The organism is Aminivibrio sp. (assembly GCF_016756745.1).
GTDB lineage: Bacteria > Synergistota > Synergistia > Synergistales > Aminobacteriaceae > Aminivibrio.
In genome coordinates this window covers 1-44,423 of the sequence record NZ_JAESIH010000027.1, presented here as the reverse complement: position 1 = coordinate 44,423, position 44,423 = coordinate 1, and the positions used below count along the sequence as shown (strand labels likewise).

37 protein-coding genes are annotated in these 44,423 nt (G+C 58.6%); 15 read left to right on the top strand and 22 right to left on the bottom strand.

Annotation, left to right across the window (positions count from 1 at the left end):
* The 6 genes from JMJ95_RS03230 to JMJ95_RS03205 all read left to right on the top strand — a co-directional run.
* Positions 1–356 (top strand): hypothetical protein (locus JMJ95_RS03230; protein ID WP_290682589.1); only part of this gene is annotated, 356 nt, incomplete at its 5' end.
* A 173-nt stretch (positions 357–529) separates the two neighbouring features.
* On the top strand, positions 530–1,858 hold the full coding sequence (gene dnaA, locus JMJ95_RS03225; RefSeq protein ID WP_290682591.1) for a chromosomal replication initiator protein DnaA: 1,329 nt from the start codon (positions 530–532) through the stop codon (positions 1,856–1,858).
* Positions 1,859–2,083: 225 nt separating this feature from the next.
* Positions 2,084–3,268: a DNA polymerase III subunit beta gene (dnaN, locus tag JMJ95_RS03220; protein ID WP_290682587.1), complete on the top strand. Its 1,185-nt coding sequence runs from the start codon at positions 2,084–2,086 to the stop codon at positions 3,266–3,268.
* Between the two features lie 3 nt (positions 3,269–3,271).
* Positions 3,272–4,327, top strand: coding sequence for a DNA replication/repair protein RecF (locus JMJ95_RS03215; RefSeq protein ID WP_290682584.1), 1,056 nt, complete (start codon positions 3,272–3,274; stop codon positions 4,325–4,327).
* Positions 4,328–4,363: 36 nt separating this feature from the next.
* Complete coding sequence (mnmG, locus tag JMJ95_RS03210) at positions 4,364–6,271, top strand: tRNA uridine-5-carboxymethylaminomethyl(34) synthesis enzyme MnmG (RefSeq protein WP_290682582.1); 1,908 nt, start codon at positions 4,364–4,366, stop codon at positions 6,269–6,271.
* Positions 6,249–6,734 (top strand): DciA family protein, encoded by a 486-nt coding sequence (locus JMJ95_RS03205; protein WP_290682580.1) that lies wholly within the window; start codon positions 6,249–6,251, stop codon positions 6,732–6,734. Before mnmG ends, JMJ95_RS03205 begins: the two co-directional genes overlap by 23 nt.
* Before the next feature lie 10 nt (positions 6,735–6,744).
* Here JMJ95_RS03205 and JMJ95_RS03200 read toward each other — a convergent pair whose 3' ends face one another.
* A complete protein-coding gene (locus tag JMJ95_RS03200) occupies positions 6,745–9,867 on the bottom strand; it encodes a PAS domain S-box protein (protein ID WP_290682578.1) in 3,123 nt (1,040 codons plus the stop codon).
* A gap of 148 nt (positions 9,868–10,015) precedes the next feature.
* Here JMJ95_RS03200 and JMJ95_RS03195 point away from each other — a divergent pair, with 148 nt between their 5' ends.
* Positions 10,016–10,792, top strand: a complete 777-nt coding sequence (locus JMJ95_RS03195; protein ID WP_290682576.1) for a hypothetical protein — start codon at positions 10,016–10,018, stop codon at positions 10,790–10,792.
* A gap of 91 nt (positions 10,793–10,883) precedes the next feature.
* Here the strand turns inward: JMJ95_RS03195 and JMJ95_RS03190 are convergent, their stop codons facing one another.
* Complete coding sequence (locus JMJ95_RS03190) at positions 10,884–11,648, bottom strand: peptidoglycan DD-metalloendopeptidase family protein (RefSeq protein ID WP_290682574.1); 765 nt, start codon at positions 11,646–11,648, stop codon at positions 10,884–10,886.
* Between the two features lie 238 nt (positions 11,649–11,886).
* On the opposite strand from JMJ95_RS03190, the gene JMJ95_RS03185 reads away from it, so the two are divergent.
* Positions 11,887–12,417, top strand: a complete 531-nt coding sequence (locus tag JMJ95_RS03185) for an FmdE family protein (protein WP_290682572.1) — start codon at positions 11,887–11,889, stop codon at positions 12,415–12,417.
* Positions 12,418–12,643: 226 nt separating this feature from the next.
* On the opposite strand, the gene JMJ95_RS03180 is transcribed toward JMJ95_RS03185, so the two are convergent.
* From JMJ95_RS03180 to JMJ95_RS03165, 4 genes are all read right to left on the bottom strand, one after another.
* Positions 12,644–13,579 carry a hypothetical protein gene (locus JMJ95_RS03180; protein WP_290682570.1) on the bottom strand — a complete coding sequence of 312 codons (936 nt, stop codon included), beginning with the start codon at positions 13,577–13,579 and terminating at the stop codon, positions 12,644–12,646.
* Between the two features lie 122 nt (positions 13,580–13,701).
* Complete coding sequence (locus tag JMJ95_RS03175; protein WP_290682567.1) at positions 13,702–15,903, bottom strand: HD domain-containing phosphohydrolase; 2,202 nt, start codon at positions 15,901–15,903, stop codon at positions 13,702–13,704.
* Positions 15,900–17,027: a hypothetical protein gene (locus JMJ95_RS03170; RefSeq protein WP_290682564.1), complete on the bottom strand. Its 1,128-nt coding sequence runs from the start codon at positions 17,025–17,027 to the stop codon at positions 15,900–15,902. Before JMJ95_RS03170 ends, JMJ95_RS03175 begins: the two co-directional genes overlap by 4 nt.
* 296 nt (positions 17,028–17,323) lie before the next feature.
* Complete coding sequence (locus JMJ95_RS03165; protein ID WP_290682561.1) at positions 17,324–18,037, bottom strand: M48 family metallopeptidase; 714 nt, start codon at positions 18,035–18,037, stop codon at positions 17,324–17,326.
* Positions 18,038–18,151: 114 nt separating this feature from the next.
* Here JMJ95_RS03165 and JMJ95_RS03160 point away from each other — a divergent pair, with 114 nt between their 5' ends.
* Positions 18,152–19,558 carry a Na+/H+ antiporter NhaC family protein gene (locus tag JMJ95_RS03160; protein ID WP_290682558.1) on the top strand — a complete coding sequence of 469 codons (1,407 nt, stop codon included), beginning with the start codon at positions 18,152–18,154 and terminating at the stop codon, positions 19,556–19,558.
* Positions 19,559–19,692: 134 nt separating this feature from the next.
* Complete coding sequence (gene iadA / locus JMJ95_RS03155; RefSeq protein WP_290682554.1) at positions 19,693–20,868, top strand: beta-aspartyl-peptidase; 1,176 nt, start codon at positions 19,693–19,695, stop codon at positions 20,866–20,868.
* Positions 20,869–21,172: 304 nt separating this feature from the next.
* Here the strand turns inward: iadA and JMJ95_RS03150 are convergent, their stop codons facing one another.
* The 16 genes from JMJ95_RS03150 to JMJ95_RS03075 all read right to left on the bottom strand — a co-directional run bounded on the left by JMJ95_RS03150 (position 21,173) and on the right by JMJ95_RS03075 (position 39,170).
* A complete protein-coding gene (locus JMJ95_RS03150; protein WP_290682551.1) occupies positions 21,173–22,330 on the bottom strand; it encodes a pyridoxal phosphate-dependent aminotransferase in 1,158 nt (385 codons plus the stop codon).
* Positions 22,331–22,418: 88 nt separating this feature from the next.
* Positions 22,419–23,273, bottom strand: a complete 855-nt coding sequence (panB, locus tag JMJ95_RS03145; protein ID WP_290682548.1) for a 3-methyl-2-oxobutanoate hydroxymethyltransferase — start codon at positions 23,271–23,273, stop codon at positions 22,419–22,421.
* Between the two features lie 35 nt (positions 23,274–23,308).
* Complete coding sequence (locus JMJ95_RS03140) at positions 23,309–24,307, bottom strand: threonine/serine dehydratase (protein ID WP_290682545.1); 999 nt, start codon at positions 24,305–24,307, stop codon at positions 23,309–23,311.
* A complete protein-coding gene (locus JMJ95_RS03135) occupies positions 24,307–24,711 on the bottom strand; it encodes a RidA family protein (protein ID WP_290682542.1) in 405 nt (134 codons plus the stop codon). The genes JMJ95_RS03140 and JMJ95_RS03135 overlap by 1 nt, the downstream gene beginning before the upstream one ends.
* 31 nt (positions 24,712–24,742) lie before the next feature.
* On the bottom strand, positions 24,743–25,927 hold the full coding sequence (locus JMJ95_RS03130; protein WP_290682539.1) for a M20 family metallopeptidase: 1,185 nt from the start codon (positions 25,925–25,927) through the stop codon (positions 24,743–24,745).
* A 9-nt stretch (positions 25,928–25,936) separates the two neighbouring features.
* The gene (locus JMJ95_RS03125; protein ID WP_290682537.1) at positions 25,937–27,106 is read right to left on the bottom strand and encodes a M24 family metallopeptidase; all 1,170 of its coding nucleotides are present in this window, start codon (positions 27,104–27,106) and stop codon (positions 25,937–25,939) included.
* A gap of 147 nt (positions 27,107–27,253) precedes the next feature.
* Positions 27,254–28,291, bottom strand: coding sequence for a TRAP transporter substrate-binding protein DctP (gene dctP / locus JMJ95_RS03120; RefSeq protein WP_290682534.1), 1,038 nt, complete (start codon positions 28,289–28,291; stop codon positions 27,254–27,256).
* Between the two features lie 127 nt (positions 28,292–28,418).
* On the bottom strand, positions 28,419–29,699 hold the full coding sequence (locus tag JMJ95_RS03115; protein WP_290682531.1) for a TRAP transporter large permease: 1,281 nt from the start codon (positions 29,697–29,699) through the stop codon (positions 28,419–28,421).
* A 1-nt stretch (position 29,700) separates the two neighbouring features.
* Complete coding sequence (locus JMJ95_RS03110; RefSeq protein ID WP_290682528.1) at positions 29,701–30,258, bottom strand: TRAP transporter small permease; 558 nt, start codon at positions 30,256–30,258, stop codon at positions 29,701–29,703.
* Positions 30,259–30,351: 93 nt separating this feature from the next.
* Positions 30,352–31,308 carry a hypothetical protein gene (locus JMJ95_RS03105; RefSeq protein ID WP_290682525.1) on the bottom strand — a complete coding sequence of 319 codons (957 nt, stop codon included), beginning with the start codon at positions 31,306–31,308 and terminating at the stop codon, positions 30,352–30,354.
* A gap of 92 nt (positions 31,309–31,400) precedes the next feature.
* Positions 31,401–32,075, bottom strand: a complete 675-nt coding sequence (locus tag JMJ95_RS03100) for a GntR family transcriptional regulator (protein WP_290682522.1) — start codon at positions 32,073–32,075, stop codon at positions 31,401–31,403.
* Between the two features lie 157 nt (positions 32,076–32,232).
* A complete protein-coding gene (locus JMJ95_RS03095; RefSeq protein WP_367153742.1) occupies positions 32,233–33,900 on the bottom strand; it encodes a formate--tetrahydrofolate ligase in 1,668 nt (555 codons plus the stop codon).
* 31 nt (positions 33,901–33,931) lie between these two features.
* Complete coding sequence (locus tag JMJ95_RS03090) at positions 33,932–35,167, bottom strand: Glu/Leu/Phe/Val dehydrogenase (protein ID WP_290682516.1); 1,236 nt, start codon at positions 35,165–35,167, stop codon at positions 33,932–33,934.
* Positions 35,168–35,227: 60 nt separating this feature from the next.
* Positions 35,228–36,622 (bottom strand): sodium:alanine symporter family protein, encoded by a 1,395-nt coding sequence (locus JMJ95_RS03085; protein ID WP_290682513.1) that lies wholly within the window; start codon positions 36,620–36,622, stop codon positions 35,228–35,230.
* Between the two features lie 155 nt (positions 36,623–36,777).
* Positions 36,778–37,989: a M20 family metallopeptidase gene (locus JMJ95_RS03080; RefSeq protein ID WP_290682510.1), complete on the bottom strand. Its 1,212-nt coding sequence runs from the start codon at positions 37,987–37,989 to the stop codon at positions 36,778–36,780.
* 8 nt (positions 37,990–37,997) lie between these two features.
* Positions 37,998–39,170, bottom strand: a complete 1,173-nt coding sequence (locus tag JMJ95_RS03075) for a M24 family metallopeptidase (protein WP_290682507.1) — start codon at positions 39,168–39,170, stop codon at positions 37,998–38,000.
* Between the two features lie 788 nt (positions 39,171–39,958).
* Between JMJ95_RS03075 and JMJ95_RS03070 the strand changes: the two genes are divergently transcribed.
* The 5 genes from JMJ95_RS03070 to JMJ95_RS03050 all read left to right on the top strand — a co-directional run bounded on the left by JMJ95_RS03070 (position 39,959) and on the right by JMJ95_RS03050 (position 44,251).
* Complete coding sequence (locus JMJ95_RS03070) at positions 39,959–40,741, top strand: SDR family NAD(P)-dependent oxidoreductase (RefSeq protein WP_290682504.1); 783 nt, start codon at positions 39,959–39,961, stop codon at positions 40,739–40,741.
* Between the two features lie 103 nt (positions 40,742–40,844).
* Positions 40,845–41,507: a flavodoxin family protein gene (locus tag JMJ95_RS03065; RefSeq protein ID WP_290682501.1), complete on the top strand. Its 663-nt coding sequence runs from the start codon at positions 40,845–40,847 to the stop codon at positions 41,505–41,507.
* A gap of 51 nt (positions 41,508–41,558) precedes the next feature.
* Positions 41,559–42,377, top strand: coding sequence for a dienelactone hydrolase family protein (locus JMJ95_RS03060; protein ID WP_290682498.1), 819 nt, complete (start codon positions 41,559–41,561; stop codon positions 42,375–42,377).
* A gap of 14 nt (positions 42,378–42,391) precedes the next feature.
* The gene (locus JMJ95_RS03055; RefSeq protein WP_290682495.1) at positions 42,392–43,060 is read left to right on the top strand and encodes a nitroreductase; all 669 of its coding nucleotides are present in this window, start codon (positions 42,392–42,394) and stop codon (positions 43,058–43,060) included.
* 66 nt (positions 43,061–43,126) lie between these two features.
* The gene (locus JMJ95_RS03050; protein WP_290682492.1) at positions 43,127–44,251 is read left to right on the top strand and encodes a DUF362 domain-containing protein; all 1,125 of its coding nucleotides are present in this window, start codon (positions 43,127–43,129) and stop codon (positions 44,249–44,251) included.
* The last annotated feature ends 172 nt before the right edge of the window (positions 44,252–44,423 follow it).

The following is a 44,423-nucleotide window of genomic DNA, read 5'->3' as shown; positions in this document are numbered from 1 at the left end:
CCCCGCCACCGGTGCCACGCAACCGCTGCTGCGGCGATGCCGTCCAGGTCAGTATGACTTATTACGTGAAGAAGGGAAGAACTCATGTCTCTTTCTCCTCCGAAATAACCAAGGTGAGTTTCTCATCCGAAGACGGAGTTTATTTTCCATCATTGAGCGAAAGTTGTCCACAGGCTGTTTTTGCAGCTTGTCGGAATGGGGGAAAAATAAACTTGTGCACAACTGTGGGCAAGTTGTGGATAACCCGCCAGACCCGTTCCCGTAAGTGGATCAAAATTTGTGTGACTGACGGAGAATTTTGTAACAACTTTGTTAAAGTCCACAGCATCCGTATTTTTACCTATCCACAAAAATAAACCCGGATTGTGTATATGTGGACAAGTATTGTGGACAACATGTCTTCCACCCTCTTTTTATCCACAGAACGGAAAAGAAAAAACGCCCTATTTCGCGCAGATGCCTTCTTCCGGAGTTATCCACATTCCGCTCCTTGTGATAATATGGTGCCATTCTCAGTATGAGGTGAAGCATTGTGGAAAAAGATCTCAACCGGCTGTGGGAAGAAATCCTGGCGGAAGCGTCCCACTCCCTTCCCGCGGGAACCGCTGACCTGTGGTTAAAAACCTGTATCCCCACCGACCTGGTGGATGGATCCCTCGTTCTCGACGTCCCCAACGTTTTTGTGAAGGAGCAGATTTCCTCCCGGTTTCTGAAGGATCTTGTGCGCATCTGCAGGGAGACGGGAAAAAGCAACGACATCGAGCTCCGGGTGGGGTCGGAAACGAAAAAGGACGAGCAGAAACGGGCCCAGAAGGCGGCCTCGGGCGGTGCCGCCGAATCCCGTGGAGGACTCAATCCGGGCTATCTTTTCAACTCCTTCGTGGTGGGAAAGTCCAACAGGCTCGCCCACGCCGCGAGCCTTGCGGTGGCGGAGACCCCGGGAGAGGCCTACAACCCCCTTTTCATCTGGGGAGGCGTCGGTCTGGGGAAGACCCATCTCATGCACGCCATCGGCCATTACGTCCTCGACAGGAACCCGAACCACAAGGTGACCTACGTGAGCTCGGAGAAGTTCATAAACGAATTCATCCAGTCCATCAAAAACAACAAGACCCAGGAGTTCAAGTCCAAGTACAGAAGCGTGGACATTCTCCTCATCGACGATATCCAGTTCCTGGGAAACAAAGGGAGCAGCCAGGAGGAGTTTTTCCACACCTTCAACCAGCTCCACACATCCAAAAAACAGATCGTCATCTGCTCCGACCGGCCGCCGAAGGATATCCAGAGCATCGAGGACCGGCTTGTGAGCCGTTTTGAGTGGGGACTTGTAACGGACATCCAGTCCCCGGACCTCGAAACCAGGATCGCCATCCTGCAGAAAAAAGCCCAGCTCAGGCGGTATGACATTCCTGACGACGTGATCAATTTTCTTGCCGTCAACATTCCGAGCAACATCCGGGAACTCGAGGGCGCCCTCAACAGGGTAGTGGCCTGCGCCGAGCTTTCCAGCGAGCCCATCACCGAGGAAAACACCGGAGAATGGCTCAAGGACGTGATCCGAAAGGATATTCGCGGGCCCGTGAGCGTGGATGCCATCCAGCATGCTGTGGCCGATTTTTTCAGCATGAGCGTGGACGATCTTCTGAGCGCCAAAAGAACATCCGACCTTGCCCTCGCCCGGCAGATCGCAATGTTCCTGTGCCGTAAGCTGACCGAGGTGAGCCTTCAGCAGATCGGTCTTTCCTTCAGGAAGAAGGACCACACCACTGTACTCCATGCGCACCGGAAGATCAGCCAGATGGTGAAAGAACAGCCGAGGATCCGCCAGATTGTGGATACTATCGAGGGGAAGCTGTGAATGAACCCTTCTGTTTGTGGATAACCGGACAGAAATGATGGCTTATTTATTTTGCCTGTGGATAGTGTGAATAACTTTGCTGCCTGGAAAAAAACTTGTCCACAAGGGGAAACCCCGTCACCCCGCCCGCCCGTCAAGTTATCCACAGTATTCGCACTACCTATTATCATTACTGTTACTAAAACCAAAAAACAATAAAAGATGCACTTCGGGGAGGGAAACATTGTGAGACTTCAGATCAACAAGGGAGAGTTCATGAAAAACTGGCAGATTGCCGAAAGAAACACCAGTTCCAAAAGCACCATAAACTCCCTCACGGGCATACTCCTGAGAGCCTCCGGCATGGACGATGAAAACACCGTTCGTCTCGAGGCTACCGACCTGAAAACATCCGTCAAGTGCATCTCCAGAGGAATCCTGGTGGAAGAAGAAGGAGAAGCGGTCCTGCCGGTCAAGGTGGTGGGGGAGCTCTTTAAAAAAGCGCCCACGAACATTTTCACCGTTTCCGTCACCGACGGGAAGGGACTGATCATCGCCGGAAGAAACAAGTATAAGTTCACCACCTACCCTTCCAGAGAATTTCCCACCCTTCCCGCATCGGAAAGCGCCCCCTTTTTCTGTACCATAAGCGCTTCTGAACTGCTCCGGACCATCTCCGAGGGGACCGTGGCAAGCACCGTGGGAGAAGAATTCCCCAAGTACCTCGGTACGGCATTCTTCCAGATGAAGGACGGGGAGCTCAGAGTCATCTCCACCGACGGACGCAGGCTTTCCCTTTCAAAATGTTACCCGGCGGAGAAGGGAGAGGACGGCGATTTTCTTCTGCCCATTACCGGACTGAAGGAACTGCAGCGGTTACTTTCCTCCATTGAGGGAGAAACCCCCATACGGATTCTCGCCGATACCACCTTGGTTTTCTTTCAGATGGGCAACCTTGAATTCTCCGTCCGGAGGGTGGAGGCTGCATTCCCGAACTACGAAAAGATCCTGAACCCCCAAAGCACCACAAGCATTGACGTGAATCGGGACGCCCTCGTGGCGGCCCTCGAGCGGGTTGATATTATCGTCAGGGAATTCAGCCGAATGGTTCTCTTCCGTCTTTCTCCCCGGGGAGACCTCGTCCTCATGGGAAAAGCGCCCGAAACAGGAGCGGTGGAGGAAATCCTCGACGGAAAGATCGAAGGGGAACCCCTGACGGTGGCTTTCAACGTGGGATTTCTTCTCGACGGGTTGAAGGCCCTCTACGGCGACCGGGCTTTCATCAGCTTCAACGGCTCCGATGGACAGATGACCATGCTCCGGCCCGACCAGAAGGACTTCCTGTACATGGTCATGCCCATCAAGCTTACGGAAAGCGACCTCTCCTTCGAGGAAAACAACGGGGAAGAGGAGGATGTTTCCACAGAATAGGACATGTGGTGCTCCGAGTATCTTGTAAGAAACTTCCGCAATCTTTCTCCTGTCAGGATTTCCTGGGAACCGGGACTGAACCTGGTCACCGGAAAAAACGGGGCAGGGAAGACCAATTGTCTTGAAGGACTCCATCTTCTGACGGGATGGGGTCCTTTCGGCGAAAGAAAAGACCTTCCCTCCTGGCGGGGGGAAGGCGACAGGGCGTATATCACCGGTTCCTTCTGCGGCGAGGAAGACCTGTTTCTCGCCATGGCTGTCGGCGGTTCCACCGTGGTGAAGTGCGACGGAAAGAGGGTTTCCTTTCCCGAGGTCCGGGCGAGGGTTCCCGCCCTCGCCTTTCTCCCCGGGGATATGGCCCTGTTGGACGGATCTCCCTCTATTCGTCGCAATTTTCTGGATAGGATATGTGCTCTTCTTTTTCCTCAGTACGCCAGGAGGATCAGCGATTTTCGGAGGGTGGTCCGCCACAGAACCGTTCTCCTCAGGGCGGGCAAAAGAACGGAGCCCGTATCCAGGGCCATGGCTCCCCTGGCGGCGTGGATTTGGTCGTGCAGGGAAGAGGCTGTAGGACTTCTTTCCCTCGGGCTGGCCCATTTTCCGGACCTTTCCCCAGCTCCTCTGGAGCTTGCCCATATCCGGGGAGGGGGTTCGGGAACGGAAGATCCCCTCGATGACTGGTGGAATTCTCTCGAATCCTGGAGCGAGAGGGAAAAGAAAAGCTGCCTTTCCCTGGTAGGCCCTCATCGGGATAACCTCCTGGTCCGGACGGGCGGACGGGAAGCGGCGGTTTTTTTCAGCAGAGGCCAGATGCGAAGGGCCTCCGTTGCTATTATGCTTGCTGCGGGTAAAGCTGTGGAGGCACGGTTGAGGCGGAAGCCCCTGATACTTCTCGATGAAATAGCCTCCGAGCTCGACCGGGAAGGACGGAAAATAACCGTGGCCTCCCTGGCGGGAACTGGGTGGCAGGTTGTGGCGGCGGCGGCGGAGATGCCGGGAAACGAGTGGCCCGGCAGAATGTGGAAAGTGGAGGATGGAGCGGTGCTTCCCTGCCGCTGAGAACAGGTGATCGGGTTCTGAAAGGAAGAGAAGGCAATGGCAATAGTCTGTGAAAAAAAATATGACGTCATCGTGGTGGGAGGAGGACACGCCGGGTGCGAGGCGGCCCTCGCCGCGGCGCGGATGGGAGCGGCGGTACTCCAGCTCAACCTCTACCTGGACAACACGGCCCTTATGCCCTGCAACCCTTCCATCGGGGGACCGGCGAAGGGGCACCTCGTCAGGGAAGGAAGCGCCCTCGGAGGAGAGCAGGCTGAGGCGGCCGACAGGTCCGCCATGCTGGTCCGCTGGCTGAACACGTCCAAGGGACCCGCCGTCCGGGCGCTCCGTGCCCAGTGCGACCTCCGGGATTATGCCGCCCATTACACCCTCGCCGTGGAGACCCAAAAGAACCTGGACGTTCACCAGGACGTGGTGACCGACCTCTGGACGGAAAAGGGCAGGATCAGGGGTGTCAGGACGAAATACGGTCTTGTCTACGAGGGGAAAACAGTAGTGCTCGCCACTGGGACCTATCTTGGAGGCAAGGTTTACATTGGCATGGACAGTTTTCCTTCGGGTCCTCTCGGGCAGGTTCCGGCGGAGGAACTCACCGGGTCTCTCCGGGAAGCCGGCCTGGAAACGGGAAGGATGCGCACCGACACCACCCCGAGGCTTCATGTCGATTCCTTGGACCTTTTGTCCCTTACCGCCCAGGGAAGCGCCCCGGAACCTCTCGCTTTTTCCCTCTGGGGGGAGGGAAAAATCCACGAGGGGTATTTCTGCCACCTCACGAGGAGCAATCCCCGGACCCACGACATCATCAGGGAAAACCTCCACCGTTCTCCCCTTTACATGGGCTGGATGGAGGGGGCGGGACCGCGGTACTGCCCTTCCATCGAGGATAAGGTCATCAAGTTTCCCGAGAAGGAAAGCCATCTTATTTTTCTTGAACCCGTCTCCCGGGGAAACAGGGAGGTCTATGTGCAGAATTTTTCCACGAGCCTTCCCTATGACGTACAGGTTGCCATGGTCCATTCCCTTCCGGGGTGCGGCAATGCCCACATCACCCGTCCCGGGTATGCCATAGAGTACGATTACGTTATCCCCACCCAGCTCCACCCCTTTCTGGAGACGAAAAGGGTGGAAGGGCTCTTCTGCGCCGGGCAGATCAACGGCACGTCGGGGTACGAGGAGGCCGCCGCCCAGGGACTCCTGGCGGGCATCAACGCCGCCCTGAAGGCCAGGGGAGAGGAGCCGACGGTTCTTTCCCGTTCCGATGCCTATCTCGGGGTGCTGGTGGATGACCTGGTCACCAAGGGAACGAAGGAACCTTACCGGATGCTCACCAGCCGGTGCGAACACAGGCTGCTGCTGCGCCATGACAACGCCGACCGCCGGCTTTCCCCCATAGGGAGGAAGATAGGCCTCATCGGCGATGAACGATGGAACCTGCTGCTTTTAAAGTGGAAGCGGATCGATACTGAAGCGGAAAGGCTCGAAAAAGCGAGGATTTCGCCTTCGGAGGGATTGAACGCCGCCCTAGCGGCCCTGGGCTCGGCTCCCCTTTCGGAGACGGTGACGGCGGCAGACCTGCTGCGCCGGCCAAGGGTACCCTATTCCCTGGTGGAGAAGTTTTCTCCTTCGCCGGAGCCTCTCCGGGGAGAAGAAGTCCAGGCCCTCGAGGTGGAGGTAAAATACGAGGGGTACATCGACCGGCAACACCGGCAGGTGGCACGGCTGTCGAGGATGGAAGAGGTCCGCCTTCCCGGTGATATCGACTATTCCTCCATTTCCGGCCTCCTCGCCGAAAGCAGGCAGAAGCTGGAGGCAATCCGTCCCCTCACCCTGGGGCAGGCTGGTCGCATTTCCGGGGTGACGCCCACGGACATTCATCTTCTGTCGGTGTACCTCAATTCGCTGTCGCGGAGGGAAGCGGACGATGAGGAATATCAGGCGCAGTAAAGGTGTTCCGGGACCTGTGGCCGCCCTCCTGGACCTGGTCATGCCCAAGGGAGCGGAGGAAAAACTCGCCCTTCCGGGCCTGAGGGACACATGGGCCACTGCGGTGGGCCCCATGCTGGCGAAAAAGACCTGGCCCGACGACATTGAAAAAGGGGTACTGCTCGTGAAAGCGGACAGCCCTTCTTCTGCGAAGGCTCTCTCCATGAGGGGAGCCTCCGTGGCCCGTGAGGCATCGAAGATCACCGGGGTGAAGGTAACCGCCGTGAAGGTGGTGGTGGGCAAAACCTCTCCCTCTCCCAGGGCCGGAAAACGGGGGGAACCGGCTCTGGTGAAGCCGAAAAAAGAGGATGTGGACAGGGCGTTCGAGGAAGTGAAGAATAAGTTTTCCCCGGAGCGGGAGAACCTTGCCCGCAGGTTTGCCTCCCTCATGACCCTCTACCGCATGCGGTTTCCCGACAAGTAGGGAGGTTTTTTCAGCTGTTCAGCTCTTTCTTCATGGCCTCCGCCACGAGGGAGAAATGGAACAGGAGCCTGGAAAACAGCTCCGGAAGCTCTCCGGAACGGCCGTTTTCCGCCTCCGACTGGATGGATTTCGCTGCTCGGCTGAGTTCCGGGGCGCACCCGTTGGATGCGGTTCCCTTGATGGTATGGGCTATTTTCGCGCAGGCCCGCAAATCCTCCCGTTCAATGGCGTCGGCCAGGGCCTCCAGGTCCTCCGGCACCGCTTCGAGAAACAACTCCAGGAGCATCTTTCCCTCGTCCCGGTCCCCCAGAAGTCTGGCGAAGAAACTGTCCGCATCGAAGACGGGATCCTCCCCTTTTTTCTGGTCCCTGCCGGCAAAGGGGGGAACTCCGTAATCCCCGGCCGGAGTACCTGCGGAAGAAATCCACTTGTAGAGCAGCCCCAGGAGTTCGTTCGATGAAAAGGGCTTGGGAAGATAGTCGTTCATTCCCTTTTTCAGACATTCATCGGCGAACCCTTTCACGGCGTGGGCGGTCAGGGCCACTATGGGAACCTGGTGGTCCAGCACCGGAGACCCGGGGTCCCGGATGAAGGCGGTGGATTCGTAACCGTCCATCTCGGGCATCTGGATATCCATGAGCACCAGGTCGAACCGTTTCCTGGATAGCCGTTCCACGGCCTCTCGCCCGTCGGAGGCCGTCTCCGGCAGGTAGCCCCCCTTTTCCAGAAGCAGCCTCACCAGTTCCCTGTTCACCCTGTTGTCGTCCACCACCAGAACGGATGGTTTTCTTTCACCCCCTTCGTTTCCTAACGCCGGAACGGAGGCTCTTTCTCCCGGTGTGTCGTTCTCCCCCGCGGAGTTTCCGGCCTTCAGCGACAGGACGAAGGAGAAGGCGGAGCCCCTCCCCGGCGTGCTTTCCACCGACAGGCCGCTCCCCATCATCTCCACGAGTTTCCTGGAGATGGACAGGCCGAGCCCTGTGCCGCCGTATTTTCTGTTCCGGAACGTCTCCCCCTGCCTGAAGGGCGTAAAAATTTCACCCATAAATTCTTCCGGAATGCCGATGCCCGTATCGACGACCGAGAAGGCTATTTTCGCCTCCCCGTCCTCCATTCCGAGGAGCCTGACCGAGAGGGTGACCGATCCCTTTTCCGTGAATTTCAGGGCATTGCTCAGGAGATTCGTGAGTATCTGACGGATCCGTATGGGATCTCCCAGCAGGACAGCAGGAAGGGCAGGGTCCGCTTCCATGGAGAGGGACAATCCCTTATCCGCGGCCTGGGACAGAAAGGGAACGACCGTGTCTTCCAGGGTCCTGCGGATGGAGAAAGGAAGAATGGAGAGGCCGAACGTTCCCGACTCGATCTTGGAGAAGTCCAGAAGGTCGTTGAGGACGACGAGGAGCTGCTGGGCGCTCTCGTGGATCATCCCTGCGAGGCTGCGCTGGGATGAGTTGAGAGGCGTTTCCAGGAGGAGTTCCGACATGCCCAGAACGCCGTTCATGGGTGTCCGGATCTCGTGGCTTATGCTGGCCACGAACTCCGATTTGGCGGCGCTCGCCCTTTCCGCCTCGTCCCTGGCGGCCCTGATTTCCTCTTCGGCGTTTTTTCTCTCAGTGATGTCCTCCCCCACGGTCTGGATGAACTGGAGCTTTCCCGAGGGGTCGAAGAAAGCCCTGTTGATCCACCGCTGCCACCGCAGGGAGCCGTCGGGGGCGAACACCCGAAGCTCCATGGAAAAAGACGATTGCTCCGGAGTAAGGGAAGAAAGGGTTTTCTCCACAGCCGCCCTGTCGTCGGTATGAAGGAAATCCAGGAAGGAAGAACCTGGGATATCTTGCTGCTCCCTGCCGAACCACCGGCAGTATGCGGCGTTGGCGTAGAGGATTGTTCCATCGGGAAGGCCGGTGGAAATGAGAATCGGCATATCTTCGGCCAGGGACCGGAACCGTTTCTCGCTCCCGGCGAGGGACTGGGAAATCTCTTTGAGGGTGGTGATATCGAATCCGCACCCCACGATGCCCTCTATGTTTCCTTTATCATCGAAGATGGGGCTCTTGGTAATCCTGTACCAGAATTCCCCCGCGCTCCCCCTGACCCGCCGTTCATGGTCACGGAGGGGCCTGCCCGTCCGGAGCACTTCCTCGTCCTCCGCCCGGGCAGCGGATGCGGTAGGGTCCTCCAGGACGCCGAAGGTCGTCCTGCCGATGACGTCTTCGTGCCTCAGGTTCCGGAACTCCGTGAAAGCCCTGTTCACGAAGGTATACTTTCCCTCTCTGTCCTTCAGATAAAGATGGACCGGAACGGCGTCGAAGATCTGCTGCCGCAGCTCCAGCTCGGACCGGATTTTTTTCTCCAGTGTCTTCCGTTCCGTGATGTCCTCCAGGAAGCCGTCGATGTAAAGAGGGTCACCGTCGGGAGAAAAGACGCTCCGGTGGTAGAGGTGCACATGGATGGGTGAGCGGTCCCTCCGGAGGAAAACCGTCTCCCGCTCCAGCCACCGGTTCGGGTTGGCAAGAAGATGGTCCACCACCGCTTTCCTGGCTTCCGGCCGGGCGTAGTGGATCTTCGCCGAGGTTCTGTTGACTTCTTCCATGAGAACGGAAGGGGAAGAGTAGCCGAGAATCCGGGCGTGGTGGATGTTTGCCGAGAGGTATTTTCCGTCGAAAGTGACCCGGAACATGCCGATGGGGGCGTTTTCCACCAGTTCGATGTACCGGTTTTTCAGCTCAAGGAAATTCTTCTCCTTTTCTTTTTCCAGGGTGATGTCCCGCTCACACTCGAAGACAGCGCATACCGTGCCGGATTCGTCTTTTACCGGGATTCCGCTGGAGAGGAAAACTGTTCCGTTGGAGATGATGACCCTTTCCCTGGATTCCCCGGTGACGAGGGCTTCATACACGGGACAGCCGCCGCACGGGGCGGCTGAGGAGTGGTGGAGGGAATAGCAGGTCCTGCCGGGAATGTCCTCTCTCGGGATTCCCACTCGTTCGGCCATGGAGGAAGAAACCCAGAGGTATCGCATGTTCCTGTCCAGAAGGGATAACTCCCGGCCCAGGGAATCGAGCAGGGGCTGAACGGCCAGAATGCTTGAAAGCACTGTGTCGGACTGCCGGGAACGATTTTCTTCCATCGTGGTTCCCCCTTCCGTGGAGAGGTAATGAAATTCTACATGAAAATACATTCTTCTGCACGAAAACGGAGCCCACTCTATGGGATTCATTCCTGAAAGAGGGTATAATGACTGATCATACCTGATGAATATGGAGGAGGCGGCAGTGATGGAAAAGAAAAAGAAAAGGAGAATTCGTTTCTTTTCGTGGATTGCGATGACCGCTGTTTTCCTGCTCTTTGCGGGAAACGCGTCGGCGGAAACGGTGGAAAAACGGTTTGAGGATCTTGTCCTCCGGTACGGTGCCCGGGCCGAAGCCAAAGCAGGCGCTGCGGAGTACCGGGCAGCTCTCGAATCCAGAGCTGACAGAGTTTCTCCCTACGAACTCTGGCGGTCCCTTTTCCGCCCCGGGACGGAGCCGGAGAAAGGGGCGGCAAACGCCCTCTCCCTTCTCTCCCTCCTTGTGAAGGACGGGGACCCTGCCCGATGGGACTCGGCCGCCGGTTTCTTCTACCCTTCCGAGACGCCGAAACCCCTTGCCGCCGCCGATGCCGTCTTTATGGCGGCCCTGTATCTCCTCCGCATGGAGGAAGACATGGCGGGGTACCTGGCTGCATCGATTTTTGAAGGGCTTCTCCAGTCGTCCCGGGCAAAGCACTTCTTTATCACCACGGGACCGTCGGAATACGGCGTCCTGGTGTCAGAAATGACTGCCCGGAACCTTCTCCCCTCCTTCGGGAAATGGCCGGAGAGCACGGAGGTCGGAAGGCTGCCTTTTGCCGCCCCGGTCCGCGGCTTGGTGGCCTATGGAAGAGCCCTTTTGGAGAATATGGTTTTTCTCGACGCTGCCGGCAGGCCTCAGTCGAACGGTGTATACGCCTGGGACCGGAAGAGGGGAAGAGTCTACACCGTGGTGGGGGAAAGAGATCACTTCTTCACTCCCTGAGACTGCAACACCAGAAAGCCCCGGACAGGCAGGTCCGGGGCTTTCTGGTGTTGAATGAGGGAAAAAAGCGGGGAGACGCCTGCCGCTTCAGTTACTTCGGCAGGTATTTCTCGGGATTCACAGGCTTGCCGTTCACAAGAACGCTGAAATGAAGATGATTGCAGGTTGTCCGCCCGGTCTTACCGACCTTGGCGACGGGCTGTCCGCGCCGGACCCAGGTTCCCTTTTTCACCAGGTTCGCGCTGTTGTGGCTGTACCGGGTGACGAACCCGTTGCCGTGATCGATGGTGACTGTGTTCCCGAAACCGCGGATGACACCGGAAAAAACGACCCTTCCCGACCGGATAGCCACAACGGGAGTCCCCGGCCGGGCGGGGATGTCGATACCGTCGTGGAGCCTTCCTCTTCTCTTCCCGAAGGGCGAGGAAACCCGCCCCCCAAGGGGCCTGATAAGGGGCTCGATTCCGTCGGCAAGGGCCGATTCCGCTTTTTTCGGCGGAGCCGGTGGAGGAAGGGGTTCCTCGATGCGGATCAGGGGAACGATGGTTTCACCTCTCTGCCGGGCCCTGTGCTCCGCCAGTGTGGCCAGGAGGTCCGAATCCTTCCTGGGAACGAGGAGTTTCTCTCCCGGGAGGACGCCATCCTCCCGGACGGCCAGTTCGTTGGCCCGCTCGACGGTTTTGGGGGAGACGCCGTATCTCCCGGCGATGAAGGCAACGGATTCGCCGCTGCGAACTGAATGTTCCACCCATGGAAGGGAATTGGCCGAAGCGGCCGGAGAAAAGGGAAAAGCCGCAAGAACGGAAAAAAAGACTGAGAATACGGACAAGAAAGCGAAACGCCGGGGAAAAAGCACAAAACCACCCCCTCTCGATAAGGATACATTACCGATGATTACGTTATGGTATCGGACAGGCGAAGGCTTCTTCTCAGTAAAATTACTGATTTTTATATTTTTTTCCCCCGGAGAAAAAAGGGGGGGAAAAGTGTGAAAACAAGAAATCACGGGTGGCCGCGGAGAAAAAATGATACAATGATGCCACGGAATTAAAAAATCGTGGCATTTTGCCCGAAAGAGTTCAAGGAGACCAAGAATGGATATGAATGATTTTTCCTTTCCAGAAGAACTGAAACCCCTGGTGGACTTTCACGGCCATTTCTGTCCCGGCGTGCTTATCGGGTGGAGGGCGTCGAAACTTGCCCTGAAGCTTCTCGGTATGTCCCGCGACCGGGACGAGGAGATGGTGGCCATTGCGGAGAACGATGCCTGCGGCGTTGATGCGGTGCAGTTCATCCTCGGGTGTACCTTCGGCAAGGGAAACCTTCATTTCCGGGATTACGGCAAGCAGGCCTTCACCGTTTTCAGACGCTCCGACGGCAGGGGGGTCCGGCTCGTCCTCAACGCCCCTGAACGGGAGCTCACAAGGGAAGAGTCGGCCAGGCGCCTTCTGGAGAAACCCGACGAGGCACTGTTCACCGTGGGGGAACCGAAAGAACCCATGCCCGAAAAAGCGGTGATCAGAAAGTCCGGAGTATGCGCCCTCTGCGGCGAGAGAGCAATGGAGACAAGGCTCCTGGAGCTTTCAGACGGCCGCACCGTATGCATACCCTGTTCCGGGGCGTGATCCCGGTCTGTTCGCAAGGAAGCTGACCCGGCTGAAGGATGCCGCCGGCCTCGCGGGCTGGGTTGGCCTCTGTTTCGCCGCGGTCGCCATGGAACATTTTCGCAGGATACGCCCGGCATGCCTCACTGCTGCTGGTTCCCTATCCCGCATGGGGCGTCTTTGCCGCCTTCCTTGCCTTTTCGGTCCGGAGGGCTGAACCCGGCGCTCCCCCGGCTGATTCTTTCCTTTACCGGAGCCGGGCCGAGGGGGTTCCCCCATCGGGCACCAGCAGGGTAATCTTTCCTTCCGTCAGGGAACCCCGGAAGACGGCGAAACCAGAGCCTTCTCCGCTCATCTCCTTTTCCGTGTACCCGTAGAACAGGAAGTCCTCCCCTCCCGGCAGCCATGCCGGGCCGATGGCACATATGCGGTCGTCGGTGATCCGGCGGGTTGTCCCGTCTGAGGGTGTATGGAGGAAAAGGGCCGAGATAAGGCCGTCGCCGCTTTTCAGCCAGTCGGACGTGTCCTTCACTTCGCCGTCGAAGAGCCAGCGCCATCCGTCGGGGGAGACGGAGAAGCGGATGGCGCTGGTCGGCATTGCCTCGCCGAGAATCTCTGAAAACCTGCGGAGGGCTGCCGTTCGTCCCGTCTCCACGGAGACGCGGAAGAAATTCTCAAGGTCATGGCAGTAGACCGAAGAGCCGTCGGCGGACCAGAAGGGGGAATAGACCCCTTTCAGCTCGGGAGCGAGCACCCGGAACGAGCCGTCGGCGAGGGTGAGGAGGCCCAGTACCCAGTCGGACTGCTCCGGGTCCCAGTGGTTGAAGACGATCATGGTTCCGTCGGGGGACCACCTCGGACCGTAGCTGTTCTCCCCGGGGATGACTGACCTGTAGTTTCTGGATTTTGCGGTGGAAATGGTGTACAAGCCGATCTGCCTGCCGCTCCCGTCTTTTCCCGTCTGGACGGTGAAGGCCACTTCCGTTCCGTCAGGAGAAATCTCCGGGTCGTACCCTTTTCTGATAAGAACGGGGTTGTTTCCTTCCGTGTCGGTGAGGAACAGGTTGTCCCCCCTGGAAAACACCAGGGGAACGGGGCCGGTTGTCACCGGCGAGCCGGCGGAAGGCGCGGGCAGGAGAAGAATACAGACGAGCGCAAGGGCAAAGAGCGTTTTTCCCTTCATGGACGAACCTCCTTCCAGGGGTCTTTCCGGAATCCTGTCGTTCCATGATACAGGATAGGGCTCGTTTTGAAAAAGTCCGGGCCGTAAATGTGGACAGTGTGAACAGGTTATCCACAAAAACTTCAGGAACGGTCGGAAAAAAACTCCCTGTCCTTCATGGTTTCGAAAATCTCCCTGAAGGTTTCCGAGCGACGGACAAAGGCCAGAAGGACTTCAGGAGAGAAATGGGCTGGTTCCACTCTGCCGTCGCCCCTGGTGATGATCTCCGCCGCCTGTTCGTGGGAGAAGGGGGGTTTGTAGGCCCTGGACGACCGGAGGGCGTCATATACGTCGGCCAAGGCGGTGACCTGTCCCTCCCATGGAATCTGCCTGCCCTTCAGCCCCCTGGGGTATCCGCTTCCGTCCCATTTCTCGTGGTGGGTGAGACAGATCCTTCTGGCCATGGCAAGCCATGCCGCGTCACCGAGAATGTCCGCACCCCAGGCCGGATGGCCGGTGATGACCTTGAACTCCTCGGCGGTGAGGACGTCCGGCTTGGACAGGATCTCCCTTGGGACCTTGAGTTTCCCGATGTCGTGCAGCCTCGCGAAGAGGGCCATTTTTTCCTGTTCCGCATGGCTTTTGCCCAGTTCTCCGGCGAGAACGCGGCAGTATTCACCGATGCGGGCGATGTGGCTCTCTGTTTCGTCATGGTAGATGCCGGTGACAAACTGGAGCTTTTCTGCGAGGTAGGAGTAGGACGCCTCCACCTCCCGGCGCATCTTCTCGCCGTGGACGAGTCCCCCGAGGTAGGAGGCCACCGGGACGAGGGTTTCGATGAGGAAGGGGTCCTTCTTCGAGACCCGGTCGAAGGCGATCTCGAGCACGCCCTCCTCCTCGCCGCTCTGGAAGAGCGGGATGAGGAGCTCGCTCTTCACCGAGGGGTGCACGGGACGGGCGGAAGAATACCGGGAAGTGTCCTCCACCCACAGGGGCGCGCCGGTGAGGACACTTTCCGTGGCGGCGATGCCGTTCTTCGGGATGGTGAAGGGCGCGAGTCCGCCGTTATACCCGCTCGACGCCGTAAGCCGATAGTGGTCCCCTTCCACCGCAGAAATCAGGACGCCGAAGGCCCCCACGTCCCTCCGTATGGTGTTGAGGGTGGAGGAGATGGCCTGGTGCGAATCTTCGCTCCGGGCGAAGGTGTGGGAGAACTCCAGGGTTCTTTCCCACAGGGCCTCCCTCATGACGAGCCGGTTGTTCGCGCTTTCAAGCTCCTGGTTCAAGGCCTCCGTCTCCTCGTTGAAGGCGGTGAGCTCCTCATGCTGCTGGGAGATGACCTGGAAAAGGTTCCGCAGATTGGCTGTGAAGGCGTTCGTCTCCAGGACGAAGGTTTCCTTCAGGTTAGCGAAGCGCCTGGCGAGAGAGTACATGGCCTCGGCGGCCCTGATAGGGTCTCCTCCCTCGAGATCCTCCAGCCTGGCGCTCATGTCCTCGGCGAGGGATGTGATGTCCTTTATGGCGCTGTAGATTCCCCGCCTCCAGACGAACCAGATGAGAAAAATGGCCAGCAGGGCGGCCACGGTGGCGGAGCCGGAAACGGCGGCTCCGTACATGGCGCTGCGGACCAGGCTCGACAGAGGATAGACGAGACTCAGCCGGAGCCCGTACAGAAAGGGGTCCTGCCGGAGGACCACCCGCTCGCCGTAGTGGGACGAGAGGATGGACCATGCGCCATCAGCGCTTTCTTTCCTTGCCACGAGGCCCCTGGCGCGTATGTGGCAGGCCAGGCCGGACGGTTCTTCCCCGGAACCCGTCCAGACCACGGATCCGGTGGAAGTAGAGAGGACAGGCAGAATATCCGGCGTCCCTGCCACGTTCAGCTCGTTGAGATCGAGATCCAGGGCGGCGAACACTGTTTTTCCGTCCACAGTCATGGTGCCGGTGAGAAGATTCTTCCCAAACTGGTCGAGGAGATCGTTCATCTTCCAGCCGGGAGCGATGATTTCAGGAGGGAGAATCATTCCTTCGGGAAGCCATCCCTTTAGGGCGGAAACAATTCTGTTGCCGTCCATAACGGCGGCCAGGAGCACACCGTTTTCCCTGTCCGGGGACGACGACCACCCCCGGACGAGTTCACGAACGGAGTCCTCTCCCCGGCGGACCTGCTGCTTCAGAAAGTGGGAGCCTACCCGGGTGAAAGTCTCTCCCCGCTCTGAGAATTCCTTCAGCTGGGAACTGATCCGGAAATAGGCGGTGAGCCCTCCCTCGAGGAGGATGATGACAAGAAAGAACAGAAGAATGGCAGTAAAAAAACCGCCGAGGGAGAAGATCTTCCGTTTCATCGGGAGGCCTTCCCGGGTGTGACGGAGGAGGGCGGGGGGGAGGACGACCTGGAGACGGGAATCCATCCCTTTTTCGTCAGGGAGAAGATTCCCTGAGGCAGAGACAGGTCGCCTCCTGCGCCAAGAGCTGCCGGTCCGGCGGAAGATTCGACCCGCTCTAGTTCGGCCAGGGCACGGGCCACGGCCCCGGGATCCGTCGTTCCCGCCCTGTCCAGGGCGGCATCGAGCATGGCCACGGCATCGTACCCTATGGAGAGGGTAATGGCCGGGATGTGTTCCCCGTAGGTATCAGCCACGAAACCGGGGAAACCTCTTCCCTCGAGGAACCATTCCCGGGGAAGGACGGCGGAGGTGATCAGCCCTTCTCCTATATCACCCGCGAGAAGGGGGGTACGGTGAGATACGGCTCTGTTGGAAGCGTAGACCGCCAGGCCGGGCGTCCGGAGCCGGAGTTCCCTGAGGGCGATGGAAGCCGGCCAGTCGGGCAGGACGAGGAGCATCGCGTCCATGCCGGAGGCTATCCGTCCGAAATCTTCGATCTGCTTGTTCAGATCGCCGCTGAATACCATGGTTCTTCTGGGAGGGCCCCCGGCCCCCGCTTCGAAGTCGCGGATGAACTCCTGGGTATAGCCGCTCTCGAAGCCGCTTACGATGACGGAATAGCTCGTCATACCCCGTTGTTTCGCTTCCGCGCCGAGGATCCGCCCGCCGGTCCCGGGCCTGGGCCGGAAGACAAGATCGTCCGCCTTGGCGAGAAAGGAGCCCGGGGCGAGGGAAATGACGGCGGTCCCGAAGCGGTTCGAAGCCTGGGAGAGAATGGACGGGGAGGGAACAGAAATACCTCCCACCACGGCCGAGACCTTCATTTCGGCTGCCGTCCGAAGGGCGGAGGAAGGGTCGGTCTCCCGAAGGAAGACCAGGTGAAATTTCCTGGAGGATGAGCGGGAGTTGAAATACTCCATGGCCAGCACCACGGACTGGAGGGCCTGCCGGGAAACCACCGCACCGGCAGTATCCTGCCCGTCGAAGAGAAGGGCGACGGGAACAGATACCGGCGCTCTGCGCCAGAGGATAAGTGAACTTATACACAAAAAGGCTGCGGAGAAAACTACCCAGCGCTTCATCACTACCCCGCCTCCTTGGTGAATGGTGTTCCTCTCCTTGAAAAAGGTTCAGGATAAATGGTGAGGAACCGACACTGACCACGGTATTCTATCATTTGATGAAACAGTATTTCAAGAGAAAGAATAAAATAAAAAAAGCATCAGGGGTTCAGCAGCAACCTGCCTGCTCTGGTAAAAAGGTTCCCGGAACTCAACTGGTCAGCGGTTATTAATCCGGAGGCGCTGAACAATTGTGCTAAGAAGGGTTTTCTTTTCCAATCGGGCCGCAGATGTTTTGAGCGGAAAAGATGAATCTTTCAGAAGAAAAGAAGGTCCTTCGCCCGCTCCCGGAGTTCCTTTCTGCGGTCCTTCCACCCGGGGAGGATGCTTTCAAGCAGGGAGTAAAATCCCCTGCCGTGGTTCGGATGGACAGTATGACAGAGTTCGTGGAGCAGCACGTAGTCGATGCAGGCGGGGGAAGCCTTCACCAGCAGGGTGTTGAGAGTGACGACGCCCTTTCCTGTGCAGCTTCCCCACCGGGATCGCATGATCCGGATCCGGAGGGGAGGTTCCTCCTTCAAAAAAGAAGAGCACCTGGGAAGACACCTCTTCATGGCGAGAGGAAACTCCTCGGCGGCCCGTGCGGAGTACCACCGGTTCAGAAGCTCCTGAAGGGGGGCCTCCGGTTCCGCCCCCTTCCGCAGGGTGACCCGCAGGGCACCGCCCTCGATGACCGCGCCCTGCCTTTTCCCTTCCCTGATATCGAGGGGATAGAGCTGTCCCAGGAAAGGGACCGGGCTTCCCTGCCCCAGGGGAGGTCGGGGAGCGGGAGCTGGGATAGAGCGGAAATGCTCCAGTTTTTTTCGTATCCACTCCCGCTGTTCCTCGACTGCCCTGTCCACGGCGGCCCGGTCGAGGAACAGGGGAGCCTTCACCGTCACACGGCCGTCGGGGTGGACCGAAATCTGCAGGGTCTTTCGCCTGCCGAATTCTACCCCATAGGCCGGAAGACTGTCCGGAAAATCTGCCACGGGGAACCCTCCTTCGCTCTTCTCCGTGACATCCTACCATTTTTTTCTCTCACAGGCACCGTTCTTCTCTGGTATAGTGTTCTTCCGTAATATAATCGGGAGGGAGGGACGGCCATGGCGCAAGAAGAACGGCAGGAGGATATTTCCGCTGCGGGGGCGCTCACCGTCCTCGGCGGTATCCTGGCCATCCTCGCCGGGGGGACCCTGGTGTTCGGAATTCACATTGCCGTACTGTTGGTCTTCTGCGGTATATTCACCACGGCTCTCTTCCGCATGCAGTACGGCTTCGGGTGGAGGCTTCTCTTCGTCGACGGCGTGCTCCCCATGGTTTCCCGGGCTTCGGGAGCGATGGGGATTCTCCTCAGCGTGGGGCCCCTCATCGCTGCGTGGACCCTTTCGGGCACCATTCCCTACCTGGTCTTTACCGGGCTGAACCTCCTCACGCCCCGCATCTTCCTGCCGGCGGCCTTTCTGCTTTGCTCCTTCGCTTCCTTGCTCACGGGCACGTCCTGGGGCACGGCGGGCACCTTCGGGGTAGCCCTCACCGCCATTGCGGGCGGCCTCGGCATCCCGGAAGCAGCAGCAGCGGGTGCCATCGTGGGAGGGGCCTACTTCGGCGACAAGCTCAGCCCCGTGTCCGACACCACGGTCCTCGCCGCCGCCGTGGCCGAAGTGGACGTCATGGACCATATTCGTTCCACCCTCCGGACCACCCTCCCAGGCGCTGTCCTGAGCGTGGCCGTCTACGCCGCCGCGGGCTCAGGCGCTGGGGGAGCCATGGACACGGCAGGAATCTCAGCAATGACCTCGGCCCTGTCGGGCCGTTTTTTCCTCAGTCCCGTCCTGCTCCTTCCTCCCCTGGTCCTTCTGTTCATGGCATGGAAACGGTTTTCCACCCTGGCGGCCCTGTGGACGTCCGTGGGCCTTGCCCTTCCCCTGGCCCTGTTCCAGGGGTACGGTCCCGGGGAGATTCTGGCCGCCATGGCCGCCGGACCCCGGGCGGTCACAGGAAACCAGGCTGTGGACGAGCTCCTCGGCAGAGGGGGGCTGCTTTTCCTGGCAGGGGTCGCTGCGGTGGTCTGCGCCGCCTATGTCTTCGCCGGGCAGCTCGAGGCCACGGGGACTTTCCGCCGGGTCAGCACCCTTCTCCAGAAGAAGTTCATCGGCCGCAGCAGGGGAAAATTCGTCCTTTCCGCCTCCCTCACGGGGGTGACTGTGGCCGTCGCCACCGGCAACTCCTACCTGAGCGAAATACTTCCGGGAACCATGTACAAGGACCTCGCCGACGAGATGGACATCTCCCGGAGGGTACTCTCGAGAACCCTCGAGGACTCCGGCACCGTGGTGGTGCCTCTCGTTCCGTGGTCCGCCGCGGCGGTCTACATGTCAGCCGTTCTCGGCGTCTCCGCTTGGGAATATCTTCCCTGGGCCGTGATCTGCTACTCCGGCGTGCCGACGGCATGGCTGTTCGCTTTTTTTGGCATCGCCATCTGGCCGTCGGACAAAAAGAAAGCCGCCTGATCCGCCCGGCTCCCTGCGTCCGCCGTTTGCCCGGGGACCATTGCCCTTCCCCGCGCCTTCCGCTACACTGACCCGAGAAGAATAAGCCCGTCTTCCCCCGCCAAGGCGGGACGGAGGAAAGGAGAACCCATTGCATGCTTTTGATTCGGAACGCCGATCTATATGACCCTGAACACAAGGGGCTGTGCGACATCCTTCTGGCCGCCGGCCGTATTCTGTCAGTATATCCCGCCGGAACGGCGGACCCGGTGGCTCTTTCAGGCATCTCCGCCGATTTCCGGACGGTGGACGCCGGGGGAAACCTCACCATGCCGGGTATCCTCGACAGGCACGTCCACTTCAACGGTGCCGGGGGCGAAGGGGGCCCGGCGAACAGGACTCCGCCCCTCCAGCTTTCCTCCTTCGTCCGGGCGGGTGTCACTTCCGCCGTGGGCATGCTGGGGACCGACGGCACCTGCCGCGCCCTGGAGGAGCTTCTCATGAAGGCCAGGGGGCTCGAGGAGGAGGGCATCTCCACGTGGATTCTCACGGGGAGCTACGGCCTTCCCTCGCCGACCCTCACGGGCTCCGTGGCGAGGGACCTCTGCCTTATCGACAAGGTGATCGGCCTCAAGCTGGCGGTGTCTGACCACAGGAGTTCCCACCCCTCGGTCCAGGAGATCCGGCGGGCCGCCTCCAACGTCCGGGTGGGGGGCATCCTCTCCGGCAAGGCAGGCTGTCTCTGCGTCCATATGGGGAGCGAGGCCTCAGGGCTGACGCCCCTTCTCGAGGCCATGGAGGGAACGGACATCCCCATAACCCAGTTCGCCCCCACCCACATTTCCAGGTGCGAAGCCCTGGTGGAACAGTCCGCAGCCTTCGGGTCGCGAGGCGGGTACCTGGACATCACCGCCGCCCCGGGGAGAAATTCCCTGTTCGGCCTCGCCACGGCAGCGGTGGTGGCCGCCCTCCTGGAGCAGGGGGTCCCAGCGGGGAACATCACCCTGAGCTCAGACGGCAACGGGTCCATGCCCTCCTTCAACGAGAAGGGGGAGCTGACGGGGCTCAAGATCGGTCCCCTGGAGTCGGTCCTCGAATCGGTGGCGGAGATGCTCCGGGAAGGGAAGATACCCAGGGAGACGGTGATCTCCCTGGTGACATCGAACCCGGCGGACCACCTGAAACTGTCCCGGAAGGGAAGAGTCCGCCCGGGGTGCGACGGGGACGTGCTGGTCCTTGACGAGAACTTCAGGCCCCTGTTCGTGGCCGCGAAGGGGCGGCTCCTCATGGAGGGGGGCGAAGTCACCGTCCGGGGAACCTTCGAATCCTAAATCCGCAGGCAGCGGGGAGCGTCACCGGGGAACGCTTGGGCGGGGGGTGCAGATTGTCGTCCTTGACAACTGCACCTGAAACCGACATCCTTGTCGGTTTCTCTCCCCCGGGCGCCCTTCCCCAGGGGATAATCTCTTCGCCCCTGGCGGGGCGAATTCACCTTATGCCCGGCGACACTCCCTCTGCCAGAAAAAGCTGCAGATTTAGGCGAATAGGTCCGCCTTGAAATACGATGAACACAGGAGCGGCCCGCTCTCCCATGCCGGGAAGGGGCCGCTCCTGTTCTTTCCCGAAGAAACGTTTCTATCCCTTCAGAGACTTCACAAAGGTCTCCATGCGGTCCATTCCTTCGGCAAGCACCTCAAGGGACCGGGTGCAGGCGATGCGGACGTAACCCTCGCCGCAAGCGCCGAAGGCCGATCCAGGAAGGGTGGCCACCTTTCCTTTCTCCAGGAGCCCCCAGGCGAACTCCTCGCTGGAAAGGCCCGTTCCCCGGATGTCCGGGAAGAGGTAAAAGGCTCCTTCGGGTTCGGAGCACCGGACGCCGGGCATGGCGTTGAGCCGATCCGCCACGAAGGTGAGTCTCTCCCGGAAGACTTTCGCCCGTTCTTCAAGCTTGCGGTCGTGGTTGTCCAGGGCGTACTTCGAGGCCATCTGGGTGGGGACGTTGACTCCGTAGGTCTGGTTTGCTCCGATAAGGGCCATGAGCCGGATCAGGGGAGCCGGGCCGATGGCGTAGCCGATGCGCCAGCCCGTCATGCAGTGGCTCTTGGAGAGCCCCCCCATGGTCAGGGTTCTCTCCTTCATGCCGGGGATGGTGGCGAAGGGCACGTGCCGGCCCTTGTAGACCAGGGAGTCGTAGATCTCGTCGGAGAGCACCGTGAGATCGTGCCGTTCAGCCACGGCGGCGATGGCCTCCATCTGCCGCCGGGTCATGACCCTTCCGGTGGGGTTGCTGGGGGAGCAGATCATGAGTACCTTCGACTTCGGGGTGATCGCCCGTTCAATGGCCTCCGCCGTGGGGACGAAGCCGTCTTCCTCCGTTGTCGGGAGGTGGACGGCCGTTCCCCGGTGCTGGTAAATCTGCTCGAAATAGGGGGCGAAGCACGGCTCCGCCGTGATCACTTCGTCGCCCGGGTCGAGGAGGGCCTGGAGGGCCAGATGGACCGACTGGACCCCTCCCGCCATGATCATCACCTCGTCGGGGGAGGATTTCAGGCCGTACCGCCTCTCCCAGTAATCGCACACCGACCGGCGGACGTCTTCGAACCCCATTATGGGGCCGTAGTGGGTGTACCCTTCCTTCGCCGCCTTCGCGGCGGCGTCGATGATGTCGTGCTCCGTGTCGAAATCCGGCTCTCCCTCTCCCAGGTTGACCATGTCGGGATCGGCCGCGGCGGCCTGGAAGATCTTCAGCATGCCGGATGGCTGCAGTCCCGCATACCGTTCTGCGAACTTCATGCTACCCTCTCCTTTTCTCGCGGTTCTTTCCCGCTGGTGGAAGAAAAAAGCCCGCACCCCGGGAGGGTACGGGCCGGGAATGTCCTCTCTATTCGTATTCCTTCAGCATGGCGGCGTACTCCTCTTCCATGCCCTTCCTTACGTGGTAGCAGTGCTCGTCTCCGGGGAACTTGCCCGTCCGCACGTCCTCCGCGTATTCCTTGAAAGCGTTGGTGATAATCTCCGCCACGTTGGCATAGACCTTCACGAATTTCGGCGTGAAGGCCTGGAACATGCCGATCATGTCGCCGCAGATCAGGAGCTGCCCGTCGCAGGGGGCACCGGCGCCGATGGAATACACGGGAATGGTCAGCTTTTTCGCCAGGAACTGGGTGAGCTCAGGCGGTACGGCCTCCACGAGCAGGGCATAGGCTCCTGCCCGCTCCACCGCAAGGGCGTCCTCGATGACGTACCGGGCCGATGCGGGATCGAGCCCCTGGGCCTTGAATCCTCCAAGGGGACCCGAGCTCTGGGGGGTGAGGCCGATGTGGCCGCACACCAGCATCCCCGCGTCGGCCATGGCCTTGATACGGGACTCCACCCGGACGCCGCCCTCAAGCTTGATGGCGTCCATGTCCGCCTCCTTGAAGAATCGTACGGCGTTCTCCACCGCCTGCTGGTCGGAAACCTGGTAGGACCCGAAGGGCATGTCGCCCATGACGAAGGTGTTCGGCGCTCCCCGGCGCACCGCCTTGCAGTGGCTGATGCAGTCCTCCATGGTCACGGGGATGGTCCCCGAGTAGCCCAGGGTGATCATGCCGAGAGAGTCGCCCACGAGGATCATGTCCATCCCCGCCGCCTCGGCGAAGCTCGCCATGGGGAAGTCGTAGGCCGTGACCCACGTGACCTGTTCTCCATTCTTCTTCATGTTCACAAAATCGAGGCGCCCTTTCTTCTTTGCCATCGCTCATTCTCCTTTCCCCGTCGAGGGGTGTGAATTTAGAAGTCCCGGACGGCGTTCACCGTTTCCAGGAACACATCCGTACTGACATTGCAGCCCGTGATGACCACCGCTGTTTTTGCGCCGGGAAGAACGATTCCGGAGAGCAGGGCTCCCGGGCCTGTAGCAGCCGCCCCCTCCACAGCTATTTTATGCTTTCTGAGCAGAAAGGCCATACCCCGGGCAATCTCTTTTTCAGGTACGAGAGCGATACCGTCCACCAAGCGCCGCACGAGGGGGAAGGTATAGCGGTTTTCGAGGCCGATCCCGCCGAGCAAACTGTCCGCCAGAGTGTCCGATTCCTCGAGGGCCACGGGTTTTCCGGCCTTGAGACTCTCGTACATTACCGCTCCCTTCTCCATGGAGACTCCCGTGACCTTGGCCCCCGGAATGTTTGCCTTCACGGCGAGGGCGATGCCGGAGATGAGTCCGCCTCCCGACGTGGGGACCACCACGGAATCCACGCAGGGAAGATCCTCGAGAATTTCCAGGCCGATGGTCCCCTGTCCTGCGATGATAAAGGGGTCGTCGAAGGGGGCCACGACAGCCATTCCTTCTCTCCCGGCCAGTTCCCGGCAGTATGTTTCCGCTTCGTCCTGGCTCGTGCCGGCTATGCGGACGTCCGCTCCCCACCGGCGGATCGCTTCGAGCTTTGCCTCCGGAACCCTGTCGGAGACGAAGACGGAAGCTTTTATTCCCAGCCTGCGGGCCATGCAGGCAACCGCCTGGGCATGGTTTCCCGTGGAGTAGGTGGTCACCCCCCGCTTTCTTTCATCTTCAGAGAGGCTCAGTATCCTGTTTGCAGCCCCGCGGATCTTGAAGGCGCCTATCTCCTGGAGGTTCTCCAGCTTCAGGTAGATTTCCGCGCCGAGAAGTTCCGAGAGGTGCTGTGAAAAGACGAGGGGGGTCCGGAGAATATAGGGAGCGATTCGCTTCCGGGCCTCCCAGACGTGCCGGGCTTCCGGCAGACCGTCATGGCCTTCCCCGGGAATTTCCATTACCGGTCCGACCTTTCGGGGAGAAGGGCGATCACGTCGATCTCCACGAGAGATCCGCCCGGGATGACGCTCTGGACGGTGGTCCTCACCGGGTAGGGAACGGTGAAGAATTCCCTGTAAACTTCGTTGTACCCGTCGAAGTCCCTCACATCGGCGAGGTGGACCGTCACCTTCACCACGTCGTCCAGAGAGCACCCGGCGGCCTCGAGGATGCCCCGGATGTTCTCCATGACCTGCCGGGTCTGGACCTTCACGTCACCCTCGACCAGTTCACTGCTTCCCGGCTTTTCAGCCGTCTGGCCGCTCACGAAGACGAAGCCGCCGGCCACCAGCCCCGGGGTGTAGGCCCCGGCAGGAACGGGTGAGGATGCAGGGTGAACGGGGTGTTTTTTCATGGCGCTCATTTCCTCCTTTCGCAGAACCGAAGTCCCCCGCTCACGCCCCCAGGAAAGCGAGGGCGGAGCGAATCATGATCTCTACAGCCGCTGGAAGGGCCTCTTCGTCGATGTCGAATTTCGGGTGGTGCTGGGGGTAGTCGGCCCCCTTCTCCCTGTTCCCCGTTCCCACGAAGAAGAAAACAGAGGGAACCTCCCGGGCGAACTCGGCGAAATCCTCCCCGGCGGTGCAGGTATAGGGGACCAGGTTTTCATCTCCCACCACAGCCGAAGCGACGTTCCTCACCAGGGCTGCCATTCCCGGGTCGTTCACCAGGCAGGGATTGCTTGGAATCCACTCCAGGGAATAGTCCACCCCAGACGCGGCGCATATTCCCGCAAGTACCCGCTCGAACCGCTGAAGAGGGCGCTCCGGGCTGTCGGGCCCCCCGGAATAGAGATAGCGTACCGTTCCCGCCAGGGAGACCTCTTCCGGAATGATATTGGATGCCTGTCCCCCGGCGTGGACCGACCCGAACATGACGAGGGTAGGGGAAAAGACGTCGATCTCTCTCGTCTGGATCATCTGGGCTGCGGAGATGAAGTTCGCCGCGGCCAGGACGGGATCGATTGCCTTGTGGGGGGCTCCCGTGTGCCCCCCCTTACCCCTGATGACGGCCCGGAACTCGTCCATCGCAGCCATGACTGGACCTGCCTGGACCGAGATCCTTCCCGACGGGATGCCGCTCCAGACGTGGAGAGCCATTGCGCCGTCCACCGGGGGATCGGTGAGAAGCCGCCCCTCGTCGATCATCCTCCGTGCCCCGGCGATCTCCTCGTTGGGCTGGAAAACAAGCCGGATGGTCCCGGAAAAGCGGTCCTTCATGGAGCAGAGAATCTTCGCCGCCGTCAGAAGGATCGCCATGTGGGCGTCGTGGCCGCAGGCGTGCATCATTCCCCTGTTCCGGGAGGCGAAGGGCAGCCCGGTCTGTTCCTCCAGGGGCAGGGCGTCCATGTCGGCCCGAAGAAGAAGGGTTTTTCCTCCGCCGGTTCCCCTGATCAGGGCCGTTACGCCCGTCTCGGCCACTCCTTCCCGGACCTCCAGACCAAGGTCCCGGAGGAAGGCGGCGATTCTTCCCGCCGTCCACCGCTCTCCGAATCCGGGCTCCGGCCGGGCGTGGAATTCCCTTCGCAGGGCGAGGAGTTCCCCGGTGAGCTCCCTGGTTTCAGGGCTCAGATTCGCCATGGGAATCCCTCAGCGGGTGAGGATCTTTCTCGGGAAGGAGCAGAAGGGCTCGCATCCCGTTTCGGTGACAAGGAAGGGTTCGCTGTTTTCGAAACCGAAGTCGTCCTCCCAGATCCCCGGCATGAGGTGAATGGTCATCCCGGGCTTGAGCACCGTCTTGTCCCCGGGGCGGAGGCTCAGGGTGTGCTCTCCCCAGTCGGGAACGTAATTTGCGCCGATGGAATACCCCAGCCGGGACGGCTTTACCACCCCGGATCCCTCAATGGCCTTCCGCCATCGGGCTTCCACCTCCTCGGCGGTGACTCCCGGGCGGATGAAGGCCAGGGTCTCCTCCACGCCCTTCAGCACCGTGTCGGCCACCTTCCGGAGCTTTTCCGGCGGCGTGCCGATGTAGACCGTCCGGGAGAGGGGGCAGTGGTACCTGAACCGAACCCCGCAGAGCTCGAGAAGAACCAGGTCCCCGGGGGCGTACCTCCGTTCGGGGTCCCACCCGAGATGGGCGCAGGTGGTCCGTTCGTTGGATGGCATGATGGGGAAGATGGCGGGATGGTCGCCCGTAAACTCCTCTGTTCCCGTAATGCAGGCGTGGTAGACGTTGGCGGCAGCGGAGCTTTCCCGGGCGCCGACCTTGATGGAGTCCACGGCGGTCTCCATGACGTGTTCGCACACCTTCGCCGCCTGCTTCATGTACCTGATCTCCGCCGGCGACTTGATGACCCGGACCCAGTTGACCAGCGAGGTGGCGTCGATGATTTCCATGGAGGGGAGCTCCTCCGAGAGAGTCCGGAGGCACTTGCCGGTGAACCAGTAGTTGTCCGTCTCCACACCCAGGTTCTTTCTCTCCCAGCCGTGCTCCCGGATAATGTCGGCCACGAAGCTCATGGGGTGTTTGAAGACGTTCTGCACGTAATCGTCGGTGTAGGGGCGGATGCTGTCCGGGCTGAGCCACGTGGTCAGCTTCGCCCCGTTGGCGTCCATACCCCGGCCCCACCAGAGAGGCTCGTCCCGGTCCAGGGCTACCACAAGCCCTTGGTGTACGTAGAATGACCAGCCGTCGTACCCGGTGAGATAGTTCATGTTCGCCGGGTCGCTCACCACGAGAACTTCTATTTTATTCCGGAGCATGCTCTCCTTCGTTTTTTTCAGCCGTTCGTGAAACTCGGAGATTTCGAAGTACATAATGTCGCCTCCTGAACTGAAATCAGCACCAGCCGCACAGAAGCAAAGCGGCCCGTTTTTTCACCAAAGGACGTTGAACCTCGGGCCGGCCGCAGCTCTTTCCGTTCGCTGCGGGGAGAGATTCTTCTCCCCGCAGCGGAAAACCGGTTATTTCGCTATTTTCTTTTCCGCTTCTTCGAGCTCTTTCAACAGGGTTTCGAGAACGTCCTTCCCGTAGGGCTCCGCCATCTTCACGTAGGTGTCCCGCACGGGGAGGGAGAGCTTCTTGAAGGCTTCCCGCTCCTCGGGAGTGGGCACGATAACCTGGAGGGATGGCTTGATTTTCAGCATTTTCTGGAGCCGCTCATCATTCATCTTTTCCTGCATGTCGAAGATGAAATCGATGGTCTCCCGGGCCGTCTCCTCGATGATCTTCTTCTGCTCCGCCGGAAGGGTCTCGAACCACTTCAGGCTCACCACGAAGGTAGCCACGAAAGGCATCTCCCTGATGTCGATGAAGTAATCCTGCTGCTCGTAGAACTTCATCTCCTCGTGGGCGAAGTAGGGCTGGATGTTGCCGTCCACCATCTTCAGCTGCAGGGCGGAGTAGAGGTCGGGATAGGGTACCTGGACCGCATTGGCGCCGTAGGACTTGTAGATCTCGGCCAGGAGCGGGTCGCCCATGATGCGCATCCTGAAATTTTTGAAGTCGTCGGGCGTCCTCAGAGGTTTGTTGGCCGTCCACACCTGCCACCCCTCCGGGAAAACACCCAGGAGCTTCAGGTTGTTCTTTTCGTACTCCTTGTCCAGGAGGCTGTAGATGGCCACGCTGTTCTTCATGACCTCCTTGTTTACCTCCATCCTGTCGGACCAGATGAAGGGAAGGGAGAAGACCCGGACCACGGGAATGAAGGTTCCCAGGTGTCCTGGGGACGCCATGGTGAAATGAAGGACGCCGTTCATGGTCTGTTCCGTCAGGTCTTCGCTGTCGCCGAGGACTCCCACGGGATAAATTTCGATATCTGTATCCGGAATCCGCTCCATGATCTTCTTCTTGAAAAACTGGGCGAACTCATCCTGCACGCTCCCGGTGATTTCCTCGATGGCGAATTTCCATTCCTGCTTTGCCGCCACGGCCGGAGAAACCGACCCGAAGACGAAGAAACACACGAGTACAGCTGCCGCCGCTTTCAAAAACCTTTTCATTTCTTCCAGCACCTCCTTCAGATTGGGAACACTCCTTGTTTTCCGATGCCTGTACTTGCTGTTTTCCCCTGGTTTTTCCGGCGGATTCCCCCCTTTCGGCTGTGCATCCCCACGTACGCAGAAAACGCTACCTGAAAGCAAGGTCCCTCAGGAAAAGGGAAAGGGACGGGCAAAAGATGACGACGAGGGTGGCGAGAATATACAGGGCGAGGAAAGGCGCGATCCGCCGCACCACGTCAGCGTAGGGGCGTCTGAAGACGGCCATGGCGGTGAAGATGTTGCACCCGAAGGGCGGAGTGACCGCCCCGATGGCCGCTTGCATGGTCACCAGGACCCCGATGAGGATAGGGTCGATGCCGAGCTTCATGGCGATGGGGTGGAAAATGGGGGCGAGGATCATGATCACCACGATGGAATCCACGAACATGCACCCGATGAAGTAGGACGCGGCGATGATCAGAAGGAGCCTGGCCATGGACGGGCTTTCCCCCAGCAGGGGAGGCAGGATCATCTCGGGAATCCTGGCGTAGCCGATGAGCCAGGAAAAAGCGGCTCCCGCCGCCACGAGGATGAAGACCACAGCCGTGACGACGCCCGTGGAGAGGGCTATGCGGTACATGTCCTTCCAGCTGATGTGGCGGTATACGAGAACTTCCACTGCCACGGCGTAGAGGACGGCCACTGCCGCCGCCTCGGTGGGGCTGAACTTCCCCGAGTAGATGCCCCCGAGGATGATGAGGGGAAAACCGATGGGAATGATGGCCTTTTTGAGGGCCCTCATCCGGTCGGCGAAGGGGACCTTCGGCGTGCGGACGATGTCCATTTTCCGGGCGGCGAAGCTACAGTACAGGGAAAAGAGAATGAAAACCAGCAGCCCGGGCCCTATCCCGGCGATGAACAGCTCGCCCACGGAGCTGCCGGTGACCACGCCGTAGATGATCATGGAGATGCTCGGCGGGATGAGCAGGGCGATGCCGGCGGCGTTGATGATGAGGGCGATGGAGAAGGAATCGTCGTACCCGTCCCGAAGAAGGTACGGGCGCATGGTGCCGCCGATGGCCACCACCGTAGCCTGGGTGGACCCGGAGACCGCTCCGAAGAAGGTGCATGCTGCCGTGGTGGTCACGGCAAGGCCGCCCCGGGTGTGGCCGAAGAAAGCCATGACGAAGTCGATGAGCCGTTTGGCCACCTGGCCGGTGGAGATCACGTCGGCGGCGAAGATGAACATAGGCACCGCCACGAGGGACAGGGGACGGATCCCCACCAGCATCTGCTGCACCAGGTTCATGGGGTCGAACATGGGGAAGTACACCGTCGCCACGATCACCGGCGTGAGGGCCAGGGGGACGATCATGGGAAAACCCAGGATGAGGAAGAAGCACATGATTCCGATCATCAGAAGCAGCATGTCAGTTTTCTCCCTCCTTTTTCGCGGCTATCTCTCCCGGGTCGAGCAGTTCATCCTTCACGTAGTAGGAAACCCAGACGTCGCTGGTCCCGAGGTTGCGGAAAAAAGTGAGAAAGTACTGGACCCCTGTGAGGGCGAACCCTACCGGGACCACCGACCAGACATAGTAAAGGGGAATCTGGAGGATGGGGCTGACCCTGTGGAGCGTCCCCACCCGGCGGACGTAGCGGAAGGACAGCCAGGCGAGGTAGAGCATGATGCAGGCTGTAACCAGCGAGACAAAGAGGGCAAGCAGCTTCCTGGGCTTCCCTCTGAGAAAGTCGTTCAGGATGGACATGCGGATGTGAAGACCCTTCCTGGCGGCATAACTCGTACCCAGGAAGGTCACCATGATCACCAGAAACTGGCTGATCTCCTCGGAGGCGTTGATGCTGGAATAGAAAAAGTTCCTGGAAATCACGTTGGCGATGAGGATCACCGCCATGAACAGGATACCGTACACGACGATCTTTTCCTCGATCCAGCTAAGAACGCTGTCTATCTTTTCAAGATTTCTCAATAGCGGAACCTCCCTCCCGGCGAACGGACAGGCCCCGGGGGCCGGAGTGTAAGAGCCTCGGAACGGTGCGTCCCGGGCTCTCAATAAGATAAATCAGTCGACTGCGGGAAGCCTAAGGTCTGCGGGACCCCGGGCGGAAAGCTTCAGCTCGGGTGCGCGGCGCTCCATGATTTCCCGGAGGGTGGAGGCTATCTTCACCTTGGCCCGGATGAACTCGTCGTGCCACCCGTCGGTGACCCAGGGTTTGTAGATGTCGCTTTCCGATGTTCCCGGCTCGATCTTGAAATACACCGGCGAGGCCACCCGGACGATCTCCGGGGCTTCGTAGGCCCTGAACATGCCGCCGAAGGAGTCCACGATGATCATGTAGACGTCCAGAGGCATGTTCACCGCCGTGCGGATGCTGGAGAGGATGGGAAGGGACACGTCGGATATGGGGTTCATGGTGTCGGCCCCCAGCTCCTCCAGGAGCTTCGCCCCGGCGGGGCTGCACTGGCCGCCGAAGACGGACCACTTGAAGATGGTCTCCTTCGGGAGGAACCCTTCGGCCCTCATCCGGTTGACCAGTTTCAGCGCCCCTTCGTCGTAGACGAGAAAGCCCCGGATCCCCGCCTCCACATTCCGCATCATGTCCTCCACCCAGTAGGCCATGCTGTCGGACCCTCGGTGCCTCGGTCCCTGGACCCCGCCTTCCGGGTACCCCATCTCCTTGGAGCCCACGTCCCAGGCCTTGCGGTGGCCCACCACCATGATCAGTTCGATCTGTTCGTCATGGGCCAGCTTCGCCATGTTCTTCAGTTCTTCGAAGTCGCAGTAGGTAGAGCCGCTCACCGTGCAGATGGCCCTGTGAATGGGAATCTTGCGCTTCTTCGCCTCGTCCACCATGGCGACCATGTTGGAATACCGTTCAACCCCGGCGATCTCGATGCGGTAGTTCGCCCCGTCGGGGAAACTCTTCTTCGAGGTGGGCAGATCCCACCCATCCCTGCCGGGGATTCCCGTTTTCTCCATGAAGGCCTGTATCTCCTTCAGGTGCTTTGCCTTGAACATATCGTTCAACCTCCTTCTCGATTTTTTTGTCGCTGTTTTTTTGTCGACACTTTATGCCGCCGGATATACGCTTTTCCGGAAATAGAAAAAGTTCAGATCACCGTTTCACTGCCGTAGAGCGAGAGAATGTGTCTGCGAAGGTAGTTTCTGGCCGCGTCCAGGTCCTTCTCCCGGAGCGCGTTCAAAATATCGTAGTGCATCGTGGCCGATTTCTCCATGTCCCGTTCGAGGATCATGTCCTGCATCATGGCCAGCCGCAACCGGTAGTAGTTGTCCGAGAGCACCTTGCAGAACCAGCGCCGGCCGGACTTTTTCCAGATGTAGCCGTGAAATTCGAGGTCCTTCGTGGTGAAGGCGGTTGACTTGGCGAGCTCGCTCTCCTCAGTCGAGCGGGACACCTGCACCATCTCGTCGATGATAGATTCAAGGATGGAGAAGTCGCGTGCGTCGAGCATGTTTCCGTTCACGACCGTCTCGAAGATGTAGGCCTCGCACATGCAGCGGAGTTCGAGAATCTCGATCATGTCCTTGTGGTCGAAGGCCGCCACGTACGTCCCCTTGCGGGGGATGATCTCCACGATGCCCTGAGTCTCAAGGTCTTTCAGGGCTTCCCTGACGGTGGCCCTGCTCACGTCGAGCTTTTCGGCGATGTCCGTCTCCAGGATGTGGTCTCCGTCCCTGAATGTATCCATGTAGAGGATGTGCCGCCTGATATAGTCGGCAACCCGTTCGCTCAGGGTGTCCTTTTCGAAAGCAACGTAGTCCATTTTGATCTCTCCGTTTCTTTCGAGGGAGAATTTTTCTTTATACTCTCTCTGTGTTTTTATTGTCGACAATCTAATGATACCTTTTCCCCTTTTCTATGTCAAGGAAAATAAGCCCCTCACCGCAGACCGCGCGCCTCTTTCAGGTTCTACGCAGTGCCTAGAAGAGGCCGGTGATGCGGCCTTTTTCGTCGATGTCTATCGACAACGCCGCAGGCTTCTTCGGCAGGCCCGGCATCGTCATGATCGATCCCGTTACCGGCACAAGAAATCCCGCTCCCGCGGACAGCCTCACTTCGCGCACCGTCACCGAGAATCCCGACGGTCGCCCCAGCAGCGCGGGGTTGTCCGAAAGCGAGTACTGCGTCTTCGCCATGCATATCAGCAACTCGTCCTTCCCAAGCTCGTGGATCTGTGCTAGGTCCTTCTCCGCCTGGTCGGTGTACGTCACTCCGGACGCCCCGTAGATATTCTTCGCGATGCGCTCTATCTTCTCCTTCGGGCTCATTCCGACTTCGTACTGGTAGACGAACTCAGACTTCTTCCCGCACGCTTCCATCACCTTGTCCGCGAGCTCGAGGCCGCCCTCGCCGCCCTTTTCCCACACTTCCGACAGGGCCACCGACGCGCCGAGCGCGTTGCACTTCTTCTCTATGAGAGCGAGCTCTTCCTCGCTGTCGGCGGGAAAACGGTTGATCGCGACGACTGCCGGAAGACCGAACGACGCGATGTTCTCGATGTGCTTCTCGAGGTTCGACATTCCCTTCTCCAGCGCGACAAGGTCTTTCTCGCCGAGTTCGCTCTTCTTCTTCCCGCCGTGCATCTTCAGCGCCCGCACTGTGGCGACGATGACGACCGCCGAGGGCTTCAGCCCGCCCAGCCGGCACTTGATGTCCAGAAACTTCTCTGCCCCGAGGTCCGCTCCGAATCCGGCTTCGGTGACGAAGTAGTCCGAGAGCTTCAAGCCCAGCCGCGTGGCCTGGATGGAGTTGCATCCGTGCGCTATGTTCGCGAACGGCCCTCCGTGGATGAACGCGGGCACTCCTTCGAGCGTCTGCACAAGGTTCGGCTTCACCGCGTCCTTCAACAGCACCGCCGCCGATCCCGACGCCCCGATCTCCCCCACTGTGACGGCCTTGCCGTCGTACGTGTAGCCGACGACGATCTTTGCGATACGCGTCTTCAGGTCCATGAGGTCGGTCGACAGGCACAATATGGCCATGATCTCCGATGCCACGGTGATGTCGAACCCGCTTTCGCGCGGTACGCCGTTTGCCCTGCCTCCAAGACCGACGATGACGCTCCGAAGCGCTCGTTCGTTGAGGTCCATCACCCGTCTCCAGACGACTCTCCGCGGATCGAGATTCAGCTCGTTGCCCTGCTGGATGTGGTTGTCCACCATCGCCGATATCAGGTTGTGCGCCGTGGTGATCGCATGAAGGTCGCCCGTGAAGTGGAGGTTGATGTCCTCCATGGGGATGACCTGGCTGTAGCCGCCTCCGGCCGCCCCTCCCTTGATACCGAAGCTGGGGCCCAAGGACGGTTCGCGGATGGCGAGGCTCGTCTTCTTCCCCCGCTTCGCCAGTGCCTGGGCCAGTCCCACGGTGGTGGTGGTCTTCCCCTCGCCCGCGGGCGTCGGCGTTATCGCCGTCACCAATATCAGCTTCCCGTCAGGGTTCCCCTTCACTCGCTCCCATACTTCCGGCGATACCTTCGCTTTGTATCTCCCATACTGCTCAAGCTCCGCCTCTCCTATTCCAAGCTTCTCAGCTATCTCCGCTATCGACCTCAGTTTCGCTCCCTGCGCTATCTCTATGTCGCTCGGCACATGCATTCCTTCTCATTCCTCCTAAAAAACATCAGCACCAGCCGCGAAGCAGCATGGCCGAACGTATTTTCCCGATAGCGTTGATCCAGGCTCCGAGCCTCATGGAGACGCCCTTTTCAACCGCTTTCTCCCGGGCCTCACGGTATGCGGCCAGAATACGGCTGTTCAGACGCTGCTCCACCTCTTCAAGACTCCACCAGTTGCTGCTCAGCCCCTGGGTTCTCTCGAAGTCGCACACTATGGCGCCGCCGCTGTTCGCCACCACATCGGGGATGACGACGATGCCTCTCGAAGAGAGGAGCGTATCCGCACCCGGAGTGGTGGGGCCGTTCGCCGCCTCGACCACTATACTCGCGGAGATCCGCCCTGCGTTCTCCTCGGTGATGACGTCCTGCACGGCCGCGGGAATGAGAATATCGCACTCCGTTTCGAGAATGCTGCCGGCATCCGCAGGCTCTCCTCCGGAGAATCCCGCAACCGAGCCTGTTTCGGCCGTATGGGCGACAAGCGCGGGGATATCCAGCCCCCCGCTGTTCTTCACCGCCCCGCCGATATCGGAGACGGCGACGATCGCGTACCCCAGCTCGAAAAGCTTGCACGCCGCGACGGACCCCACTTGGCCGAAACCCTGTATCGCGACGCGAAGGCCCTCGGACTCCAGTCCTTGTTCTTTGGCGGCCTCCGCAGCGCAGCGCGCCACCCCCCACCCCGTAGCCTCATAGCCGCCGCGGGAGCCCCCCAGTTCGAAGGGTTTATCGTTGATCGCCGCCAGGGAATGGTTCCCTGTGATCTGCTCGTACTCGTCGAGCATCCACGCCATAGCCTGCGTACCCGTGCCGATATCCGCGCCGGGAACGTCGGCGAACGCCCCTTTCGGTTCGAGCCTTCTGATGAATCCGCGGATAAGGCGCTCGTACTCTCCTTCGCTCATGGCGGAAGGATCGGCCTTGATGCCGCCCTTTCCTCCCCCCGCCGGGATGCCTGCCACCGCGTGCTTGACGCTCATAAAGAGCGACAGGGCCTTTATCTCCTCGGGCGTCAACCGAGGGTGAACACGCGTGCCGTCCTTGGTCGGGCCGGTGGCATCCTGGTGGCGCGAACGATAGGCCGTGAAGAGCTTCTTCGATCCATCGTCCATACGGACGGGAATGGTGAACTCGGTGAACCGCATGGGGGTGGAGAGCCGCTCCAGAATCTCCGGTTCGAGATCCATGGCTTCAGCGGCTTTGGCGAGATTGAACAGCGCTTCTTCCCAGACGTTTTTCATATTCTCCTCCTTATGATTAGAACAATTGTTTCTGACGGGCGCCGGACGATGTCGCAGCGGTTACTTTGCTCCTGCGTTCTCTTTATCTTTGAGATAGTACATTCCGGGCGTATGGAAGAACTCCCTGGTCGCCGCAACAATCTCCTTGTGGAGCAGCAGAATGGCGAGCATATTGGGAAACAGAATGAGCGCAAGCGTCAGATCAAGGAACTGCCACAAAAAGGTGGCGGCTCCCATGGCGCCCACAGGTATAAGCAAAATACAGATCCAGCGGTAGACAAGAGCTGTCTTTTCTCCAAACAAAAATTCAGCCTGCTTTTCGCCGTACCAGATCAAAACGATAAGCGTGGAAAAAACGAAAAGAATAAGACAAATCGTGATCAGGATACCGCCGGCGGTGCCGAACATCTCCGTGAAGGCCAATGTAGTCAGACCGCCTCCGACAGACGTGGCGTCCGCGCTCTGCCACACTCCGGTGGAGAGAATAACAAAAGCCGTGCAGGTACAAATGACGATGGTATCTATAAAGATTTCAACAACACCCCACAACCCCTGACGAACAGGGTGATCGGTCACTGCGGCGGCATGCGCTATGGGAGCGGTTCCCAGACCGGCCTCGTTGGAGTACAGCCCCCTGGCCACACCCCAGCGAACAGCCAGAGCGATACTGGAACCGGCGAATCCCCCGATGGCGGACATCGGCGCGAAGGCGTATTCAAAGATCATCGCGAGCATGTCGGGAATCCGGGCATAATTGAGAACCACTATTATCAGCGAAGCGAAAATATAGATCGTGGCCATGAACGGAACCAACTTTTCCGTGAACTTTCCGAGGCGTTTCACGCCGCCGATGACAACGATTCCCGAAAGGAGCATGACGACGATGCCCGAAACAAGCGGCGGAATATTCATGGATGCTTGCGCCGAACCGGCCAGAGCGTTGGCCTGGGTCATCGAACTGATGGCGACCTCCAGCATCAGACTGAGTGCGAAGATGCCAGCCAGCCATTTCATGTTCAGTCCCTTGCTCATATAGTGAGCCGGACCGCCTACATACTCGCCGAGAGCGTTCTTCGTGCGGTATTTTATGGCAAGAATAACTTCACTGTATTTTAACGACATTCCCAGCAGGGCGATCATCCACATCCAGAAGATAGCGCCGGGTCCGCCGAACACAATGGCGACCGGCACGCCGACGATATTACCAGCGCCGACGGTACAGGCAACAGCCGAAGTTAATGCCTGAAAGGCGGAAAGAGTCCCCTCTCCCTCATCTGATTTTTTTTTGCTGAACATTTTCCCGAGAGTAGCACTCAGAATATAGAAAAAATACCGGAACTGAAAAAAACCGAGTCGAAAGGTCATGAAGACGCCGCCGACAGCGAGCAGAATCAGAATGGGAGGACCCCAAAGCCACCCGGAAATACTGATAATCGCATCGAGCACATGTTGCATAACGCCACACCCTTTCTTTGCCGGATTTTTCGGGACGTGAAACCGAGGACGCCTCAAAAGCCGAAAACCGCTACTCAGAATGCTCGAACGAATACTGCTTCCTTTTTTCCTCTGCGAACCCTTCCTCTTGCCCCCCGGTTCGCTCTGAAATGCTTCTACGAATTACAGATCGCCTCATTCAGATACTCCAGCGCCAACCGCACATGCATCTCCACGCCAAGGGGAAGCGAATCCTCGTCGATATCGAACCGGGGATGATGATGAGCAATATTCGTTCCCTTGCTTTCGTTACCAGTGCCGATAAAATAAAAAACACCGGGAATTCTACTGGAAAATTCGGCAAAATCATCGCCAAGCATGACGCTGAGATCGCGAGTCCGCACGTTCCCACTTCCCACGACCTTCTCCGCAACGTTCATCGCGAGTTCGGACATCTCTTCATTGTTATTCAGTAGGGTGTTGCCACAGCGAAACGCCACGTCGCAGGTACATCTGTAGAGACGGCAGACGCCTTCGACCAGCTCCGAAAACCTCCGGCGAACCTCTTCGTCGCCGTCGTGAAGACAACGGATAGATCCTTCCATCTCCAACGTTTCCGGAACGACGATCGCCTTGACACCGGCGTGGAGGGTACACACAGAGATCACGGTAGGACGTAGGGAATCAAACTCCAGCGTGTGCAACGTCTTTATGGCCTCCAGCACATGGGATGCCGCGTCGATAGGGTTAACGGCAGCGTGCGGAGCTCCTCCGTGCCCTCCTTTGCCGCAAATCGTCAATTTGAAGTAGTAGCTCGACGCCATAAGCGGGCCGGAACTTACTCCGATCACTCCGGTCGGCAGAAGAGACCACAAATGCGCTCCGCAGACCGCATCCGGGCGGGGATTTTCCAACGCCCCATCCTCGATCATCCGCTCGGCTCCCGCCTCCTCCTCGTTGGGCTGGAAGAGAAAGACGATTGCTCCAGGAAACTCTTCGCGATGTCCAGCAAGAATACGTGCGGCAACCATCAGCATGGCAGTGTGCCCGTCGTGTCCGCATGCGTGCATCACACCGGGTTCGAGCGAACGGAACGGCAGACCCGTCGCTTCTTCTATGGGAAGAGCGTCCATATCGCACCGTAGAAGGATTGTCTTTCCCGGACCACTACCCCGCAACACACCGACAACTCCGGTTCCGGCACATCGGCGTACTTCGAGCCCCAAGTCCCCGAGGTGTTCCTCGACGATGCGGGAGGTACGGAATTCGCGAAAACCCAGCTCCGGATGGGCGTGAAAATCCCGTCGCAGACGGAGAAGCTCCTCATGGGATTTTCGGATTTCGTCCTTTATATCCATCGTTCGTTTTTTCCACGATTCATTATTCATTCTCCCTTTTATTTCACAAAAAGCTTACGCTCGAAGTTCAGGAAGAGCTCGCATCCGTTTTCGGTGACGACGAGCGGCTCGCTGCACTCGAAGCCGAACTCCTTCAGCCAGATACCCGGCATGAAGTGGATGCACATCCCGGGCTGGAGGATGGTAGTGTCCGCAGGACGCAGGCTCAGGGTCTGCTCTCCCCAGTCGGGCGGGTAGTTCAGACCGAAGGAGTAGCCCACCCTCGAGGGCTTGTTCACTCCCGTTCCGGCGATGGATTCTCTCCATTTCGCCTCCACCTCTTCGGCGGTGACGCCGGGACGGATGAAGGCCACCGTTTCGTTCAGTCCCCCGATGACGGCGTCGGCTATTTTCTGCAGTTCGGGGCGAGGTTCGCCAAGGAACAGGGTGCGGGAAATGGGGCAGTGATAGTGGTGACGTGCTCCCGCCAGCTCAAGGAGAACGATGTCCCCTTTTTCGTACCTTCGGTCGGTGCACCAGGTGAGATGGGCCGAAGATGTCCGTTCGGCGGAAGGCATGATGGGGCAGAGAGATGTGTAGTCTCCGCCGAATTCCGGTGTTCCGCTGATCTGGGCCTTGTAGATCTCTCCGGCGGCGTCGTTCTCCCTCACCCCGGGGGCGATGGTCTCCAGGGCTGTGTTCATCACCTTTTCCGCTATCCTGGCCGCATGGCGGATATGGTCGATCTCCGCTTCCGACTTGATCCTCCGCACTAGGTTCACCACCAGGGTGCCGTCTTTTACTACCGCGCCGGGGAGGTTTCTCTCGAGGACCCGGAACCCCTCGGCCGTGAAGTAGTACCCTTCCATTTCCACGCCGATGTGACGCCTGTCCCAGCCCCGTTCCTTCAGGATGCCCGAAACGAAGTCCATGGGGTGGCGGAGCTTCGACATGACGTAGTTGTCAGGGTAGCCCAGGATGTCCTCCTCACGGAGGGAGGTGAGGAGCCGGGCGGCGTTGCTGTCCTGCTCGCGGCCGAACCAGAGAGGCTCGTCGTGGTCAAGGGCGACGATGAGCCCCTGGTGGACGTAAAAAGACCACCCGTCGAAACCGGTGAGATAGTTCATGTTCGCCGGGTGGGACACGATAAGAACTTCCACGCCATGTTCGTGCATCCGCTCCTTGGTCTTCCGGAGGCGTTCCCCGTATTCCTGAGCCGAAAAAACAGCCATGGTGTTACCGTCCTTTCCGAATGAATTTTTATGTCGCGTGTCGACAAAAAAACTATACTCTCCGGTCTTTTTTCTGTCAATAAGCGGAATAGAACAATTTTTCTGATTCTATTTTTGCTTATTCTCTCTTACGGTGATAGAGAGGCTTGTTCATGTCAAAAGACGGGAAAAATCCTCAATCCACACCCCAGCGGGGAGCGTCACCCATGCGCGCTTGGGCGGGAGGTGCAGATTGTCGTTCGTGACAGCTGCCCATGCGAGTCCCGCGGCTCCCTTCGTTTGCCGGTTGCCTGCTTGTGAAACCGACATCCATGTCGGTTCCTCGCCCCCGGGGAGGGAGAATTCACCTTATGCCCGGCGGACACCTCCTCTGCCTGAAAAAACCTGCGGATCTAGGACTGTCTCCTAACATTGTGATAAAATAGTCTCCACACACGAGTAAACCCAAATCCACAGGCAGCGGGGAGCGTCACCCATGCGCGCTTGGGCGGGAGGTGCAGATTGTCGTTCGTGACAGCTGCCCATGCGAGTCCCGCGGCTCCCTTCGTTTGCCGGTTGCCTGCTTGTGAAGCCGACATCCATGTCGGTTCCTCGCCCCCGGGGCCGCCCCAAGGGGGGTATCTCTTCGCCCCCGGGGAGGCGAATTCACCTTATGCCCGGCGACACTCCCTCTGCCTGAAAAATTAGCGGATTTAGGGTAAATGTTTCTTACTCTACCGCAGAGAACGAAAAGCAAGTTCTTAAGGTGGAGTATGGTTGATAATCTGATAATAAGGAGGAAAATCACAATGAGTTGTGAAAGATTAAAAGGTCGTATAGCCCTTATCACAGGGGGCGGTCGCGGGATCGGCAAGGCTATGGCGAAGCGCCTTTATCAGGAAAAGGCCAATATTGTAATCTGCGGTACTACGGAGGACGTCTTAAAGCAAGCGGCCGAAGAGATTGCAACGGAAGATCGCGAGGTATTGCCGATTGTGTGCGATGTTTCGGACGCCAATCAGATAAAAGCGATGGTGGGTAAAGCGCGTGAGCGCTTCGGCAAGGTTGACATCCTTGTTAACAATGCGGCCGTCATGCTGCGCCATATAGGATTTGAGCGGGCTGTGCGGCCGTTTTATGAATTGGACGAAGCCGATTGGGACAGAGTCATGGCTGTAAACGTCAAAGGGATGTGGATGTGCTCACGTGAGGTCTTCCCGGACATGCGTTCGCAAAATTGGGGCCGCATCATAAATATGGCCTCTGACACGGTTTATATGGGACGTGGCAACGGTCTTCAATACATCACTTCCAAAGCAGCAGTCGTCGGCCTCACACGGGCGCTTGCCTTCGAAGCGGGGAAATTTGGCAACATTACAGTGAATGCAATCTGTCCCGGGTTGACGCAAAGCGAAACGGTTCAGGAGCATGACTTTAAGCAGATGAGTGAGGAATTGGCAAAAAATTCTGCCATCCAAAGGCTTGAATACCCTGAGGATTTAGTGGGAACGGCGGCTTGGCTTGCCTCCGATGACGCTGCCTTTGTAACGGGGCAAGCGATAAGCGTCTCCGGGGGCTTGAGCCTGCATTAAACGAGCAAGGGATCTGGGGGCAGGCCTACACTTTTGACTGAATCTAAATGGATAGATCCTGTCGCATAGCCGGTCGAGCATATCCATGGGGAGATGAAGGCATATGAAGATATTGTGCATATCGGGAAGCCCGAGGGGTGAAAATAGCGACACATTTAGACTCGCTAAAGAGACAGTTGCGGGGATCACTACCGCGGAGCCAGGTGTTTCCGTAGAATACATACACCTCGGGAGACTAAGGATCGAATTCTGCACGGGATGCAGCGCCTGTCACAGGAAACTCCTCTTTTGCCCGCTGAAAGACGACATTGCGCCGGTGCTGCGCTCTATGAGGGAGGCGGAGGCGATCATCTTTGCGTCGCCTGTCTACATAAACCACGTGACGGCACAACTCAAGGCGCTCCTGGACCGCTCAAGTCCGTTCATCCATTGTCAAATGTTAACCGGTAAATATGGAGCGGCTCTTGCCGCTTCCGGAGGCGGTCCTCATGCTATGGTCTTGGACTACTTAAAGGAATATCTCGTAAGTTGTGGCGTCCAATATGTGGGCGGCGTCTCCGGCCCGATGTCTCGCTTCAATGCAATGAAGGAGGAAGCAAAGACCTTAGGGGTCGACCTCGCCAAAGCAGTAAAGGAAAATATAGCATATCCCAACCAGCTGTCCACGATAGAAAAGCAGCGGGAATTCTTCAAGGGCGTAATCTCTTCCAGGAAAGAAGAATGGAAGGACGAATATGAATATTGGAAAGAAAAGGGATGGATTTGAGAGCCCGATCATCTTAAAATATGATTATTTTATCAAGGGAGGGAAAGGGTTATGAAGAAAAAGATTGTGATTCTCGCAGTGTTGTCGGCCGCATATCTTATCGCCTCAAGCGTTGCTTATGCGACAACCGATGGGAGTGACAAAGCCATGAGAACAGAAGTCTTCGAATACCGTGACGGGAATGTGGTCTGCGAAGGGTATATCGTATATGACGAGACAATAAAGGAAAAGCGCCCAGGGGTGCTCGTGGTGCACGAGTGGACGGGGCTTGGCGAGTACGAGAAAAGGCGTGCCAAAGAGATCGCTGAGATGGGATACGTGGCCCTGGCAGCTGATATATACGGCAAAGGCGTAAGGGCACATACTGCAGAAGAGGCTTCAAGCCTCGCTACCAAATTCCGCTCCGATACCGCAATGCTGCGTTCTCGCGCTAACGCAGCATTGGAGGCTCTGAAGAGCCATCCGCTCGTAGATCCCAAGAGGGTGGCGGCCATAGGCTACTGCTTCGGAGGCGGAACGGTCTTAGAGCTCGCCAGGAGCGGTGCAGAACTGGCCGGTGTTGTGAGCTTCCACGGAAATCTGGACACGCCAAACCCTGAAGACGCCAAAAACATAAATTGCAAAGTGCTCGTTCTCCACGGAGCGGACGATTCTCTCGTCCCACAGGAGCACGTTTTGGCATTCCAGGATGAGATGCGAGGCAGCGGCGTCGACTGGCAGATGATTTTTTACGGCGGAGCAGTCCACAGCTTCACCAATCCAGCTTCCGGCAACGACCCGTCGAAGGGAGTAGCGTATAACGAGCGGGCAGACCGCAGATCTTGGGGGGCGATGAAGTCCTTCTTCGCCGAGCTCTTCGAGATCCGATAAGAGCGGAGGAAAATATGAACATAATAGATACCATGAAATCGCGCTTTACCTGCCGTGCTTTTACCTCTGAACCAATAGACAATGAGACAATTCTTTCGATTGTTGAGGCTGCGCGGTGGGCTCCTTCCTGGGGCAACACCCAGCCCTGGGAGATATTCGTGGCCAATGGCGAGTCAACTGACAGACTGCGGAAGGCCTATTCTGAGAGATTATCCAATGGTGTGCCCGTAAACCCTGATATCACCAGGCCGCTTCCGAAGGACTGGCCCCCGGCACTGAAAGAAAGAAGTGAGAAATTAATGCATGATCTCGCAGAGTTCCTGGGACTTGACCGCAATGGCCGGAATGTTATGCGCGATCTCATGGTTCGGAACTTCCTTTTTTTCGATGCCCCTGCCGTGATCTTCCTTTGCATGGACCGTTCCCTGACACCCTGGTCCTTGTTCGATCTGGGTGCCGTATCGCAAAGCATTATGCTTATAGCATGCGAATACGGGCTGGGTACAGCGGTGGCGGTCCAGTTCGCATCGTATCCTGATTTGGTCCGCCAGGAACTTGGTATTCCAGAGAACCTGTCTGTGTGCATCGGCATAGCAATCGGCAAGATTGATACGACCAGTCCACAAAACGCATTCAGAGCTACCCGCAGGGCAGTTAATGAGGTTGTGAGGATCAAGGGGTAGGTTGGAGAGATCTATTGGGAAATATGAATCATAGCTGTTTAGGGATAATCGGGAGGAGGAGTATATATGAAATCGAAGGTCTATCAGATAACTGCACAATCCAAGTCTTTCACCTATGACTCGGGGCTGATGGGTAAATTCGAAAACTTCCTGGGGCGGTTCGATCTCGGAAAATACATCCCTGAAGATGAGCTTGTTCCATTGAAGATGCACCTCGGCAATAATGGTGCCTTCAAAACCATCCGCCCCCAGTTTGTCAAGAAGGTGGTCGATGCAGTAAAAAAGGTACCTGCCAAACCCTTTGTCACTGATTCGGTGAGGGTTCCCGGCTATGAATATCTGGAGATTGCCAAAGATGCCGGATATACGCACCTGACACTCGGCGCGCCCGTGATCATGGCAGACGGGATCTTCGGGAACGATTCCATCAAGGTGGATGCCGGAGAGATTTTAGGTGAGACGGCCATCGCTTCTGCCATTCACGATGCCAAAGCAATGGTCGTGCTGACCCATGTAAAAGGGCATATCCAGGCTGTGCTGGGAGGGGCCATCAAAAACATATCCATGGGCGGTATATCTGCAGCCCCGCGGGACGGCGACTGGCACCAGGGAAGGGGAAAGATGCATTTTCTCATGGGGGAGACCATGCAATGGGATGAGACAAAATGCACCTTATGTTTCAATTGCATGAATATATGCCCTATCGGAGCAATTACCTTCCCGGACAATGTCTACACTGTCGACAAAGACAAGTGCTGGCGCTGCGGGAGATGCGCACGGGTATGCCCGATGGAGGCCATCGACGTCCCGGTATCGCATGAGCTCTTCATGAAAGCCGTTGCAGAAGGGGCGAGTGCGGTTCTGAAAACATTTGAGCCGGGAAGGGTTGTGTACGTAAATTTCCTTCTTGAGATGCAGCCTGAGTGTGACTGCATGCCCCTTGCCGATCCGCCCGTAGCCCAGGATCAGGGAATATTGATCTCCGATGACCCTGTTGCCATCGATACGGCGACCCTGGACATATTGAGCAAAGTAAGTCCCCTGCCTGACTCAAGGGCTTCAGACCTTGTTCCCAAGGACGGGTGGGATATCTTCAGCCTTCTCCACAAAAAAGATGCCAGGCTGCAGATTGCGGAAGCTGAAAAGCTTGGCCTCGGCAATTCGGAATACGAGTTGGAGGTTGTTGGGTAGCCAGAATAAAACTGTGTCCATGGATAATCTCTGAAATCAGAAATCTGGGGACAGACAGCATACTGGTTTTTGAGATTAAAAACTTGACGATATCGTAAAAAGTAAAAAATTGCCGTTTCTCCTAAATCCGCTAATTTTTCAGGCAGAGGGAGCGTCGCCGGACATAAGGTGA

Excerpts from the sequence above, each read along its gene's own strand:
- JMJ95_RS03215 (WP_290682584.1), top strand. The coding sequence starts at position 3,272 with ATGTGGTGCTCCGAGTATCTTGTAAGAAACTTCCGCAATCTTTCTCCT.
- mnmG (WP_290682582.1), top strand. The coding sequence starts at position 4,364 with ATGGCAATAGTCTGTGAAAAAAAATATGACGTCATCGTGGTGGGAGGA.
- JMJ95_RS03205 (WP_290682580.1), top strand. The coding sequence starts at position 6,249 with ATGAGGAATATCAGGCGCAGTAAAGGTGTTCCGGGACCTGTGGCCGCC.
- JMJ95_RS03200 (WP_290682578.1), bottom strand. The coding sequence starts at position 9,867 with ATGGAAGAAAATCGTTCCCGGCAGTCCGACACAGTGCTTTCAAGCATT.
- JMJ95_RS03195 (WP_290682576.1), top strand. The coding sequence starts at position 10,016 with ATGGAAAAGAAAAAGAAAAGGAGAATTCGTTTCTTTTCGTGGATTGCG.
- JMJ95_RS03185 (WP_290682572.1), top strand. The coding sequence starts at position 11,887 with ATGGATATGAATGATTTTTCCTTTCCAGAAGAACTGAAACCCCTGGTG.
- JMJ95_RS03180 (WP_290682570.1), bottom strand. The coding sequence starts at position 13,579 with ATGAAGGGAAAAACGCTCTTTGCCCTTGCGCTCGTCTGTATTCTTCTC.
- JMJ95_RS03175 (WP_290682567.1), bottom strand. The coding sequence starts at position 15,903 with ATGAAACGGAAGATCTTCTCCCTCGGCGGTTTTTTTACTGCCATTCTT.
- JMJ95_RS03170 (WP_290682564.1), bottom strand. The coding sequence starts at position 17,027 with ATGAAGCGCTGGGTAGTTTTCTCCGCAGCCTTTTTGTGTATAAGTTCA.
- JMJ95_RS03160 (WP_290682558.1), top strand. The coding sequence starts at position 18,152 with ATGGCGCAAGAAGAACGGCAGGAGGATATTTCCGCTGCGGGGGCGCTC.
- iadA (WP_290682554.1), top strand. The coding sequence starts at position 19,693 with ATGCTTTTGATTCGGAACGCCGATCTATATGACCCTGAACACAAGGGG.
- JMJ95_RS03150 (WP_290682551.1), bottom strand. The coding sequence starts at position 22,330 with ATGAAGTTCGCAGAACGGTATGCGGGACTGCAGCCATCCGGCATGCTG.
- panB (WP_290682548.1), bottom strand. The coding sequence starts at position 23,273 with ATGGCAAAGAAGAAAGGGCGCCTCGATTTTGTGAACATGAAGAAGAAT.
- JMJ95_RS03140 (WP_290682545.1), bottom strand. The coding sequence starts at position 24,307 with ATGGAAATTCCCGGGGAAGGCCATGACGGTCTGCCGGAAGCCCGGCAC.
- JMJ95_RS03135 (WP_290682542.1), bottom strand. The coding sequence starts at position 24,711 with ATGAGCGCCATGAAAAAACACCCCGTTCACCCTGCATCCTCACCCGTT.
- JMJ95_RS03130 (WP_290682539.1), bottom strand. The coding sequence starts at position 25,927 with ATGGCGAATCTGAGCCCTGAAACCAGGGAGCTCACCGGGGAACTCCTC.
- JMJ95_RS03125 (WP_290682537.1), bottom strand. The coding sequence starts at position 27,106 with ATGTACTTCGAAATCTCCGAGTTTCACGAACGGCTGAAAAAAACGAAG.
- dctP (WP_290682534.1), bottom strand. The coding sequence starts at position 28,291 with ATGAAAAGGTTTTTGAAAGCGGCGGCAGCTGTACTCGTGTGTTTCTTC.
- JMJ95_RS03115 (WP_290682531.1), bottom strand. The coding sequence starts at position 29,699 with ATGCTGCTTCTGATGATCGGAATCATGTGCTTCTTCCTCATCCTGGGT.
- JMJ95_RS03105 (WP_290682525.1), bottom strand. The coding sequence starts at position 31,308 with ATGTTCAAGGCAAAGCACCTGAAGGAGATACAGGCCTTCATGGAGAAA.
- JMJ95_RS03100 (WP_290682522.1), bottom strand. The coding sequence starts at position 32,075 with ATGGACTACGTTGCTTTCGAAAAGGACACCCTGAGCGAACGGGTTGCC.
- JMJ95_RS03090 (WP_290682516.1), bottom strand. The coding sequence starts at position 35,167 with ATGAAAAACGTCTGGGAAGAAGCGCTGTTCAATCTCGCCAAAGCCGCT.
- JMJ95_RS03085 (WP_290682513.1), bottom strand. The coding sequence starts at position 36,622 with ATGCAACATGTGCTCGATGCGATTATCAGTATTTCCGGGTGGCTTTGG.
- JMJ95_RS03080 (WP_290682510.1), bottom strand. The coding sequence starts at position 37,989 with ATGAATAATGAATCGTGGAAAAAACGAACGATGGATATAAAGGACGAA.
- JMJ95_RS03075 (WP_290682507.1), bottom strand. The coding sequence starts at position 39,170 with ATGGCTGTTTTTTCGGCTCAGGAATACGGGGAACGCCTCCGGAAGACC.
- JMJ95_RS03070 (WP_290682504.1), top strand. The coding sequence starts at position 39,959 with ATGAGTTGTGAAAGATTAAAAGGTCGTATAGCCCTTATCACAGGGGGC.
- JMJ95_RS03065 (WP_290682501.1), top strand. The coding sequence starts at position 40,845 with ATGAAGATATTGTGCATATCGGGAAGCCCGAGGGGTGAAAATAGCGAC.
- JMJ95_RS03060 (WP_290682498.1), top strand. The coding sequence starts at position 41,559 with ATGAAGAAAAAGATTGTGATTCTCGCAGTGTTGTCGGCCGCATATCTT.
- JMJ95_RS03055 (WP_290682495.1), top strand. The coding sequence starts at position 42,392 with ATGAACATAATAGATACCATGAAATCGCGCTTTACCTGCCGTGCTTTT.
- JMJ95_RS03050 (WP_290682492.1), top strand. The coding sequence starts at position 43,127 with ATGAAATCGAAGGTCTATCAGATAACTGCACAATCCAAGTCTTTCACC.